45 protein-coding genes, 3 tRNA genes and 1 pseudogene (1 of these 49 running past the window's edge) are annotated in these 45,161 nt (G+C 34.2%); 21 read left to right on the top strand and 28 right to left on the bottom strand.

Translation table 11 applies throughout. The features are described 5' to 3' along the window. The coding region (locus tag CW751_RS08770) for a T9SS type A sorting domain-containing protein (RefSeq protein ID WP_133122180.1) at positions 1 to 673 on the top strand (673 nt) is incomplete at its 5' end. A gap of 154 nt (positions 674 to 827) precedes the next feature. On the opposite strand, the gene pepT is transcribed toward CW751_RS08770, so the two are convergent. Together pepT and pheT are read right to left on the bottom strand one after the other, a co-directional pair. Continuing rightward, entirely contained in the window at positions 828 to 2,078 is a 1,251-nt protein-coding gene (gene pepT / locus CW751_RS08765; protein WP_101334627.1) for a peptidase T, read from the bottom strand. Positions 2,079 to 2,368: 290 nt separating this feature from the next. Then, a complete protein-coding gene (pheT, locus tag CW751_RS08760) occupies positions 2,369 to 4,807 on the bottom strand; it encodes a phenylalanine--tRNA ligase subunit beta (protein WP_101334626.1) in 2,439 nt (812 codons plus the stop codon). 439 nt (positions 4,808 to 5,246) lie between these two features. Here pheT and CW751_RS08755 point away from each other — a divergent pair, with 439 nt between their 5' ends. The 3 genes and pseudogenes from CW751_RS08755 to CW751_RS08745 form a co-directional block, all read left to right on the top strand. After that, the gene (locus CW751_RS08755; protein WP_101334625.1) at positions 5,247 to 6,407 is read left to right on the top strand and encodes a DUF748 domain-containing protein; all 1,161 of its coding nucleotides are present in this window, start codon (positions 5,247 to 5,249) and stop codon (positions 6,405 to 6,407) included. Between the two features lie 84 nt (positions 6,408 to 6,491). Continuing rightward, complete coding sequence (locus tag CW751_RS15670) at positions 6,492 to 8,456, top strand: M1 family aminopeptidase (protein WP_240612553.1); 1,965 nt, start codon at positions 6,492 to 6,494, stop codon at positions 8,454 to 8,456. After that, positions 8,457 to 8,807, top strand: a pseudogene (locus CW751_RS08745) (NAD(P)/FAD-dependent oxidoreductase); the annotation flags it as partial. 464 nt (positions 8,808 to 9,271) lie between these two features. Here the strand turns inward: CW751_RS08745 and CW751_RS08740 are convergent. The 7 genes from CW751_RS08740 to rpmH all read right to left on the bottom strand — a co-directional run bounded on the left by CW751_RS08740 (position 9,272) and on the right by rpmH (position 13,183). Then, positions 9,272 to 9,345 (bottom strand) — tRNA-Arg (locus tag CW751_RS08740). A 65-nt stretch (positions 9,346 to 9,410) separates the two neighbouring features. Next, positions 9,411 to 9,485: transfer RNA gene (locus tag CW751_RS08735), tRNA-Pro, on the bottom strand. 379 nt (positions 9,486 to 9,864) lie between these two features. After that, positions 9,865 to 9,951 (bottom strand) — tRNA-Ser (locus tag CW751_RS08730). 132 nt (positions 9,952 to 10,083) lie between these two features. Continuing rightward, a complete protein-coding gene (locus CW751_RS08725) occupies positions 10,084 to 10,677 on the bottom strand; it encodes a hypothetical protein (protein ID WP_101334624.1) in 594 nt (197 codons plus the stop codon). Between the two features lie 41 nt (positions 10,678 to 10,718). Further along, positions 10,719 to 11,498 carry a type I methionyl aminopeptidase gene (gene map, locus CW751_RS08720; protein WP_101334623.1) on the bottom strand — a complete coding sequence of 260 codons (780 nt, stop codon included), beginning with the start codon at positions 11,496 to 11,498 and terminating at the stop codon, positions 10,719 to 10,721. A gap of 130 nt (positions 11,499 to 11,628) precedes the next feature. Continuing rightward, entirely contained in the window at positions 11,629 to 12,840 is a 1,212-nt protein-coding gene (sucC, locus tag CW751_RS08715; RefSeq protein WP_101334622.1) for an ADP-forming succinate--CoA ligase subunit beta, read from the bottom strand. 184 nt (positions 12,841 to 13,024) lie between these two features. Continuing rightward, positions 13,025 to 13,183, bottom strand: a complete 159-nt coding sequence (rpmH, locus tag CW751_RS08710; RefSeq protein ID WP_101334621.1) for a 50S ribosomal protein L34 — start codon at positions 13,181 to 13,183, stop codon at positions 13,025 to 13,027. Positions 13,184 to 13,347: 164 nt separating this feature from the next. Here rpmH and CW751_RS08705 point away from each other — a divergent pair, with 164 nt between their 5' ends. From CW751_RS08705 to CW751_RS08660, 10 genes are all read left to right on the top strand, one after another. Beyond that, the gene (locus tag CW751_RS08705; RefSeq protein WP_101334620.1) at positions 13,348 to 15,174 is read left to right on the top strand and encodes an ABC transporter ATP-binding protein; all 1,827 of its coding nucleotides are present in this window, start codon (positions 13,348 to 13,350) and stop codon (positions 15,172 to 15,174) included. A 230-nt stretch (positions 15,175 to 15,404) separates the two neighbouring features. After that, entirely contained in the window at positions 15,405 to 16,250 is an 846-nt protein-coding gene (locus CW751_RS08700; protein WP_133122179.1) for a DUF6089 family protein, read from the top strand. A 76-nt stretch (positions 16,251 to 16,326) separates the two neighbouring features. After that, positions 16,327 to 17,349 carry a quinone-dependent dihydroorotate dehydrogenase gene (locus CW751_RS08695; protein ID WP_101334618.1) on the top strand — a complete coding sequence of 341 codons (1,023 nt, stop codon included), beginning with the start codon at positions 16,327 to 16,329 and terminating at the stop codon, positions 17,347 to 17,349. A gap of 20 nt (positions 17,350 to 17,369) precedes the next feature. Next, on the top strand, positions 17,370 to 18,230 hold the full coding sequence (locus CW751_RS08690; protein ID WP_101334617.1) for a hydroxymethylglutaryl-CoA lyase: 861 nt from the start codon (positions 17,370 to 17,372) through the stop codon (positions 18,228 to 18,230). A 5-nt stretch (positions 18,231 to 18,235) separates the two neighbouring features. Continuing rightward, positions 18,236 to 18,928, top strand: a complete 693-nt coding sequence (locus CW751_RS08685) for a GIN domain-containing protein (protein ID WP_101334616.1) — start codon at positions 18,236 to 18,238, stop codon at positions 18,926 to 18,928. Continuing rightward, positions 18,925 to 19,638: a hypothetical protein gene (locus CW751_RS08680; protein ID WP_101334615.1), complete on the top strand. Its 714-nt coding sequence runs from the start codon at positions 18,925 to 18,927 to the stop codon at positions 19,636 to 19,638. Before CW751_RS08685 ends, CW751_RS08680 begins: the two co-directional genes overlap by 4 nt. Beyond that, positions 19,635 to 20,069 carry a hypothetical protein gene (locus CW751_RS08675; RefSeq protein ID WP_133122178.1) on the top strand — a complete coding sequence of 145 codons (435 nt, stop codon included), beginning with the start codon at positions 19,635 to 19,637 and terminating at the stop codon, positions 20,067 to 20,069. Before CW751_RS08680 ends, CW751_RS08675 begins: the two co-directional genes overlap by 4 nt. Continuing rightward, complete coding sequence (locus CW751_RS08670; protein ID WP_101334613.1) at positions 20,066 to 20,638, top strand: glutamine amidotransferase-related protein; 573 nt, start codon at positions 20,066 to 20,068, stop codon at positions 20,636 to 20,638. Before CW751_RS08675 ends, CW751_RS08670 begins: the two co-directional genes overlap by 4 nt. Positions 20,639 to 20,667: 29 nt before the next feature. Then, the gene (locus tag CW751_RS08665) at positions 20,668 to 21,900 is read left to right on the top strand and encodes a nucleoside recognition domain-containing protein (protein WP_101334612.1); all 1,233 of its coding nucleotides are present in this window, start codon (positions 20,668 to 20,670) and stop codon (positions 21,898 to 21,900) included. Continuing rightward, positions 21,900 to 22,487: a hypothetical protein gene (locus CW751_RS08660; protein ID WP_101334611.1), complete on the top strand. Its 588-nt coding sequence runs from the start codon at positions 21,900 to 21,902 to the stop codon at positions 22,485 to 22,487. Before CW751_RS08665 ends, CW751_RS08660 begins: the two co-directional genes overlap by 1 nt. A gap of 77 nt (positions 22,488 to 22,564) precedes the next feature. On the opposite strand, the gene CW751_RS08655 is transcribed toward CW751_RS08660, so the two are convergent. The 3 genes from CW751_RS08655 to truA form a co-directional block, all read right to left on the bottom strand. Further along, a complete protein-coding gene (locus CW751_RS08655; RefSeq protein WP_133122177.1) occupies positions 22,565 to 24,646 on the bottom strand; it encodes a helix-hairpin-helix domain-containing protein in 2,082 nt (693 codons plus the stop codon). Further along, positions 24,643 to 25,467: a PorV/PorQ family protein gene (locus tag CW751_RS08650; RefSeq protein WP_101334609.1), complete on the bottom strand. Its 825-nt coding sequence runs from the start codon at positions 25,465 to 25,467 to the stop codon at positions 24,643 to 24,645. Before CW751_RS08650 ends, CW751_RS08655 begins: the two co-directional genes overlap by 4 nt. A 77-nt stretch (positions 25,468 to 25,544) precedes the next feature. Further along, positions 25,545 to 26,288, bottom strand: a complete 744-nt coding sequence (gene truA, locus CW751_RS08645; RefSeq protein ID WP_101334608.1) for a tRNA pseudouridine(38-40) synthase TruA — start codon at positions 26,286 to 26,288, stop codon at positions 25,545 to 25,547. Between the two features lie 133 nt (positions 26,289 to 26,421). Between truA and CW751_RS08640 the strand changes: the two genes are divergently transcribed. From CW751_RS08640 to CW751_RS15415, 4 genes are all read left to right on the top strand, one after another. Continuing rightward, the gene (locus CW751_RS08640) at positions 26,422 to 27,759 is read left to right on the top strand and encodes a UDP-N-acetylmuramate--L-alanine ligase (protein WP_101334631.1); all 1,338 of its coding nucleotides are present in this window, start codon (positions 26,422 to 26,424) and stop codon (positions 27,757 to 27,759) included. Between the two features lie 488 nt (positions 27,760 to 28,247). Continuing rightward, positions 28,248 to 28,694, top strand: a complete 447-nt coding sequence (locus CW751_RS08635) for a GNAT family N-acetyltransferase (protein WP_101334607.1) — start codon at positions 28,248 to 28,250, stop codon at positions 28,692 to 28,694. Between the two features lie 2 nt (positions 28,695 to 28,696). After that, on the top strand, positions 28,697 to 29,584 hold the full coding sequence (locus CW751_RS08630; RefSeq protein WP_101334606.1) for an alanine racemase: 888 nt from the start codon (positions 28,697 to 28,699) through the stop codon (positions 29,582 to 29,584). Beyond that, on the top strand, positions 29,578 to 29,793 hold the full coding sequence (locus CW751_RS15415; protein ID WP_101334605.1) for a hypothetical protein: 216 nt from the start codon (positions 29,578 to 29,580) through the stop codon (positions 29,791 to 29,793). Before CW751_RS08630 ends, CW751_RS15415 begins: the two co-directional genes overlap by 7 nt. 108 nt (positions 29,794 to 29,901) lie before the next feature. On the opposite strand, the gene CW751_RS08620 is transcribed toward CW751_RS15415, so the two are convergent. From CW751_RS08620 to CW751_RS08610, 3 genes are all read right to left on the bottom strand, one after another. Continuing rightward, positions 29,902 to 30,576 carry a response regulator transcription factor gene (locus CW751_RS08620; protein ID WP_101334604.1) on the bottom strand — a complete coding sequence of 225 codons (675 nt, stop codon included), beginning with the start codon at positions 30,574 to 30,576 and terminating at the stop codon, positions 29,902 to 29,904. A 220-nt stretch (positions 30,577 to 30,796) separates the two neighbouring features. After that, on the bottom strand, positions 30,797 to 30,988 hold the full coding sequence (locus CW751_RS08615; protein ID WP_101334603.1) for a cold-shock protein: 192 nt from the start codon (positions 30,986 to 30,988) through the stop codon (positions 30,797 to 30,799). A 95-nt stretch (positions 30,989 to 31,083) separates the two neighbouring features. Next, a complete protein-coding gene (locus tag CW751_RS08610) occupies positions 31,084 to 31,842 on the bottom strand; it encodes a murein L,D-transpeptidase catalytic domain family protein (protein WP_165779267.1) in 759 nt (252 codons plus the stop codon). Between the two features lie 119 nt (positions 31,843 to 31,961). Between CW751_RS08610 and CW751_RS08605 the strand changes: the two genes are divergently transcribed. Next, positions 31,962 to 33,551: a peptide chain release factor 3 gene (locus tag CW751_RS08605; RefSeq protein ID WP_101334601.1), complete on the top strand. Its 1,590-nt coding sequence runs from the start codon at positions 31,962 to 31,964 to the stop codon at positions 33,549 to 33,551. Between the two features lie 233 nt (positions 33,552 to 33,784). On the opposite strand, the gene CW751_RS08600 is transcribed toward CW751_RS08605, so the two are convergent. From CW751_RS08600 to CW751_RS08590, 3 genes are read right to left on the bottom strand one after another with little or no spacing between them, the layout of a single operon-like run. After that, the gene (locus CW751_RS08600; RefSeq protein WP_101334600.1) at positions 33,785 to 34,114 is read right to left on the bottom strand and encodes a tRNA-binding protein; all 330 of its coding nucleotides are present in this window, start codon (positions 34,112 to 34,114) and stop codon (positions 33,785 to 33,787) included. A 41-nt stretch (positions 34,115 to 34,155) separates the two neighbouring features. Beyond that, entirely contained in the window at positions 34,156 to 34,557 is a 402-nt protein-coding gene (locus CW751_RS08595) for a YdcF family protein (protein WP_262484525.1), read from the bottom strand. A gap of 14 nt (positions 34,558 to 34,571) precedes the next feature. After that, positions 34,572 to 34,916, bottom strand: a complete 345-nt coding sequence (locus tag CW751_RS08590; RefSeq protein ID WP_133122176.1) for a hypothetical protein — start codon at positions 34,914 to 34,916, stop codon at positions 34,572 to 34,574. A gap of 79 nt (positions 34,917 to 34,995) precedes the next feature. Here CW751_RS08590 and CW751_RS08585 point away from each other — a divergent pair, with 79 nt between their 5' ends. Then, positions 34,996 to 35,844, top strand: a complete 849-nt coding sequence (locus CW751_RS08585) for a mechanosensitive ion channel family protein (protein WP_205677806.1) — start codon at positions 34,996 to 34,998, stop codon at positions 35,842 to 35,844. A gap of 95 nt (positions 35,845 to 35,939) precedes the next feature. On the opposite strand, the gene CW751_RS08580 is transcribed toward CW751_RS08585, so the two are convergent. Genes CW751_RS08580 through CW751_RS08565 form a run of 4 tightly spaced genes read right to left on the bottom strand, consistent with a single transcriptional unit; the run spans position 35,940 to position 38,643 of the window. Continuing rightward, positions 35,940 to 36,569 carry an AlbA family DNA-binding domain-containing protein gene (locus CW751_RS08580; protein ID WP_165779265.1) on the bottom strand — a complete coding sequence of 210 codons (630 nt, stop codon included), beginning with the start codon at positions 36,567 to 36,569 and terminating at the stop codon, positions 35,940 to 35,942. A gap of 53 nt (positions 36,570 to 36,622) precedes the next feature. After that, positions 36,623 to 37,375 carry a shikimate dehydrogenase family protein gene (locus CW751_RS08575; RefSeq protein ID WP_101334595.1) on the bottom strand — a complete coding sequence of 251 codons (753 nt, stop codon included), beginning with the start codon at positions 37,373 to 37,375 and terminating at the stop codon, positions 36,623 to 36,625. Then, positions 37,375 to 38,319, bottom strand: coding sequence for a DUF368 domain-containing protein (locus CW751_RS08570; RefSeq protein WP_240612552.1), 945 nt, complete (start codon positions 38,317 to 38,319; stop codon positions 37,375 to 37,377). Before CW751_RS08570 ends, CW751_RS08575 begins: the two co-directional genes overlap by 1 nt. Positions 38,320 to 38,328: 9 nt before the next feature. Then, entirely contained in the window at positions 38,329 to 38,643 is a 315-nt protein-coding gene (locus CW751_RS08565) for a rhodanese-like domain-containing protein (protein ID WP_101334594.1), read from the bottom strand. A gap of 241 nt (positions 38,644 to 38,884) precedes the next feature. Here CW751_RS08565 and CW751_RS08560 point away from each other — a divergent pair, with 241 nt between their 5' ends. Further along, the gene (locus CW751_RS08560) at positions 38,885 to 39,964 is read left to right on the top strand and encodes a M42 family metallopeptidase (RefSeq protein ID WP_101334593.1); all 1,080 of its coding nucleotides are present in this window, start codon (positions 38,885 to 38,887) and stop codon (positions 39,962 to 39,964) included. Between the two features lie 166 nt (positions 39,965 to 40,130). Here the strand turns inward: CW751_RS08560 and CW751_RS08555 are convergent, their stop codons facing one another. The 6 genes from CW751_RS08555 to CW751_RS08535 form a co-directional block, all read right to left on the bottom strand. After that, entirely contained in the window at positions 40,131 to 40,766 is a 636-nt protein-coding gene (locus tag CW751_RS08555; protein WP_133122175.1) for a toxin-antitoxin system YwqK family antitoxin, read from the bottom strand. Between the two features lie 3 nt (positions 40,767 to 40,769). Continuing rightward, positions 40,770 to 40,898, bottom strand: coding sequence for a hypothetical protein (locus CW751_RS15835; protein WP_262484523.1), 129 nt, complete (start codon positions 40,896 to 40,898; stop codon positions 40,770 to 40,772). 51 nt (positions 40,899 to 40,949) lie between these two features. Then, positions 40,950 to 41,507 (bottom strand): REP-associated tyrosine transposase, encoded by a 558-nt coding sequence (locus CW751_RS08550; RefSeq protein ID WP_101334591.1) that lies wholly within the window; start codon positions 41,505 to 41,507, stop codon positions 40,950 to 40,952. A gap of 458 nt (positions 41,508 to 41,965) precedes the next feature. Next, positions 41,966 to 43,945, bottom strand: a complete 1,980-nt coding sequence (locus CW751_RS08545) for an SUMF1/EgtB/PvdO family nonheme iron enzyme (protein WP_101334590.1) — start codon at positions 43,943 to 43,945, stop codon at positions 41,966 to 41,968. Positions 43,946 to 43,976: 31 nt separating this feature from the next. Beyond that, a complete protein-coding gene (locus CW751_RS08540; RefSeq protein WP_101334589.1) occupies positions 43,977 to 45,122 on the bottom strand; it encodes a T9SS type A sorting domain-containing protein in 1,146 nt (381 codons plus the stop codon). 25 nt (positions 45,123 to 45,147) lie between these two features. Next, positions 45,148 to 45,161: the final stretch of an SUMF1/EgtB/PvdO family nonheme iron enzyme gene (locus CW751_RS08535; RefSeq protein ID WP_133122174.1), read on the bottom strand. 1,531 nt of this gene lie beyond the right edge of the window; 14 of the gene's 1,545 nt are visible here — the last part of the coding sequence; its start codon lies beyond the right edge, outside the window; it ends in the stop codon at positions 45,148 to 45,150.

The raw sequence follows: 45,161 nt of genomic DNA, 5'->3' as shown, positions 1-45,161 counted from the left end.
TTCTGCAATTTGTTCGCTTGATGAACCACAGGCTCCTACAGCTACAGATAATTGTTCGGGTGGAAACACAACTATTACAGCTACTACTACGGCTAATTTCCCAATAACAGATACAACAATTTCAGAAATAACATGGACTTATGACAATGGAAATGGTTTGTTTGGAAGTCAAACACAAGCAATATCTTGGCAAGATATAGATACTTCTACAACAATTTCTCAAGAAACCATTACGGCAAACAATACTGATAATGGAGTTACTTATCAATGGATAAATTGCTCAAATAATACAATTATTACAGGGGAAACAAATGTTTCATACACACCAACTCAAAGTGGTAGTTATGCCGTTATTATTGCTCAAAATGGATGTCAAGACACATCTTCTTGTCAATCTATTCAATTAGCATCATTAAAAGAAATAACAAACGAAGAATTTACAATTTACCCTAATCCCACATCTGGAGAAATTTCATTAAATATTGGTGATCAACTCAAAGGACAATTAGAAATCACTATTTTTTCTACTTTGGGAAAAAAGGTTTATTTTAAGAAAACTAATGTGAATACAAAACAGTTAACAGTATCTTGTACTGATTTAAAGACTGGTGTGTATATAATGAACATAAATAATGGCCATAAAAAAGCATCTAGAAAATTAATTATCAAATAAATATTAGTTAAATTCATTGTAAAAGAAAGGTGGTCATGCCACCCTTCTTTTTACATAAATACAAATCAAATTGTAACTTATTTATAGCTTGTGATATAAAAAAGGCTTCGCAAACAAAACGAAACCTTATTTTATAAAACATTCAACAAATAAACTATTTATGTTGTTCCCAAATTTGAACCAGTTCTCCCATTGTTTGAACTGCTTTCTCCATATCCTGAACACTTACATATTCATGTTTAGAATGAATAGCCATTTCTCCAGTAAATAAATTTGGACAAGGAAGTCCCATAAATGACAATCTTGAACCATCTGTTCCACCACGAATAATAACGGGACGTGGCTCAATATCAGATTTTTTCATTGCTTCTATGGCGTAATCAGTAACAAAAGGTACTTCTTTCAGAATTTCTTTCATATTTCTGTACTGTTCCGTCACCTCAAAATCCATTGTAGCTCCTGGGTATTTATCAATCACCTCTGTGGCAATTTTCTTTAAGCGCTCCTCATAAATAGCTAACTTATCCGTTTCATGATCTCTAACAATAAATCCAAGCGTTGCCTTCTCTTGAATACCATTAAATGCAGTTGGATGTACGAACCCTTCTCTTCCTTCAGTTGTTTCTGGCGACCAACTGTCTTTTGGTAATGCTGCCAGTACCTCTCCTCCTAGTTTTAAAGCGTTTATTAATTTTCCCTTAGCATATCCTGGATGAGCACTCACACCGTGAATTGTTAGTTTAACAGCATCTGCAGAAAAACTCTCATCTTCAATCGAGCCTAAAACTCCACCATCTAAAGTATAACCAAAATCTGCATTAAGTTTATTCATATCTAAATGGTCCACTCCCCTTCCCACTTCTTCATCAGGTGTAAAAAGTATGCGAATATCACCATGTGTTATTCCTGGATTACCCATCAAATAAGCTACGAAGTCCATAATGCAAGCTACACCAGCTTTGTCATCCGCTCCCAGAAGGGTTTTACCGCTTGCAGTAATCAAATCGTCACCTATTTTTTCTTTGAGGTAAGGATGTTGTTCTATTGTGATTACTTGTGATTTATCATCAGGAAGTATAATCGGACTACCATCGTAGTTTTCATGTAAAATCGGTTTAACACCTTTCCCCGTAACATCTGGTGCAGTGTCCATGTGTGCACAAAAACATACCGTTGGAACTTCGTTACTACTATTTCCCTCGACAGTTCCAAAGACATAACCCCACTCATCCATCTCAGCATCTTTAACACCTAGATCAAGCAATTCTTGAACTAAAACTTTCCCCAAGTCCTTTTGAATCTCTGTTGATGGAAAAGAAGTGGAATTCGGATCTGCTGTTGTATCAATTTGCACATAACGCATTAAGCGTTCAGCAACGGTATGTTTATAATTTTGTATTGCCATTTTTTTATAATTTGTTGAATGGCTAAGATAAAGTTTTATGCCTTTTATTCAATATTATTCATCGCTTATATCAAAAACGATAAGTACATCTTCGTTTTATGATAAAAAAACAATACATATAAAAGGTGATTATCCCATACTATTCACTAATACCAAAGTACTCATCGCAACATTGCTGACACAGTGTTTTACAATGTTACTAAATAAAACAAAGCAATACACAACATCAAGTTCCTGATAAGTATTAACTTTTATTATCTAACAAGAAAATATATTAGCAATTATAGCTTTTACTTTCTTAATTCTGTTGATAACTGTTTTTCTAATTGCACACGAATTTTTTCCATTACTTTGTCAATTTGTGCATCTTTTAAAGTTTTCTCGTCATCTTGAAAGTAAAAACTTACCGCATAAGACTTTTTACCATCCGGTAACTTATCCCCTTCATAAACATCAAATAAGTTGATTTCTTTGAGTAACTTTCTTTCCGTTTTTCTAGCTATCTCCTCTACTTCTTGAAATGATACTGATTGATCCATAAGTAAAGAAAAGTCTCTTCTCATTGCAAATGTTTTGGGAAGTGGTTTAAATTGTATTTTATTTCTATTACCTAAACTGATAATCATATCCCAATCTAAATCTGCAATATAAACACGCTGTTTTAACCCTAAACTTTTATTTAACTTAGAACTTGTCCAACCTATTTCACCAATCTTATGTTTTTGTACAAACAACTGCATGCCATCCTCAAGAATTGATTTTTTCAAGGCCTTCATAGACGCTATCCCATCCAAACCTAATCGATCTAAAATAGCGGTAACTATTCCTTTTAATGTAAAAAATGAAACTTTTTCTTGATTGGCATTCCATTGCTCTGGCTCTTTAGCACCAGTTAGGAAAATGGACAGTCTCTTATTTTCAATATAATCATTCTCGAATCTCTGATAAATTTTACCAAATTCAAAAAGTCCGAGATCCGCATTTTGACGATTATTGTTATGTACCACAGTAGTTAATCCCTGAAAGATTAATGACTGACGCATAACATCTAAATCAGAACTTAAAGGATTAAGCATTTTAACAGAATGATTATTTGTGAATGCCTCCCCACCAAAATCATCAATCAAATTACTTGAGGATAGAGAGTTATTCATCATTTCAAAATATCCTTGAGCGACTAAAAGATCTGCTACCGTATTTTGTCTTTTCTCTTCACTTCTTAGGTTTTGATCAGAAAGACTAATGTTCCATTTTTTAGGTAATTCAATATTATTAAATCCATAAATCCTTAACACTTCCTCTATCACATCTGCTTCACGCGTAACGTCAACTCTATATGTTGGGATCTTTAATTTTACTTGATCTCCGTTATTATGCATGATTTGAATATCCAATGCATTCAAAATCTCTCCAACCTTGTCTACATCAATATCATTTCCGATCAACTGATTACACCTTTTATAACTAAACATTACCTCGGTAGGTTCTACGCGTTTGGGATAATAAGGAATGGGTTCATGAGTAATGTTACCTTCACCCAATTTTGCGATTAAAGTAGCCGCACGTTTCATTGCGAATTCAATCATACAAATATCAACACCACGCTCGTAACGGAAAGAGGCATCAGTATTTAGTCCATGCCTTTTAGCTGTCTTTCTTATACTTACAGGGTTAAAATGAGCGGCTTCAAGGAATATACTTGTAGTGTCTTCAGAAACACCAGAATTTGCACCTCCAAAAACACCTGCTATTCCAAGATTTTTCTTCCCATTGGTGATCATCATATCTTTAGAAGTCATCTTACGCTCCACGCCATCTAAAGTTGTAAATAATTCACCATCTTCAGCATGTTTTACTACAATGTTCTCACCAACCTGTGATAAATCAAACGCGTGCAAAGGTGTTCCTAATTCATGCATAACAAAATTAGTCACATCAACTATGTTATTGATTGGTGTGAGACCTATGGCTAATAAATAATTTTTCAACCAATCGGGAGATGCTTGTACACTCAAATTAGATATCACACATCCCATGTATCGACTACAATCATTAGGAGTTTTCACCTGTATTTTAACTTTCTCTCCACTTTCAACTACCTCATAACTACTCAAATCTGGCATGAGAAGAGAGCTTTTTTCTACTTTGTGAACTTTGTTATAAGCCACTACATCACGCGCAACACCTAAATGTCCTAAAGCATCACTTCTGTTAGGGGTTAAACCAATTTCAATTTGAAAATCATCTTTTAGATTAAAAAATTCTGAAGCTGCTTGCCCCACCTGTGCAGTTTCTGGTAAAACCATAATTCCATCGTGCGAAACACCTAATCCAAGCTCATCTTCTGCGCAAATCATTCCAAATGATGCTTCTCCACGTATTTTTGCTTTTTTAATTTTAAATGGCTCCTCTGGAGTTGGATAAAGTATTGCTCCAACCTTGGCTACAATAACCTTTTGACCTGTTGCAACATTTGGAGCACCACAAACAATTTGAAGTTCCTCTTCCTCTCCAACATCTACACTTGTAATGTTTAATGTATCCGCATTGGTATGTGGAACGCATTTGGTAACTTTTCCAACAACTACGTTGGCTAAACCACCTTTTACAGCTTCAATTTTGTTTAACCCTTCTACCTCCAAACCAGTATCTGTTAGGATTTCACTTAACTTCTGGGGTGAATGTGATGTTTTAACGTAGTTCTTTAACCAATTATATGAGATTTTCATTCTGCTGCAATTTCCGTATTTTCAATCGACAAAAATAGTCAAAATTTCGAGGATAAACATTCTTTATTGGTGGAGTTTATTTGAGAATAACTTTCTCTTAAAAAAAACGTATTTCTTCAAAAAAACGAAACTGCAACTTGTTCTTTGTCTGTTTTTAAATATTGAATTAGAATAATAAAGGAATTTTTTATTTTAAAAACAAGTTTACCACATCGTAACGCAATTACTCAAACAAGTAAAAACAAATAATAATGAGGTAATTATGTGCTCTTCAATTTACAAATACAACTTTTTCAAATCAACTTAAAGTATGCTTCAAAACAGACTACAAACCTCAATCAGAATGAGTTAAAATTTCATAAATTCAAATATCTAAAGCAATAAAAAAGTATTTTGATGAAACTTTTAAACAAAAAAACTAAACAATTAACTTTTATTGATGAGTAAAATAAAACGATTTTTAATTCCAGAAAATAAGAAAAAAAGAACCCGTAGATTCATCCTTTATTCCTTCTTGATTTTAATCATAGCTGTGAGAATTTGGCTACCTTTTTTCTTGAAAGACAAATTAGTTGCGGCAGTTAATGAAGTCGAAGGTTATGAATGTACACTTGACGATTTGGACCTACACCTGTTTCGTGGCGCAATGATTTTTAATGAATTTGAAATTACCATAACTGAAAATGATGTGACTAAACCTTTCGTTTATTGTAAAAACGCTGATATTTCTGTTGAATGGAGAGCTATCTTTCATGGATCCATTGTTAGTGAAGTTATTCTTGACCAACTAGAATTATACTTTGCAGATGGTGAAAGTAAAGAAGAAGAACAAACTGGAGATGCTTCTTGGGTAGAACCTATAATTGACTTTATACCTTTAAAAATAAACCATTTTGCCATCAATAATGGACAAATTGAATTTGAAAATATGGTTTCCGAGCCACCTGTAAATTTAAAACTAACAGACCTCAACTTAATAGTTGAAAACCTAACCAATTCAACAGATGTAGAAAAAGCACTTCCTTCGAGTTTAAAGTTAACTTCTCACTTTCTTGACCAGGGGAAATTAACCTTGGAAGGTGAATTGAATATCCTTAAAGAAATTCCAGATATGGATTTGAATCTTGATTTACAAGCTGTCAATGTGAAAGAATTGAATGACTTCACAGAGGCTTATGCAAATTTTGATTTCGAGAAAGGTGAATTTGCACTAGCTGCAGAATTTGCAGCGCTCAATGGTGAAGCAAAAGGGTATGTTAAACCAATTTTAAATGATGTTAAAGTGCTTAATGTAAAAGAAGACACACCCGTTTTGAATGGATTTTGGCAAGCGTTCGTAGGTTTAGCGTTTAATATAACTAAAAACATTAAGAAAGACAGAACAGGTACGAAAATACCTATTGAAGGTAAAATTGATAATCCCGATATCGGTATTGGAACAACGATTATTAATATTTTTAAAAATGCATTTATAAAAGCGTATGAAGCAGAAGTTGATAATTCTGTTAGTCTAAAAGATATTGCCAAAGAACAAGATGAACGAACATTTTGGGAAAAATTTAAAGGTTTATTCTCAAGCGATGATGAGCAAAAGAATTAAAAAATCCCCATAAATAATTACTTGAAGGTGATACTTAATTGTGTCACTTTTATTATATTACACTTTAATTTATGATTTATACCTATGAAGTACTTATTTATAATTTCTATTTTTCTCTTTAATTTTATTTTAGCAGCTAATGCACAAGAAAAGCATTATCACTGTTCGAAAAGAAATGCTTTTCAAAATTCAAAACTTAAAAGCCCAAATCTAAATCAGCAACAATTAATTGAAACTAAAAAATATGATGTTCATTTTTATGATTTAAACCTCAAAATGGATAATTTGTCAACTGACATAGAAGGAGTAGTTGAAATTCATGGTAAAGCCACATCTACAACTGATTCCTTACTTATAGAATTACATGAGGACCTCACTATCAATAATATTTTATTGAATTCGATCTCTACACCATTTAGAAGGTCTAATAATTTGATTAAAATACCAGCAGGCTTAACCTCTGGTCAAAGTTTTATACTTAGTATAGATTATGAAGGTACACCTCCTAGCTCATCCTCTACTCCATTCGGAGGTTCTGGAATGTCAAACGCTTCTACTTCAACATGGAATAATCAAGTTACATGGTCGCTCTCCGAACCATTTTCAGCTTATGAATGGTTTCCATGTAAACAAGATTTACGTGACAAAGCTGATAGTGTTGCGGTAAAATTAACCGTTCCAAATAACTGTAAAGCTGGTTCCAACGGAATTCTTGAAAATGTAGTAGATTTAGGAAATGGAACATCGAGATACGAATGGTTTCATCGTCATCCCATCGCTTATTATTTAATTTCTGTTGCAATTGGAGAATATGATGAATATAAAATTTATGCCCATCCTTCAAACTCTCAAGATTCCATATTAATTCAAAATTATATTTATAATCATCCGTCTTACCTATCTACTTTTAAATCTGAAATTGATGAAACAGTAGATTTTATGGAACTTTTTGCTACTTTATATGGAAAGTATCCTTTTGATGATGAAAAGTACGGACACTGTATAGCTCCTTTAGGTGGAGGAATGGAACATCAAACAATGACTACACAAGGTACCTTTGAAAAAAACTTAACTGCACACGAACTCGCTCATCAATGGTGGGGAAATAGTGTTACTTGTGCTTCATGGGCTGACATCTGGATTAATGAAGGATTTGCTTCCTATTCTAGTTACCTCATGTTGGAATATCTTTATCCAAATGAAGCTTTTCCCGAAATGATGAATATTCATAATAATGTTATGTCGTATTCTTATGGCAGTATCTGGAAAGTAGATAGTTTAAATGAATCATCTATTTTTGATGGTAGATTAACTTATGACAAAGGAGCGGCGTTTGTGCATACTTTGCGCTTTATGATGAATGATGACACCTTGTTTTATCAAACTTTAAAGCAATTTCTATCAGATTTTAAAGACAGTACAGCCACTGGATTAGATTTTAGAGATTATTTGAATGCAGCAAGTAATGTGAATTTTGACCAAGCCTTTGATGAATGGTATTTCGGAGAGGGATATCCAGTTTATAACCTCACCTACAATAATGTTGGAAATGATTTACATTTTAAAGTGAGTCACGTATCTGTTAGTTCTACACCAACTTTCACTAATCCTTTAGAAATCCGTTTTTCACGTTTATATAAACCTGACACGACGATTAGAATCAACATTAATACCAATGCAGAAACTTATCACATTCCAGATTTTAATGGAACAGCTAACGCTGTAGAAATAGACCCTAACAATTGGATTATCAATAAAATAGGAGCAATTCATTATGATGAAAATTATACAGCAATAAAGAATAACAAAAAAACTGAAGATATAAAGATTTATCCCAATCCATCAACAGGAATTTATAAAATAGCTGCACCTTTAAATTCCTTAAAATCAGTGCAAGTTTTCAATACCCTAGGTAAATCTATTATAGATAAGGAATTTAACAACAATCAAATAATTGATTTGAGCGCGCAAGAAGCAGGTTATTATATTGTAAAAATAACAGCAAAGAATGGTAATCAATGGACTAAAACTATACATTTAAACCAATAATATCCAAATATTTTTGGGATAAGAGATGTTGCGGCCTTACCTACAGCGAAAACTGGTGCCGCGGTAAGAAAACAAGTTCCAATTCTAACAGATAATCTTGGAATGCTGATCAATCATAATAAAATTGGTTCTAAATCTTATAACGGCTACTCTTCTTGTCCTCTAGTTACAGATTATGGAAAAATGGTCTTAGCAGAGTTCGATTACGAGGGAAACTTTACGCCAGATCCAAAATTAAAGCGAATGCTCATCAAAGACAGCTCGAAGGAACATTGGAGGTTATGGATGTTTAAGAAATATATATTACCGTTTTTATATTGGCAAAGGATGATGAAAGGAAAGAACGTTTAAGATTAAAGGCTAAATATTAACTTGTTTTGGTATGGTTTTTTAATGGGGGCTTCACTAATTCCGCATACAAATCAATAGAATTACGGTTTAGTCTAAAAGTTGAAAAAAGTTCAAGAATATTTTATAACCATGATGCTTTTCAAGTTGAATTCATTGTATCAATATTGAAGAAATGACGTGTTTATAAAAAAATATCATTCTAAGGGGTGAGAACTTACACAATTCCGATTTTGTTGTGATGAAGTTTCGTAAAACTCTATTCAATACATTTTAATGTACGTTGATACCTTATAGATGTCACCTATTATCTATATTGGTTTTCCATGAAAAAAAAAGATCAGTAAAAATATTCACCCAATCCAAACAATTAGTCTTGATCCGATAACTAGCCTCACTCCTATCAAAAAGATATAGGCTTCTGTAAAATGAAAAAAGCTTTCCCTAAGGAAAGCTTTTATTTTATGTGAGCCCGACAGGATTCGAACCTGTGACCGCCTCCTTAGAAGGGAGGTGCTCTATCCAGCTGAGCTACGAGCCCTAGTATAACCTAGTGCAAAACACACTTTTAATCAAAAAAAGGGGATGAATTGAATCATCCCCTTGTCGGGGTGGCAGGATTCGAACCTGCGACCTCCTGCTCCCAAAGCAGGCGCGATGACCGGGCTACGCTACACCCCGAACGGTATGTGTTCGTTATATTTTATTTAATTTTTAATATTAATCGTTATTAATATTTTGCAAGTAGGCTGCTTAATAAATCAAACAAGACCTTCGTTGCGGGTTGCAAAGATACAAACAGTTTTTAACTAAACAAGCATTTTAATTTAATAAAATTTATTTTTTTTAACCTACTCATTGAGAATGTATTCAAAAAAATAGTAACAGAATAAAATTGAAGCTTTTCAATTTCTTTCATTCTATAAACAAAAGAGAGGGATTATTCCGCTGCGCTCCATGAGCTCCACTTCGTTACGGTTCGAACCTGTTCTCATCCCTATTCTAGTTTCATAAAAACTAATCTTTAGATAAACTTGTTTGCTACCTTCCAAATTCCATGCGGAGAGAGAGGGATTCGAACCCTCGATACAGTTGCCCGTATAACACCTTAGCAGGGTGCCGCTTTCAGCCACTCAGCCACCTCTCCGTTTATTTCAACTAAAAATAATCCGTTTGATTATTTACCACATCTTGAGATGCGGACTGCAAAAGTACGAATACTTTAGACTATTCAAACATTTTTCATGAAAAAAATATAAGATTTTTTGATATATTCTTTTTAAAAAATATAAGTAATTCGTTCCATGAATGTTATTGAAGCAACACCATACATTACGTACAATACTTTAAGATGCATTTCTGAAGTAGATTCAACTTTCCTGATACGATCAAATATAAAAAACAGGAAGGCAGAGGTAATTATTCCATAATCAAATACAATTTGATCTTTTAACAATATGGTTAATGGAATTAAAAGTGCTGCCAGACCAACCAAAATAATTGTTTGATAAGGTAGATAATTCATTTCTTTCACCATTGTATAAACTAAGGCTATGAATGCTGCAAGAGATCCCATTAGCACGAAAGGTTCTATGTTATTCAAATAGAAATCTATGGTTCTATAATCAAAGAATAATTCTACAAAATATTGTCCGACAAAGATTAATGATGTCATCCATATCAATAAAGATATACGCAATAAAGGTGAAAAATCTGCTCTAGAAACAAGAATATAAGCAATTAAAAAAACTGTAAATAAAATTGGTTTAATTGGAAATGGTGGGATAAAGAATCCTAATTCAAACCAACTAACTAGTCCATAAATACCGTAAATTAAACACCCTATTAAAATTACCTTTCTTAATGCCTCCATTTCAGCTTCTGTTTTTCAAAACATAATCATTTAAATATGATTTATTTTTTTTTGGCCAATGCTTTCTCAACATATTCAAATGTAGATAGTTTTTCTGGCATACCATCAACTACTGCAACATCGTGTTCAAAATGAGCGCTCGCCATTCCATCAAGTGTGGCAATCGTCCAATTATCTTCCAAATATTTAATCTTTTTGGTTCCTAAGTTGATCATAGGCTCGATTGCTATTGTTAGTCCTTCCTTAATCTTCTTCCCTCTACCGCGTCGACCATAATTAGGTACCTGGGGCTCTTCATGCATTGTTTTACCTATTCCATGCCCAACTAACTCACGCACTACTCCATATCCATGTGCTTCAGCATGTTTTTGAATATGAAATCCAATATCTCCTAATCGATTACCTACTTTTGTTTGGGCAATTCCAATCTCTAAACATTCTTGTGTAACCTTCAGTAATTTCAATTTTTCTTCTGAAACATTACCCACGGCAAAAGTATATGCGTGATCCCCATAATATCCGTTTAAAATTGCTCCGCAATCTATAGAAACAATATCTCCATCTTTAATAGGTTCATTACGTGGATAACCATGAACAACTTCATCGTTTATTGAAACACATAATGTATTTGGAAAGTCATACAACCCCAAAAATCCAGGTTCGGCATTTTGTGACCTAATATAACTTTCTGCAATTGCATCTAATTCTAAGGTAGTTACTCCTACCTCTATCGCTTCTGCAACCTTACCTAAAGTTCGACTTACAACTTGTGCTGCTTCTCTTAGCAACTCTACTTCTTCTCGTGATTTATATTTTATCATCTTATTCTTTTTTTGGCTGATAACACCTTAACATATATAACAAAGAAGGGATATATTTTGTGCGTATTCTATTTTTAAATAAAAAGGGAACATAAATTGTCCCCTTTTAAGCTTTCTTTTTCACTAATTATTAAGACAGAATTGATTTTACTTTATCTGCCGCTTCTTGTAATAAAACAGCTGACTGAACATCAAGTCCAGATTCATCAATTAATGTCTTTGCTTCTTCTGCATTTGTTCCTTGTAAACGAACAATAAGTGGCACAGGAATTCCGCCCATATTTTTATATGCATCAACGATTCCTTGTGCTACACGGTCACATCTAACAATTCCTCCAAAGATATTTATCAAAATAGCTTTTACATTATCATCTTTTAAGATAATTTCAAATGCTTTTTCTACACGTGCGGCATCTGCAGTCCCACCAACATCTAAGAAGTTAGCTGGGTTACCACCAGATTGTTTAATAATATCCATGGTTGCCATCGCTAAACCAGCACCATTAACCATACAACCAACATTTCCGTCTAACTTCACGAAGTTTAATCCCGCTTCATCAGCTTCTACCTCTGCCGGATCTTCTTCAGTTTTATCACGCATTTCGGCGTATTCTTTGTGTCTAAATAAAGCAGTATCATCTAAAGTAACTTTTGCATCAACAGCAATTACTTTATTATCTGAAGTTTTCAACACTGGATTAATCTCAAACATTGATGCATCACAACCTTCATAAGAAGCGTACAAAGCAGAAACAAACTTGGTCATTTCTTTAAAAGCTTTCCCGCTCAATCCAAGATTAAACGCAATCTTTCTTGCTTGGAAGCCTTGTAAGCCAACACGTGGATCAATCTCTTCTTTAAAAATTAATTCTGGTGTTTTTTCAGCAACTGTTTCAATATCCATACCTCCTTCGGTAGAATACATGATTACATTTCGACCTTTATCTCTGTCCATAAGAACAGACATATATATCTCCGAAGGCTCGCTTTCACCTGGATAGTAAACATCCTCAGCAATCATTACTTTATTTACCTTCTTTCCTACTCCATTGGTTTGAGCTGTTTCCAGGTGTCCACCAAGAATTCCTTTTACAACTTCTTCAACTTTATCGATTCCTTTTGCTAAAACAACACCGTGAGATCCTGTTTCTTCAACAACTCCTTTCCCACGACCTCCTGCATGGATTTGAGCTTTAACCACATACCATTCGGTACCTGTTTGTTCTGTTAATTCCTTAGCTTTGCTCACAGCATCTTCAACAGCGTCAATTACAACACTCTCTTGTATAGCTACACCAAAACTCTTTAAAATCGATTTTCCTTGATATTCGTGTAAATTCATTATTTTTCAATATTTATTCGCCGCTAAAGTAATCTTAATTCAAGTAAATTTCAAGTTAAAACATAAGAAAAACAAGATGTCTTTTTACATATCAGAACTTACTATTTAAGTATCAAGATTAAATAACTACATAAAAAAAAAGCCCACCGCGTAAGATGGACTACTATTTGCGTTCTAAAGACAACTAGCGTTTAGCAAGTTTGTTACTTGAAACTGTTAGTCTTTTTCGACCTTTACGACGACGAGCAGCTAGCACTCTACGTCCATTCTTAGTAGCCATACGACTACGGAAACCGTGTTTATTTCTTCTTTTACGCTGCGATGGTTGAAACGTTCTTTTCATGACCTGTTTTTATTATATTTAAAATTCTTTTGCTAATTCAAGACGGCAAAGGTAAGTCTTTTTTGTTTTAATCAAAACACAAATGCAAAAATATTGTTTTTTTTAATCGTTATCCACACTTGTTACATTAACTTTGCGCAATTAATAACAATTTCCTTTTGAAAATGCTCAAACCAAAAAAGAAAAAAAACAAAACAAAAACCAAACTATCTAAAGCGTCTGTTCAAAAAGCAAAAAAAATATTTAGCTACCTAAAGCCGTATAGATTTTATTTTTTTGTTGGATGGATATTCCTTGTACTCTCCTCTACCGCAGGTCTATTCTTTCCTTATTTACTGGGTCAGCTTTTAGGAAGTGATCTACCCGAAGACACAGCTTCTCCAAGTAATGAACAACTTTTACAAAACTTAGACCTCAATAATATTAACACAGTTGCTTTAGTTCTGCTGGTACTCCTAGTTTTACAAAGTGTTTTTTCATTCTTTAGAGTAGTCATCTTTACCAAAGTCACTGAAAACACATTAAGAGATATTAGAAAAGACGCTTATGACAAGTTAATATACATGCCTATGGACTTTTTTAACAAAAACAAAGTAGGAGAACTAACAAGTAGGATTGCAGCAGATATTACACTTATCCAAGACACACTCAGAACTACAATAGCAGAGTTTTTTCGACAGATCATCATCATAATTGGTTCTATAATCTTTATAACAATTGTTTCGTGGAGACTTGCACTAATCATGTTAGCAACTGTACCTGTAATGGCAATAATCGCTGTTGTATTTGGTCGATTTATAAGAAAGCTAAGTAAAAAAGCTCAAGATAGCTCCGCTTCTTCTAACACAATTATTGAAGAGGGGTTGATGGGAATTACTAATGTAAAAACTTTTACTAATGAAATTTTCATGATTTCAAAATACCGTAAATCAATTGAAGAGATTAGACGGTTAAACATAAAAAGTGGTAATTGGAGAGGACTGTTCATCTCCTTTATTATTATGTGCCTTTTTGGCGCCATTATTTTCATCATTTGGCAAGGATTACATATGACCGTTGGACCAGATGCAACGTTAGATAAGGGAGATTTCTTTTCGTTTATAATGTTTACTGTTTTTATGGGTGCAAGTATTGGATCACTTCCTGATTTATACGCAAATATGCAAAAGGCAGTGGGTGCTACTGAACATTTGATGGACATTATTTCAAACGATACAGAGAAGCAACTACACAAAGGCACAGATACATCACCTATTAAAGGAAATGTCGTTTTTGATGCTGTTTCTTTTCACTATCCGCAAAGAAAAGATGTGCAAGTACTTAATCAACTATCCTTTTCAGCAAATAAAGGGGATAAAATTGCACTCGTTGGTTCATCGGGTGCTGGAAAATCAACCATAGCTTCTCTTATACAACGTTTTTACAGTCCCACTGAAGGAAAGTACACCATTGATGGAAAGAATGTAGAGACCTACGAATTGAATCATTTGAGAGAAAACATGGCACTCGTTCCACAGGAAGTAATTCTATTCAGCGGAACCATTAGAGAAAATATATTGTTCGGTAAACAAAATGCAACAGATGAAGAAGTTAAAGCTGCAGCTAAAAAAGCCAATGCATTAACATTTATAGATTCATTTCCTGAAGGTTTTGAAACAGAAGTTGGAGATCGAGGTATTCAATTATCAGGAGGGCAAAAACAAAGAATAGCCATTGCAAGAGCAATTTTAAAAGACCCTAATATTCTTATTTTGGATGAGGCCACTTCTGCGCTTGATGCAGAATCTGAACGACTTGTTCAAGAAGCTTTAGATAATTTAATGGAAAACAGAACTTCTTTTATTATTGCACATAGATTATCAACCATTCGAAAAGCAGATACAATATTGGTTCTTGAACACGGAAAAATAGTGGAAAAAGGAACACATGAAGAATTAATACGCAAAGAAAATGGGGTTTACGCTAATTTGAATGAATTGCAAATTAATTAATCAAAACACAATTAAAGTATTTTGAAAATCAAATATTTGCGAGACTCACAAAAAATAAAATAACATGTAAAGACTTGTTTTTATAGGCAACTTTTTTATATTTGCAGCGTAATTACAGTACTATACAACTTTTATATATGAGATATCTAATAATTTGTCTTTTATTTCTAGCCTCAGGACAAGTGTTTAGTCAGATGAGATCCAATTTCAACTCCTCAAAAAATTGGTCGATGAATAAACATGAAATCTTTTTCGCCGTTGGACCATCTCAGTTTTTAGGAGATTTAGGAGGTTTAAATCGAGAAGGTACCCAAAAATCTATCGTCGATTTAGATTGGTCTAGTACGCGTATTGGAGGTGGATTAGGATATCGTTTTAGATTTCATCCAAGATGGGCAACATCCACGCAATTGTATTTTGCACTTGTAAATGGAGCCGACTCAAATACGGATGAAATAATCAGAAGAAGTAGAAATCTGTCTTTTCGCTCCCCTATCCTAGAATTAAGTCAACGCATTGAGTTTATCATCCTTGCAAATGAAAAAAGAGGAGCACGATATGGTTTAGGAAAAGGAATGCGCACAAAGGCTGACATGCTTTATATTTTTACAGGTATTTCTGGTTTTTATTATAATCCACAAACAAAAATTAATGGAAGCTGGACTAATTTAAGACCCTTAAAAACGGAAGGTCAAGGCTTACCAAATGGTGCAGATGAATATGGAAATTTAAGTTTAGCTATTCCTTTTGGTATTGGATTTAAAATTGCTATCGGGGAATTTTGGAGAATTGGAATGGAAGTTTCTTACAATAAAACTTTTACAGATTATATAGATGATGTTAGCACAGAGTACTATGATCCAGCTATCTTAGCAAGTGAAGTTGGACAAGATGCTGTTTATGCAGCCAATCCAGCTATAGAAAATCATTCCTGGTTTACAGAGGGAATGCAACGTGGAAATGACCAAGATAAAGACGCTTATCTATTTGCAAATATAGTGTTAACAAGAAACATAACCTACCCAAAACCAAAAAGAGGTAGACGAGTAAAATGGAGAGGTAGAACCAAGTTTTAAATTTATCATAACAATATTTAAGGTGAGCTATACGGCTCACCTTTTTTATTTCTATTTTTGTCCAAAACTATTAAATATGTATGCGCTGCTGAAACGTTTCTTTTTCCTTTTTGATCCTGAAAAAATACATCATTTCACTTTTAAATTAATAAAGTTTACACTGGCTATTCCAGGAATGAAAAAAATATGGAGAAAAAACTATGTGTTGGAAGACGAAAAGTTAGAACGAAAACTTTTTGGCTTAAAATTCAAAAACCCAGTAGGTTTGGCCGCAGGGTTTGATAAAAATGGACTCCTCTTTAATGAACTTGCGTATTGTGGCTTTGGGTTTATTGAAGTAGGTACAGTAACACCAATACCACAAGAAGGTAATCCAAAAAAACGATTATTTCGATTAACAGAAGATGAAGCTATAATTAATCGAATGGGATTTAATAATGATGGCTTACCAGCACTTATCAAACAACTCAAAAAAAGAAAAACCGAACTATTAATTGGTGGGAATATCGGTAAAAACAAAATAACACCTAATGAAAAAGCGGTTGATGACTACATTGCTTGTTTCGAAGCATTACACCCTTACGTAGATTATTTTGTGGTCAATGTAAGTTCACCAAACACACCAAATTTAAGAGCTTTACAAGACAAAGAACCTTTGAAGAATTTATTAAATACACTCAAAGAAGCTAATAATAAAAAAAGTAATTCGCGACCTATTTTATTAAAAATTGCACCAGATTTAACAAATGAACAGTTAGATGATATTGTTGAGATTTTCAAGGAAACAAAAATTGACGGATTAATAGCCACTAATACAACAATTGATCGTTCGAATCTAAAAACCAAAAATGTAGAATCAATTGGAGCAGGTGGCGTGTCTGGTAAACCCTTAAAAACTCGCTCTACAGAAGTTATACGTTATCTATACAAGCAATCAGGAGGAAGTATTCCAATAATAGGAGTTGGAGGAATTCATTCAGCTGAAGACGCAATCGAAAAAATAAGAGCTGGTGCATCCCTTCTCCAAATTTATACTGGATTTATTTACGAAGGTCCAAAATTAGTTAAAGAAATAAATGAAGCAATTCTAAAGTTGTAAGGTTTTATTATATTAGTAAAATGGAAAATTTGAAAATTATTGAATGTCCTCGTGATGCAATGCAAGGAATAAAAGAGTTTATTCCTACAACTACAAAAATAAATTACCTCAATGCCTTACTTAAAGTAGGTTTTGACACTATTGACTTTGGTAGTTTTGTTTCTCCCAAAGCGATACCGCAGTTAAAAGACACAGCAAGTGTTTTGGAAAAGTTAGATTTATCAAAAACACGCTCAAAATTACTCGCCATAGTTGCTAATGAACGGGGTGCAACTGATGCGTCAAACTTTGAAGAAATCAATTATATAGGATATCCCTTTTCAATTTCTGAAACTTTTCAGCAAAGAAATACCAACACCTCTATTGAAGGAAGTTTGGATCGGTTAGACAGGATTCAAAATATTGCTATCAATTCGAACAAAAAACTAGTCGTATATTTGTCAATGGGGTTTGGTAATCCTTATGGCGATCCATGGGATAGTGAAACAGTTTTAAAATGGTCAAAAAGATTAACCTCTGAATTTGGTATTGAGATTCTCTCTCTTTCAGATACAATAGGCGTTTCTACCCCAGGATTAATTACGAGCTTACTCAATGGAATAACACCAGAACTTAAAGATGTTGAGTTAGGCGTTCATCTGCATACTACACCAGAAACTTATCATGAAAAGTTAAAAGCAGCATACGACGCAGGATGTCGAAGGTTTGATGGAGCTATTAAAGGATACGGAGGATGTCCAATGGCAAAAGATGATTTAGTAGGAAATATGCCTACTGAAAAAATGATCGATTGGTTTGTTGAAAATAATATTCGTACAAATCTAAACTTGGAGTCCCTAAGAGACGCTGTATCTCAAGCCAACTACGTATTTAAACCTTAAAAGTTATGAGCAAGCAATTTATTTTCCTTTTATTTCTTATTCCATTTACCTTTACTCTTTTAGCACAAGACAAAACAGCTTATGAATTATCTCATTTTGATGAACTTGTGGTAATCGGTAATTTTCCAGTAAATGTTATTCAATCTGACAAAAAAGAAGCCATTGTTGAAGATCATGGAAACGATATAGATTTAGAAAACTTATCTTTTTCATATACAAAAAATACCTTAACGGTAAAGTATAGTGGTAGTTTTGTTGATAACATAGATATTCAACTCGATTTATACATCAACGCTCCTATAAAATCAGTTGAAGCAAGAAGGGGTGCCGAAATAAGAATAAAAGAAGCGGGTTCATTTGACAAAAATGTATCTTACAAATCAGATGCTGGAGGAAAACTATTGATTGAAAATATTAATGCAACCCTTGTAAAAGCGGAAGTTACTAAAGGAGGTTCTATTCGTTTAATTGGAAAAACCGAATCTTTTGAACCTACAGTTAAAACAGGTGGTACCATAGCTGCTGTAAACTTAAAAGCTAAAGAAGTAGATGCAAGTGTGTCACTAGGAGGAGAAATTATATGTTCCCCTATAAAAACACTTAATGCAAAAGTAACGAGCGGAGGTACCATTAATTATACTGGCAATCCAAAGGTGAAAGAAAAAGTTACATTAGGCGGAAAGATTGAAAAGTTATGATTTTAAGGTATATCTTTTTCGGGGTTTTCGTTCTTCTTTTTGCTTGTCAATCAGATGAAAAAGTAATTGAAGACTCATCTGTATTAGACGATAAAAAAGAAATCAAAACAAACAGTGATCAAAAAACAAAAACAGATGTTCAAACAAGTCCTGATAAAGGAATAAAACCTGAGCGTGATACCATAACAGAAGAAACCTTATTTTCATCACAAGGGTTTTCAGATAAAAAATATTATGAACTTTTAATTGAAACCCGATTGTGTAATCCGGATTATGACCCTAAAAGTAATTCAAACACAACTCCATGTAGCGCCAAGTTTTTTGAATTCTTCCCATACAACCACAAAAGAGATATTGAAGATGCCTTTTTATTACAAGTAAAAGCGGGTGTAAATAACTTCCCATACAGAAGGTTACTCATTTTTGTAAGAGAAAATGGAAGGTTAGTTTTAATGAACGGTATAATAGGTTATTTAGTCAAAAGAGTTTCTAGTCCAAATGAAATTGACGATCTCATTGTAGCGGTATTTGATGACCTAGGAAATGACAAATTTGACCGATATGATGTTCTTTTAAGGTATACAGATGGAAAGTACCACTTCGTTGAAGCTGTAGGTGACTTGCAAGGAACTTTCAAAACAGAAAAGCTAAAAAAAGCAGCTTCTAAAGCGATTTTAAAACGAATCAAAGAAAAAGAGCTAATCTTTTGAAAAATCTATTTGTAATCATATTACTTCCGATTTTAATGGGTTGTATTTCTAACTCATCATTAAGAAAAAACTTTCCGTTCCATATTTTAAATGGGAATAGCGCAAAAGTATGGATTCTATCAAAGTCAAATGACGTTAATGAATACGCGGTTCCAAAAATGAGGAATTATAGAAGAACCTTTACTTTTTTCGTAAATAAAAGCTTTAGAGAACAAGAACTCATACATTTAGGTTCAGATAATGGACGTATTGGAAGATACAAAATTATTGGCAACGGTCTTGATGATTTTGTTTTAGAACTTAACTATAAGGATGGAGAACGCTCATATTTTAAAATTATCAGAATAAAAAATAATTTTTTAAAACTTCAAAATTATCACAAAAAGGAAATAGAATGGCAATTTAAAACACTAAACCCACCTTTAAAATGATTCTAATAATAGATTGTGGATATACTCATATTTTTAAGTTAGAAGATCTTGTTGACCAATATATTGATTTTAAAACCATCCCCATTTACGATTTTTCTCACTCCTCGATTGAAAACATTAATTTGACTGGGATCATCATATCACATGCCCACATATCAATCCACGAAACCAACATTGATAAATATATTGAAAAAATAGATTTGTTAATGCAATTATCACTTCCAACCCTAGGAATTGGAGTTGGGCATCATTTATTGGGTGCTTATTTTGGTGCGCGTCCAGCTTATGAACCCTATAGAAACGAATTAGTTGAAATAGGTATATTAGAAACATCAGGGATTTTTGACAAACTTCCTTTTGAAATTCAACAAATTAAAGATCATGCTGGAACGATATCGATACCTCCTGATTTTCAGCTCTTGGCTAGCTCAGACTACAGTATAAACGAAGCCATGAAAAAGCGTAATCGAGCTATTTATGGGGTACAGTTTTTACCAGAAGTTTCAGGAAATTTTGGTGCTGTAATTATGGATAACTTTGTGAATATTTCTCTTAATAGAAAGGATTAATTTCAAGATAATTTTAGAACTTAGCGCACATGTTATTAAATCGTTTGTGGATCGGATTGTTTTTAATCGCTTTGGCTGTTGGCTTAGGAAAGTTAATCTTTTTCAGTGATTTAATGATTTTCAAACAAATGGTTGATGCACTTTTTGAAAGTGCTGAACTGGCTTTTAAAATTGCATTATTCCTGACAGGTGCATTATGTTTATGGATGGGGTTTATGGAGATTGGTGAAAAAGGAGGAGCCATTCAGAAATTAACAGTTTTAGTTGCTCCACTATTCACAAAGTTATTTCCAGATATTCCAAAAAATCATCCAGCTGTTGGTTCAATGATGATGAACTTTAGTGCCAACATGTTAGGTCTTGATAATGCAGCGACACCTTTGGGATTAAAAGCAATGGGACAACTACAAGAGCTAAATCCAAAAAAAGACACGGCTTCAAATGCCCAAATAATGTTTTTGGTTTTAAACACTTCGGGATTAACCCTAATTCCAGTTAGTATTCTCGCTTATCGTAGTGGTGCAGGATCCGCATCACCTTCAGAAGTATTTTTACCTATTTTGTTTTCTACCTTCTTTGCTTCACTTGTAGGATTGATTGTCGTGTCAATAAAACAAAAAATAAATCTATTCAATAGAACAGTAATGGCTTATTTGGGTACAGTAACTGCTTTTATTGTTGGTCTACTTGTTTTATTATTCAACAAACCTGATTTAGTAGAGCCGATTTCAAATGTAGGTGGAAACGTCTTACTCTTCTCCGTGATTATTGTTTTCTTACTGCTTGGTATTCGTAAAAAAATAAATGTTTATGAGGTTTTTATAGATGGTGCCAAAGGTGGTTTTGATGTAGCCATAAAAATTGTTCCTTACCTTGTTGCTATTCTCGTTGCTATAGGTGTTTTCAAAGCATCAGGTGCTATGGAAATATTGTTTGAAGGTTTGCGTTATCTTTTAGAACTAATGGCCATCACTAACACAAAGTTTATTGAAGCTTTACCTACAGCTTTCATGAAACCATTTAGTGGGGGAGCCGCACGTGGTATGATGCTAGAAACTTTTGCTACTCATGGTGTCGATTCATTTATTGGAAAAATGTCAGCAACATTTCAAGGTTCAACCGAAACTACTTTTTATGTTCTAGCGGTTTATTTTGGATCTGTAGGTATTAAAAAAACCCGATACGCCGCAGGAGCTGGATTAATCGCTGATGCAGCAGGAATTATAGCTGCAATCTTCATTTCATTCCTATTTTATACGTAATGAAAAAACCAATAGATCAATTAAAACCAGAGGATGCAATACCTTTATTTGTAAAAATCAAAAAACTTATCTTAGGTAATAAAAAACCGGATGGTTTTACTCGACTAATTTTCTCATTTTCTTTGTTTGCTTGGTTTATGTTGATGAGCTGGAATTCAATAAGTTATTTTGTATTATTAACTTCAGATATCATTGAAAAAAATAAAGGTTTCTCCGTTCAAGAAGTAATCATTAAAAATGGACAAAAGCTTGGCTTTAATGGAGAGGAATTCCTGGCATCGTTACACGGTTTTCTATTTCATAACCTCTTTATCTGGCTTCTTATCTTCATAGGCTTGGCCTTGATGTATAGAAAAAAAAGAATCTATACGCTTTTTGTATTTGGAGGTTTAATGATACATTTTGTTTATATGTTTTTCACGTTAGGGTTTCAGTATTTTATTGAAGACATCTCATTTTTCGATAAAATTCTATATTTCATACTCATTTTAGGAACTTTAATTCATTCATTCCTCATAAGCAAAGAAAAAGAAACTGCCTTAAAAAATTCAGTAAGCGAACCAAATGAAGATTCAGAAAATCTATAAAGCATAACTTTTCAAAGATATTTAAAGATATTCAAGAAACATTAGCTTGATGTAACTCTCACCAAAATCATTCAATATTACAACCTAACTCTCAACTGAACTCCTACTTCACTCTTCACGTTTCCTTGAATCTCTTCGGTTCCACTACTCAAGGTTTCTTCTTGGTTGTAAACAAATGCAGCATAGCGTACCCATAAATCGCAGCGTTCGTTGAAGAAAGTGTATCTTAACATTACATAGGCTCGACTTCCTTTATTGAAATAGGCAGGAATACTGAAAACGTTTTGCAAATTGTATTCGTAAGCATAAACGCGTGTTTCGTAACTGTCGGTATTAAAAATAGCATAGCGCATGGAAATCTCAACTGGAAAGTTCTTATTTCTGTATAATAAATCCTGTGTTAATGCAAATCCATCTTGACTTCCACTGCTGGGCCGTTGATCTGTGACGTAATCAATTCTTGAACGCCATTTCCATCCTGAACCTAAATCTGCTGTTAATCCTAACTGATATTTTCGTTGTTTATAACGTTCAATCGGACGAATATTTCCTTCATATTCACCACTTGCATTGATCATTTTATCTTTCTCTCGAACACGCAAGTAAGTTTCAAATCTTGGATTGGGCCGGTATTTTAATTGTCCGAGCACTTCATGTCCTTCGCTTGGACTATCGACTCTAAACTTCAGCCAAGGTGATTTAAAAAAGTCAACATAAGAATTTAAGCTCCACGATTTACTCAGTTTAAAAAATCCGCCGAAGTATAATCCAGATTCATTGTTGGTGTTACTTCCATCGCCAAATCCTTGGGCGTAAAATGTGTGATAATCTTTCGGATAATTTCTATACAATGCCGTTAGTGAAGCTTTTCGACCTAAAGCAATTGTAGCACCTTGTAAAACTGCTATGGCGTTTGAACTTCTACTTTGAGCGACTTCACCGTATAGACTGAGATTTCTGACAATATAAGAGTAATCGGCACTTAAATTTAAAAGTTCTTTTCCTTTAAATTGATACTTATTCATTAAGCGATCTGCTCTTTCGTAATATGCGTCATAAACATGTTGAATTGCCGAAATTCCGATTTGAAAATTACGACTTTCATATTTTACATTCGCACCATAAATCATTTCCATCAAGCTGTTTTTTCGCTCAATTTCTGAAGTAGTTCTGTGATAACCACTCATATTGATGGACGAAGCCATTCTTGCTTCTTCGGAATCCAAAGTATCCAGCATTTCAACCGAACCATCAACGCCTTTGTATGATCCCCAAGTCGTTAAAGAAAAGTTTTTAATACCTATTTCTACAGCGGCTCCACGCATAAATCGGGTTTCATCCGTAGAACTAAAAGGCTTAATTCCTCGTGCGTTTTTCTTCGCTGAACTCGCATCGGCCGTTTTACTAAATCCATAGCCTGTCCACATCGCTAATCCCTGACCAATCTGAATTTGATAGTCTCCAATTGCAGCTTTTCGCAAGAATTTATTTCCACTGTAATAAGCGTGTGCACTATAAAAGTCAAAACCATTAGGCGATTTATCACCAAAAAGCTGTTCTCCAGGATCTTTCTCCATGGTAACACCAACACTTAAGTCGTTTTTGTGCGTGTAGCGAATTCTAGAGTACAGTTTGTTAGGATCCCCCCAATAATATTTATTGCTTTCCTCTTTTTCTTCGTCAGTAACATCGGCATAACCTGCTCTATCTTCGATGTTGCGCTGATAACGAAAGTAAGCCTCTACTTTTCCTTCTTTTAAATACTTCTTAAAATTGCCTTCTTTCTTTTCTTCCACTTTTGATACCCGGACAAAAGGAATAATGTTATCCAAAGTCAATAAATCCCAATATTCTAGGTCTTTTAATTCAAATAAGGTTTTAAAAGGGCCTTTTTCTTCTCGGGTAGCCAACAATGAATTAATTTGAAAATCATTCAACAATAACAATTCTTGTAAATCCTCTTTATTCGCTGCGTTTAAGTTAAGTGGATTGTCATAATAAGTATTCAACACATCAAAAATATCTTCTAAAGAAACTTCCTCAGCATCTAAATCTTGAGCGATAAATTCAATTCTTTGTTGAATAATTTCATTTTTCGTTTGTCCAAAAACAAAAGCTCCTACAAACAGAAAAGATATGAAAAGTAGGCGTTTCATCATTGTTTAGGTTTATAAAAATCAATAATGAATGATGCTGCTGGAGTCCAGCCTAAAACTTGATTATATTGAGTAGCTAAATCCAATTTTAATCGCTGATATTTCAATCCAAATCCAAATGCAAAATCCATAGGCGCTCCTTGTACTCCAGCACGAATGTATATTAAATCAATAGGATGGTACTCAATTCCGGCGCGTAAACGAGTATCAAAATTGATTTCTTGTTCTATTTCTCCGACCAACAAGAGTTCATCGAGTAATTGATAAGAAATTCCCAATCTCAAAATCGTTCCGTAGCGATCATTTTTAAATTCCGATAATTCTGCACGACCAATATTCACCACAGAAAAGCCTAAATTAATACGGTCATTTAACTTAGCTAAAGCACCAAACTCAGCACTTACGCCATGTTTTACTCCGTAATATGGATCTAAGCGTGTACTTAAATAATTAATCTGCACTCCAGCCGAAATCTTATTCGATAATTTCATACTGTATCCTAATCCTGCTCTCGTGGTTCGGTAAGTTTCATAACCGTAGAACTGACCTCCAGCAGAGATTACCCCGACTTTAAGCGGTACGGCAGCAGCCACACTTTGAGATTGTAATTCCTTTAATGCATACCGACTTTCATAGGAAATTCCAGCTGTTCCTTTATCAACAAATCCCAATGCTCCAGGATTATGATGAAAGGAAAAAGCATCAATTAAAGTTACGCCATTATTGGCCATTGCTCCTACCCTAGCGCCTTGAGATAGCCAACCTTGCGCTTGAAGTGCTGAGGCAGAAAAAAGGGCGAGTATTAATATCAATAGTGATTTCATAAGTTCTTTTTAGGCAATTAACTCAAATAAAAGTTCAGCTTTAATGTTTTCATGTTAGTTTTCTTAAAATAATCATTTCAAATATAAGGATATTCTAAACTTTTCAAAAATAAACCTTTTGCAGGAACAGAACAACCTGCCGCTCCTCTGTCTTTGGCTGCAATGATGGTTTTAACTTCCGCTGGGTCAATACTGCCTTTTCCTACTTCCAATAAAGTGCCTACAATTGCGCGCACCATATTTCTTAAAAAGCGATTGGCACTAATTTCAAACCTCAATTGATCACCCACTTCTTTCCATTCGGCTGAATAAACTTCGCAAAAATTATTGTTGACATCAGTGTGCAATTTAGAAAATGAAGTAAAATCTTGTCGGCCCAACAAATACTGTGTGGCTTCATTCATTTTTTCTATGGATATTTTTCTTGGATAATACCAGCTATCCTTATTGTGAAAGGGTAATTTCTTCTGATGTAAAAAATAATGATAAGTTCTTTTTGTAGCATCAAACCGCGCGTGAGCATCCTCTTTTACTTCAAGAACTTCATTAATTGCAATGTCCAAAGGCAACATGTTGTTTAATTTAAACTGTAATTGTTCATTAGAAAATTGCGGAATTAAATCGGCATGAAAATAAGCTTGTTTGGCATGAACACCAGCGTCGGTTCTACCACAGCCCACAATATCAATCTTTTGTTTACCATACAGGCGCGACAACCGTTCTTCAATTTCGCCTTGAATCGTTGTGGCATTGGGCTGTTTTTGCCAACCAGAATATTTTGTACCATCGTAAGCACATTGAAAAAATAAACGCTTTTTCATGTTGCAAAATTACTAAAATATCGGTTTTGAAGTCAAGAATTGTATTTCAACACTTAAAAGTTAATAGAAATGTAATTTAAGGAGTAAACTCTTTCAAAAGATGCTTACTTTTAACCAACCAAAAACACATTTCATGAAAGTTCATTTTATTGCCATTGGAGGAAGCGCTATGCATAATTTAGCCATTGCATTATCACGTAAAGGATTCGAAGTTACGGGTTCCGATGATGAAATTTTTGAACCTTCAAAAGGTCGATTAAAAAAAGAAGGTATTCTTCCTGAACAAATTGGCTGGAATCCTGATCTTATTTCTGCTGATTTAGACGCAGTGATTCTTGGAATGCATGCAAGGGCAGACAATCCTGAACTCGCTAAAGCCAAAGAATTAGGGATTGAAATCTTTTCTTATCCTGAATATATCTATGAGCAATCAAAGCACAAGAAACGGGTTGTAATTGGCGGTTCGCACGGCAAGACAACGATTACTTCCATGATTTTACATGCTTTACAAGTGTTGGATTTCCCTGTAGATTATATGGTAGGCGCGCAACTCGAAGGTTATGATTGTATGGTAAAATTGACCCAAGATAATGATGTTATTATTCTTGAAGGAGATGAATATTTGAGTTCGCCATTGGACAGAAGACCAAAGTTTCATTTATATAAGCCTCATATTGCTTTAATAAGTGGAATTGCGTGGGATCATATTAATGTCTTTCCAAGCTATGAGAATTACGTTGAACAATTTGATTTGTTTTGTGAAATCATTGAAGAAAATGGGGTATTGGTTTACAATACTGAGGACACAGAAGTCGAAAAAGTCGCCGTAAAGCAGCAAAGTCGACTAAAATTGAAGCCTTATGCCACTCCAAAATATGAAGTTCATGAAAAAGGAACAACCTTTTATTATAATAATCAGGCTTTTCCTTTGAAGATTTTTGGTGCGCACAATTTACAGAACTTAAACGGCGCTTTAAAAGTTGTTGAAGCTTTGGGCATCTCTTCTATCGACTTTCTAAACGCCATGAAAGATTTCACTGGAGCTGGAAAAAGATTAGAGAAAGTCAGTGAGACGCCTGAAAGAGTTTTATACAAGGATTTTGCGCATTCTCCGAGTAAACTAAAAGCAACAACAGCAGCTGTTAAAGAACAATACCCAGATAGAAAACTCGTGGCCTGTATGGAATTACACACTTTTTCTTCTTTAAAAAAGGATTTCCTTCCACAATACAAGGATGCAATGAAATCCGCCGACAAAGCATTGGTGTATTTTAGTCCGAAAGTTGTAGCACATAAAAAGCTAGATCCAATCACAAAAAAAGATGTTTTTGAAGCTTTTGGAGAAAACGTTCAAGTAGAAACAGAAACACAGAAAGTCCTCGACTTCATTGAAGCAGAAAGCACTGACAACATGGTCTTGTTGATGATGAGTTCAGGAAATTTTGACGGAATAGATTATAATCAATTATGAACGGCTTTAGCCCTCAGTGAAGCTAATTACGAATTTATGATTGAGGATTGTAATAATTAACTTCGTTTAGATCGCTAGCTCGGTTCAAACAAAAAAAGAACCTTGTTAATGGATTACCAAGTTTGTCGACAACCTTCATAAGACATATAAACAGTTAGGGGACTGAGCACTTCTCTATCCCAAAAATAAAATATTTTAGGATAATCGAAATGACAGTAATATTAACAGTGAAATAGAAAAAAAAGAGAAAACACCCAGCTTTTCCTCTTTTTTTCAACTAGATTCTCTTGAACTTTGTTATTTCGAGCGTTCAATTTATTGGAATTCCGAGAAAATATGGTGCAGATTATTGATAATAATTTTCAACATTAAAGTTAATGTCCAAGTTTGATTATTCAATTATGAATTACAAATTTGTAAATATTGAACTGTTTGTTTGGAGAAAGATTATAGATTTTTTACTTTATAGGAATCTTTAAAAACAGTTCATGCTAAAAATTACCCGTCTTAACAAAGCAAGCGATTTTGATAAAGTCAAAGAAACACGACAAGAGTTTGTAGATTTCCTTTATGAAAGTCTTGGCAAATATGGCGATGCAAAAGAAGATATTAATAAATGTATCGAATATGCTTTGTCGGAAAATCCTGCTGAAGGTGGTACAATTTATCTCGCTTTTTATGATGAAAAACTAGCCGGTGGAGTAATTATGAACAACACCGGAATGTCGGGATACATACCTGAAAACATTCTGGTTTACATTGCTGTTGGTGAGAAATTTAGAGGAAAAGGAATTGGTAAACAACTGGTTCAAGAGGTAATCAAGAACACCAAAGGCGATATCAAATTACATGTTGAGTATGATAATCCAGCAATTGAACTCTACAAGAAATTAGGATTTGAGACGAAATACGCAGAAATGCGATTAAAAAATTAATCATGGCGACTTTAAAAATTAAAAGCTCAGGTATTATTGATAACATTCTTGCCATTTCTAGCTTTCTACAGCAACATGAAATTCATTGGAGTTTAATTACAAAAGTTTTTAGCGGTGATGTAGAGTTTATGAAGCAAATCTTGAAGCCAGAAGTTATTGAAAACATCCACTCTATTGGAGATTCCAGATTGACGAGTTTAAAAAATATCAAAAAAGTAAATCCATCAATTCGCACGATTTACATTAAACCACCTGCAAAGATTTATGCCAAGGAAATTGTAGAATTTGCCGATGTTTCTCTAAACACTTCAATACATACATTAAAAGCACTTGACAAGGCGGCAAAGGAACAGCAAAAAATTCACAAAGTCATTATCATGATCGAATTGGGCGAATTGCGCGAAGGAGTTTTAGGAAACAAAATCATTGATTTCTACAGAGCCGTCTTTGCATTAAAAAACGTGGAAACGATTGGATTAGGTGCCAACTTAGGCTGTATGTATGGCGTAGAACCAACTTACGACAAATTGATGCAACTCGAATTATATGGGAAATTAATTGAAGCAACTTTTGATAAAAAACTAGCACTATTTTCTGGAGGAAGCTCAATCACTTTGCCTTTGTTAGAAGAGAATAACATTCCAAAGTCCATCAATCACTTTAGAATTGGAGAAGCTGCATTTTTTGGAACAAGTCCGCTAAGAAATCAACAATTTCTCAATTTAAGTACCGACAATTTTAGACTGTCTGCGAATCTTATTGAAATTGAAGAAAAGAGAATTATTCCACAAGGTGAGATAAGTGAAGCTTCAATTGGAGACACTAAAGATTACGACGAGTCACATTACGGAAAAAGATTTATCGGGCCATTTTTGATTTTGGAATGTTAGATGTTGATGCCAATAATCTAAATCCTCTAGACGAAAATCTAGAACTTATTGGCACTACGTCAGACATGACTGTATATGAGTATAAAGACAATAATCAAAAAGATAGTTTTTATGAAAAGTTAGTCGGTAAATCTTTTGATTTTGAACTTAACTACATGGCAGTAGCAAGACTTTTAAATTCAAAATTCATCGACAAAAAGTTTATGTAGAAAACGGGGTAATTGATAGTTGATAATTGAAAATTCGTAATTGAAAATTAAAAATTCGTAATTCCTAATTCGTAATTGACTAATTCGTAATTGAATATTCGTAATTGCCTACTGTTCTCCTGTAAACAAAAACTTATTTGGACTTACAATATTGGATTTTACGGCATACATCACAATTCCAGCGGTATTTTTAGTTCCCAACTTACCCATAATATTTTTCCTGTGCGTAGTAATTGTGTGCGGACTCAAACAAAGTAAATCTGCTATTTGTGCATTGGTATTTCCTTCGGCGATGTATTTTATAATTTCCAATTCACGCTCTGAAAGCAAAACAGGTTCACATGAAAAACTATCTAAATCTAAATGTTCAACATCAATTGAAGCTTTGCGGATGGAATCTAAGATTTGTCCACAAAAGAACTTGTTCCCTCCTACTGTTTCTCTAACAGATGATTTAATTTCAGCGATATCACAGTCTTTTTTGATGTAACTGGTAACACCAGATTTTAAAGCATCAATGACAACAGATGGATTTTGTTCAGGCGTTATGGCTACAATTTTTAGATGCTTATTTGCATTCAACGCTTTTGGAATAATATCAATACTAAAATTCGGTGCAGTGTAGTCAAGTAGCGCAACATCAACCTCTACATTTTTGAGTTGTTCAATGAACTGTTCTCCCGAAACAGCTTCACCAACCACTTTCACGGATGGATCTTCTGCCAAAATGGATCGCAATCCAACCCTTACAATGTCGTTACTGTCTGCTATAATGACTTTCATGGTAGCAAATATAAGACTTTATTTGCTTAATTAGAATGATTTTAAATAAAATTCAGTCTCCATTGCGTCAAATTTAATTTTGAAAAAATGAAGCATTTAATTATCAACAGATTACTAATGATTTAGATATAGAATTGGTTAAGTTTAAAAAAGTTTAGACAAAAATAAAAGGCTATCGAAAAATCGATAGCCTTTTAGAGTACTTAAAATAAATTATATACTAACCGATAACTTTTACGTTAACAGCGTTTAATCCTTTTCTTCCCTCTTCAACTTCAAATTCAACTTTGTCGTCTTCACGAATCTCGTCGATTAATCCGTTTGCATGTACGAATACATCGTTTCCTTCTTCTGGTACGATAAATCCGAACCCTTTTTCTGTGTTAAAAAACTTAACTGTTCCTTGTGGCATAATAAATAATTAAAAATAAAGTCCAAATATATATCAACACTTTGGAGTATGCAAGAAAATTTAAAATTAAATTAAATTTTTATTGATTTTATTCTTTATGAAGCATTTAAAATGGAAGGAAATGATTCTTGATTAATCACTTTAGAGCTCTCTAAATAATTTAAATCATCAGCGTAAATAAAAAAGCAAGAACCTTCTTTAATTACATCAATTATTTCGGTGGCATTATGTTTTGGCAAAGCTGGGCACCCGTAACTTCTTCCGAGCACTCCATTATTTCTTTTTAAAAACGCCGGAGTTGCATAAGTTGCTCCATGAACTACAATTCCCCTTGGCCGAGCTTTTGAATTAGACGCTTCTAATCCATCCAATCGCATTGCGTAATCAAACTTTCCAGAGTAGGTTTCGGCAGTGAGAAAAAAGCCTAAACTACTTTGCAAGCTGCCACTAATGTTTGAAAACTTTTCAGCAGTCGCCATTCCTGTGTGTTTTCCATGCGCACAAAGCGATTTCTTTACAATTTCAAATGTTTCGACATTAATAACGTACATTCTTTCTTTAGAGGAATGCTGTGAAAAATCAACTATGGTTAAAACCCTCTCATTCTCAAGCTGACCTTCTTCTTTTAAAGTGTAATATCCCTTTAATCCATTGTAGAATGCTTCATAAGTTAAAGTAGAATCATTTAAACATTTATAATTCGAATAAACAAATTGTTCCCATCTGTTTTCAGGATAATGTTCCTTATGTTGAACTGCTTTATTTTGATCCTCATTTTTTGTTTCTGTTTTTACCGAAATTTCTTCAAAATGAAAATTTGTGAAACTTAGTAAAATAAATGTAAAACCAAACAAAATGAGCTTTTGTACGGGTATTTTATTGAGCATAGCGATGCGAAAATAATAAAATGTCACTACATTTGCGCTATTGATCGAATTCGATTTTAATGTATTCGACTAATGTCCTGATATTTATGACGAATCAAAAAGAAATAGAGAAAAGACGCACCTTTGGAATTATTGCCCATCCGGATGCTGGTAAAACTACTTTAACGGAGAAACTACTTCTATTTGGTGGTGCAATTCAAACAGCTGGAGCGGTAAAAAGTAACAAAATTAAGAAGTCCGCAACTTCCGATTTCATGGAAATTGAGCAACAACGTGGTATTTCTGTAGCGACTTCTGTAATGGCTTTTGACTATCGTGATAAACACATAAATATTCTTGATACTCCTGGACATAAGGATTTCGCTGAAGATACTTACCGTACGTTAACAGCGGTGGATAGCGTTATTTTAGTGATTGACAATGCGAGTGGTGTGGAAAGTCAGACCGAAAAACTGATGGAAGTTTGTCGCATGAGAAATACACCAGTAATTGTTTTCATCAACAAGATGGACAGATATGGTAAAGATGCTTTTGAATTATTAGATGAAATAGAGACAAAACTAGGCATTGGTGTTCGCCCATTAGCATGGCCAATTGGAATGGGAGACGATTTCAAAGGGGTTTACAACATGCACGAACAAGAATTGAGTCTATTTCATGGAAATAAAACGGGGATCAGTGAAGAGTTGGTCAAATTTACCGATTTAGACAACAAGGAGCTCGATGAGATCATTGGCGATGAAGCTGCAAATGAATTACGTGAAGAAGTTGAACTCGTAGATGGCGTTTATGATGAGTTCAACATGGAAGATTATTTAAGCGGAAAAATAGCTCCTGTCTTTTTTGGAAGTGCGGTAAATAACTTCGGAGTTCGTGAATTATTGAATGCGTTTGTGGATATTTCGCCTTCACCACGAGGAAGAGACACAGATCAAGGTTTTATAGAACCTTCAGCTCCTAAATTCTCTGGATTTGTGTTTAAGATTCACGCCAATCTTGATCCAAAGCACCGAGATAGAATTGCTTTCTTAAGAATCGTTTCTGGAAAATTCGAACGCAATACCTTCTATAAACATGTGCGCAATGGAAAGAAAATTAAGTTTCCGAATCCGACTTCTTTTATGGCCCAAGATAAGAGTATTGTCGATGAAGCTTTTCCAGGTGATGTAATTGGACTTTATGATACAGGAAACTTTAAAATTGGAGATACATTAACAGAAGGGAAAGATTTTAACTTTGTTGGAATTCCTTCATTCTCACCAGAATTCTTCCAAGAATTAAGAAACGATGACCCAATGAAATCTAAGCAATTGGACAAAGGAATTCGTCAGTTAATGGATGAAGGAGTTGCCCAAATGTTTATTCAAGAGCCTGGAAGTCGTAAGATTATCGGTACGGTTGGACAACTACAGTTTGAAGTTATTTTATACCGTTTATTGCACGAATACGGTGCCAAATGTTCATTTACACCAATGAATTACCACAAAGCGTGTTGGATGACCTCAGACAAACCAGAGGAAATAGAAAAATTCTTAAAAGCCAAAACGGGAAATATCGCCAAAGACAAGGATGATAATTACGTTTTTCTAGCAGAAACTCCGTTTTTATTAGAAATGGCCGAAAGAGATTATCCAGCAATTACTTTCCATAAAACGAGTGAATTTAAGGTGAAATAGTCAATTTCGAATTAGTCAATATTAGACGTTTATATATTTGTAGCATCGCACGGCCGTGTGATACTACAAATATATAAACGTACCCACAATGTCAATTGATTCTGCACGATTTTCTATTTCTTATAAAAACCGATTCAAAATAAAATCACGTTCATGCTAAATAATTACGATTGAGGAAATTCGTAATTGACTAACTTGTAATTAACTTCGTTGAGGGCTAAAGCCGTTCGTAATTAAAATATCCGTGTTCCATTTTCAACCGTTTGGTCAGGATTAATCAAGGTAACTTTTTCTCCTTCTACCCCACCGAGCACCAAACATTCGCTCATCATGTTGGCAATTTGTTTAGGCGAAAAATTAACCACAGCGACAATCTGCTTTCCAATGAGGTCATTGGGTTTATACAACTTAGTAATTTGTGCAGATGTTTTTTTGATTCCCAAAGTTCCAAAGTCAATGGTCATTTTATACGCTGGATTTCGTGCTTCTTCAAATATTTCAGCAGTCAAAATTGTACCTACACGCATCTCAATTTTAGTGAAATCTTCCCAGTTAATCTCCATTTCAGTAATGTTTTAATTCAAATAATTTATTTACTTTTAAATCAGTATGCAATAGAATGCCAAGCATAGCCAACTATTTCTTTAAGCAATCCGAACCATTCATTGAATGTATCAGCACTTGGAATAATAAATTCGTCCCATGTGTAAAACCTATTCTCAGCAGTATATTGATCAGTAGAAAACGGAGTTACTTTTAACCCATAATTTTCAAAAGAAGCTTTAGCTCTTCGCATGTGTCTTGCTGAGGTCACCAAAATAAAGGAATTGAAATGAGGATAAGATTGTTGTAATAATTCTGTAGTATATTTTGCATTTTCATTGGTGTTTCTAGATTTTGTTTCAATAAGAATATCTGTTTCAGGAATTCCAAATTCAATCAGTTTTTCTTTAAGTTGCACAGCTTCATCTAATCCTTTATCAATAACATCGCCATGATGTCCGATAATACAGAGTTTTTTTACTTTTTTTGATTATAAAGTGTGAGAGCTTGCCATATTCGATCAGCTCCTCTTCTCACACTTATTCTATCAACAGAATGATCATATTCGAACATTCCGCCCAAAACAAGTGCGACATCATGATGATTGACACTTTCAAAGCTTACGGCATGAATCTCCCAACCCCTTAGTATTTCTTTATAAATAAATGTATTTGAAAAAAATAAAACGATTGCTAATGAGGATATTCGAGCAACTCTTTTAATTCTTTTCCTTTTTGCTAAAACACTAATGATTAAAGCTATCAAGAGCCATGTTAAAGGTGTAATAAAAACATAAACAATTTTAGATAAAATTAACATCACTGTTTTAAATTAAGAGGTTAAACAATAATTAACCATATATTTGCAAACAAAATTAAATTATTTAATCAATACTTAAATTATGGATACAGAAAATCTATTTGGAATATCTCAAGAAGACCTCATGGGAACGCTTGTCGAAATTGGAATTAACTTACTGATTGCTGTTGTTATTTTCATCATAGGAATGAGATTAGCAAAGTTCTTCAGCAAAATGGTCGCAAAAATCCTCGAAAAAAGAGACTCTGATAAAGGTCTCATTACCTTTATGAAAGGACTTGTTAGTGGACTTATAAAAGTATTAACTATAGTTACCGTTTTCTCCCAGTTAGGAATCGAAATGACTTCTTTCATTGCAATACTGGGTGCTGCAGGTTTAGCAATAGGTATGGCTTTCTCTGGAACATTGAGCAATTTAGCGGGTGGAGTTATGATTTTAATTTTTAAACCATTCAAGGTAGGAGATTATGTACAATGTCAAGGTGAGTCGGGAACAGTAAAAGAAATTCAGATATTTCACACAGTAATGACAACACCTGATAATAAAACGATTATTGTACCCAACGGTCCATTATACAACGGAAACATCACCAACTACAGCATGCAACCAACGAGAAGAGTAGACTTTACCTTTGGATTTAGCTACGGTGAGGACTTTAAATTGGCCAGAGACACAGTTTTGCAAATTGTAAGTGCTCACGATAAAGTTTTTAAAGATCCTGCCCCTTTTGTTAAGCTCGGAAATTTAGGTGATTCATCTGTTGATTTAACGGTGAGGGTATGGTGTAACAAAGAAGATTATTGGGATATTTTCTTCGACATCAATGAAGCAGTTTACCAAAAGTTTGAAGAAATAGAGGGTATATCAATGCCGTTCCCACAAATGGACGTGCATGTAGATGGAGGTTTAAAAGATCCTGCTGCTAACTAATAAAAATTATTTAATAATAAAAAGAGTCGTGAAAGCGGCTCTTTTTTTGTTTAGAACTAATTGGAGTTTTGTAAAACTCTTTTCTACACTATATACTATACATCTGACACTGAAAAATAAGTTCCTGCTGGTGTTATATTCATTTGGACAACTTCCCAAGTCACAAACAAAATCAATAGTCGATCAATGTATGATTTCTTAAGTTTTGTCTTGCGATAGAGCTTACTCAAAGTAATTTGACCTTCATTTTTAATGGTATTTAAAATCAATTGTTCATCTTCATCAAATGTCTGAGGTGTTGAGCTTGCATTACGCTGTTTCTTCCAGACACCCACCAAAATTTTATTGGCCAATAAGGTGTGATCTTCTCTTCTTACATAGGTTTTCCAAACATCATTATCATCCAAGGCTTTAATCGGTTTCCTTGCTGCTTCGTCAACAGTAACTTCTAAAACCAACTTATGATCATCTTGCATTATTTGAGTTTTCACCTTTAATTCTGGCTTGCAATACATAGATGCAGCGCCCTGAATTACATGAAATTCTTCCTCAGGATTTACGCCAACCACTTTACCATTGTCTTTGACTCCAATCAATAAACGGCCACCATCAGTATTGGCAAAAGCCGCTAAAGTACGTGCTATTTTCTTGGCGTCGTCTACACGAAATTTAAAATCTTGTGTTTGATGTTCGCCTTCTCTGATATAAGATTTTAGAATGTCCACAGTGAGAATTTAAGATGAAAAACAACAAAAATTGCTGTTTGTTTCAAATATAATCAGCTATTCCAAATTTCCCAAGCTTTGAGTGCTTGTTGTTGAAGCATGGAGAGTCCATTTAAGGTATCGGCTCCGTTTTCTTTGGCCAATTTCAAAAACAAAGTTTCAGCAGGATTATAAATTAAATCTACTACGAAATGATCTTCACCCACGAGTTCTATTGGAAAATTCGGTTTTTCATCAATCTTTGGTGAGGTTCCAATTGGTGTACAGTTGACAATCATTGGAAAGGATTTCACCATAATCTCATTGGCTTGATCGTAACTAAAAACCATTTGATCGTCCTTTGGAGTTCGAGATAAATATCCTACGGTAATTCCTAAGTTCTTCAAAGTATAAGCCACCGCTTTTGATGCGCCGCCTGTTCCAAGCAACAAAGCCCTTTCATGAATATTTCTAAGAAAAGGTTTTATCGATTGACCAAACCCAAAAGCATCTGTATTGTGTCCTATTGACTTTCCATCTTGAAAATGAATGCAATTTACTGCTCCAATTGCTTTAGCTTCTGGACTCAATTCATCAAGGTATGGAATCACGGTTTCTTTATACGGAATGGTAACTGAAACTCCGGAAAACTCATTACAAGCCGACTTCAACCATGTTGCAAGAGCGTTTTCATCCGCTAATTCAATGTTTTCAAATGTTGCATTGATTTTTTCATCTAAGAACTTTTTATCAAAAAATGCTTTTGAAAAAGAATGTCCAAGCGTTTTACCCAGTAAACCGAATCTTTTATGATCATTTTGTTCCATTACTCTACCAATTTTGTTTTGTTTCCAAATCTGTCCATTAAATAAACCAATAGATAACCAGCAATTGCTAAAAGTGCAACATAAAGAATTTGCGGCTCCCCAATGAAGTTTTGAGGTAGAACATTGGTCATCATCCAGTCTTCTTTCCCGTCAGAATGAATAACTATCGGTGCATCACCAATTTGATTTTTCCAAGGCCATATCTTTAAGAGTGAACCAATTAAAAACCCTGAAAGAATGGCTAAAACTAAATTTTTAAAGTTTTCAAATAGGTATTTTAACAATCGACTAAAAGATAAAAGTCCGACTAAACATCCTACTGCAAATAAACCAATAATGGTAAAATCCATGTTTTTTAGTCCTTCGATGATCATAGCATAAGAGCCGAGTAAAACCAAGATAAAAGCGCCACTAATTCCAGGTAAAATCATTGCACAAATCGCAATTGCACCACTCAAAACGATGTACCAAGATTCGCCACCACTTGCGGTAACGTGAACAGTAGAAATATAGGCTGCAATGGCTGTTCCTGCAATTAATCCCAGAACAGTTTTAATATCCCACTTACCAACCGTTCGCATGATTAGCTGTGCACTTGCGACAATTAATCCAAAGAAAAATGCCCACAACAATACAGGGAATTCGACTAAAAAATAAGTAACAATTCGTGCTAAAGACAAAACACTAATCCCGATTCCTAACACTAATGCAACAAAGAAATTACCATTAATATGCTTCCAAAAAGCAGAAAATCCGTCCGATTTCCACTTTTTTAGTGCCGCAAAATTTATATTTGAAATGCTGGTGATGAGCTCTTCATAAATTCCAGTAATAAAAGCAATTGTTCCTCCAGAAACTCCTGGAATTACATCGGCTGCTCCCATTGCCAAGCCACGCAAAGTGATGCCTAACAATTGAGGCAAAGATCTAGATTGATTTTCCATTATCTAATTTTAAACTTCTATCGATTGATCAATTTCATTAGCATAAGCCTCTACTCCACCACAAACCACAGCAATTTCATTAAATTTGAAATTAGTTGCTAAAAAATTAGCGACTGCTGCAGCACGTTTTCCTGTTTTGCACATTACGTAAGTCATTTTGTCGTTGTCTAATTCCTCAGCACGATTTGGTATTTCTGCCATCGGAATATGAACACAATTAAGATGTCCTATTTTATATTCGTAGTTTTCTCTTACGTCTAACAATGTAAATTCAGTCTTACTATTAATGGCTTTCTCAAGTTCTTGTACAGTAATTTCTTTCATCGGTTTCGTTCAAAATTATTTCTTGACAAATATAGTCAATTACGAATTACGAATGGGGGAATTACGAATGAAAATCAATTACGAATTACGAATAAGTTAATTATGAATGAAAGTTAATTACGAATTACGAATGGGAGAATTATGAATCGGGGATTTATGAATTTTAAAGGTTCCAGGAATTCGTAATTAAACGATTCGTAATTGTTTTTTGATTTTTTATCTTTGAGAAAAATCAAAAAAAATGAGTAAAGCAATAACAGAAGAAAGTAAAGAATTCTTAAAGAAATATTTAGACAACGCTTCTCCTACTGGGTTCGAGTCTCCTGGTCAGAAAATGTGGCTAGAATACATTAAGCCTTACATTGATGATTACATGGTAGACAACTATGGAACTGTTGTTGGGGTTATTAATCCTGAAGCAGAATACAAAGTTGTCATTGAGGCACATGCGGATGAAATTTCTTGGTTTGTGCATTACATTACAGATGATGGATTTATTTACGTAAGAAGAAATGGTGGTTCAGATCACATGATTGCTCCTTCAAAAAGAGTAAACATTCATACCGACAAAGGAATTGTAAAAGCTGTTTTTGGCTGGCCTGCAATTCATACACGTCACGACAAAGACCCAAAGCCAAGTCTAAAAAACATCACTATTGATTGTGGGTGCAGCTCGAAAGAAGAAGTTGAAAAACTAGGAGTTCACGTAGGTTGCGTTGTAACTTTTGAGGATGAATTCATGATTCTCAATGAAAAAAGATACGTTGGAAGAGCTTTAGATAACCGAGTGGGTGGATTTATGATTGCTCAAGTGGCAAGAATGTTGAAAGAAACGGATACAAAGTTACCTTTTGGATTGTACATTGTAAATTCTGTTCAAGAAGAAATTGGTTTACGTGGAGCCCAAATGATTGCACAGAAAATAAAACCCGATGTTGCAATCATCACCGATGTTTGTCACGATACCAATACACCGATGATAGACAAAAAAGAGCAAGGTGATTTAAAAGGCGGTAAAGGTCCTGTGCTTACTTATGGTCCAGCAGTTCAAAACAATCTACTGAAACTCATCATTAACGCAGCCGAAGATGAAAAGATTCCTTTCCAGCGTTTAGCGGCTTCACGTGCTACGGGAACAGATACCGATGCTTTTGCCTACAGCAATGAAGGAGTTCCTGCAGCATTAATCTCATTGCCAATTCGTTACATGCACACCACAGTAGAAATGACGCACGAAGAAGATGTTTCAAATACGATAAAATTAATTTTTGCTTCGATAAAACAGATTGAGAACAAGCAAGATTTTAGGTATTTCACGTAGTTTTTGGTTATATAGCTCAAAAACTGGATTTAGGTATTCTAACTAAAAAGGCCATTTAGAAGTAAAATTCTAGGTGGTTTTTTTTAATTGATAAGCCCAAGACCACGAGAAGCTTCGCTAATTCTCGCGACAGCTTGGGAAGCAAAATCTCGTGAGGTAGTGAATGTTAAATAGCTTCAATATTTGCATAGGCAAAATGAACTAGTGTATCATCTGTGTTCTCTTTAGTCAAATATAATTTTGCCTTAAATTTAATCTCTTTATCCTTATGCTCTCCAAACAGTGTATACGAACTTTCATTACCAAGCTTCTTCTTTACTACCAAGGAGTCATTATATCTTACCTCTAAACTTCTGCTGTAATTGGGAGGGGTAACAAGCGTAAACAGAATCTTAAACGTATCTAACTTGTAAAAATTATGTAGTTCAACTTGGGGAATCCCCCTTCCATCTTCTTGAACAATTTCTTCGTTCTCGTAGCGACAAACATACACCCTTTTACCAGTATTATCATAATAACAATACCTAATGAAATCACCGTTTTCTTTTAAATCATATCGACTAAACACAGGTATACCATTATCATATTGAGTATAACTTTTTATTTGTCCATTCAAATGGTAATGTAAGAATATACTATCTTTCTTACCGTTCCTCATATAACCTGATTCAAGAAGTACTGAATCCTTATTGAAAACCTCAAAAAAACCATTAGCAACTATATCTTCCTCATCCTCAATTGAGCAACCAATTAACATGAAATTGAAAACTGATAGTAATATCACAAAATGATTGATTCTCATTATTTATTTTTTCTTTAGTGAACTTGGGTCAACTTTTATCTCTTTTCTTCCTTTTGAATCCTCAACGACTCCATGCCCAGCAGAATTACCTGACCGAATTGTGTCTCCCCACCCGCTACCGCGAGATTTCATCTCGTGGTAGTCTGAATCCTAACTATTACCTTGTTTAAAAATACAAATATTTTACAATCCAACAACCACAACTCCATTTAAAACACCTTTCTCACCACTATAGTCTACTGCGCTGCTGTATAGATAATCTTCTGGTCTAAAAACAAGTCCTTGCTCTACAGGATTATTATGGATATATCTAATTTTTTGAGAAATTACAAAATTACTCCATAATTCGATTGGTTTATTGTCTTGTCGCCAGAATTGATTATATGTTACATTAGATTTTTTACTTCCATTGCGTTTAAAAGTTTCCAACAAATTTTCTTTTCTACTTTCCCTGTCATTTTCTTTAATTGCTTCTACGACAGCCATGCTTGTATGTCGTTTAAAACTTCCGAGTAACTGACCTGGTGGCATTCCTTCAGTACTTCTAAAAACTAAATGGACATGATTTGACAGTATACACCATGCGTAAATTTCCATTCCTTTTTTTTCTTGACAATAATGTAAACTGTCAATTAAAATGTCTTTGTATTCATTTCTTGTAAATACATCTAACCATTCTACAACTGAAAAACTTACAAAATAAGGCGCTTCAGGGTTGTGAAACCGATAATTTCTACTCATATGATTTAGGCTTATTGGGTTAATACTAAATAAGTTAGTGAAAATTATTCAATCAAGGTTTATGGAATGATGTTTTTATGAGCTTTTTTGACTGAGATATATGTTTGGAGACCCCGCAAGTGCCTCGTTAACCGATTCACGTGCTGAAACAAGTTGATTATATATTACCCAAACAAAAATAAGAAGGATAAAAACAACAATTGAAATTATAATAATAGGCATCATGAATTAAAAATAAGAAAATTTTATAATTCATGTTGGATGAGTTGAGGAAAAAGAAGAAAGTCTATTCGACAAACCAAAAAAACGTCCTTGATGACAACAGAAATGTAATTGCTCCATTCCTATTTTTGAATAGGAGGATGCCATTCAACAACTGTCAGCTATCGAACTAACGAGCTGTATGGTACTCGTTAGTTCGAATAAATTTATAGTATGATCCAATCTAAATAAGTCCTTTAAAATTGACGAACACCTCTACCACCTGTGGCAGGATGCCGGTCAGCATTAAACTTAGTGTCTCCGATATTAACTCTAGAACCAACTGGATCTAAACCACCAACAACAAGTGTGTAGTCCTCTATTTCTGAACCAGAACTCCAATAATTACCATTTGCAGGGTCACATCCATTCGCGGAAGGCGCATAATACTGACTATAGGCAACCCGTAGCCTATAAGAACCTGGAGGTAATGACACGGATATGTCAGGAATAGCAAATTCACCGTTTATAGTTCCAGAAGTACCATAGTAAGATACTCGTTCCGTACTTTCAAATTGTCCGTTATTGTTTTCATCAATCCAAACTCTAACATAGGGCCTATAACCATTTGAGACTGTAACATAAGGGGTATAAGGCTGTCCAGGATACATAAGAATTGGCTCAACTTGAGCAGTATAATCATTGTAAATCGTATCTGTATAGGGTGTGCTGTGGTCTACGTTAGCCAACCTAAACCTGCTTATATGATAGTTGATGTTTTTTTTATTGCTATTACTGGTCGGAAAACAATAAGCAGAATCAGGAAGAAGAGCTCCAGACATCCAACTTCCACCTTTTACTAGACTATATAAGGGGTCTAGCTCCCAGTCTGCTTGATTTGCTTTTCCATCAGATGTTATTTCACCATCTCCTAGTCCACCGGTAAAAGATGAGATATTTGAACTCTCAAATCCTGCCGATACGGTTTGTTCCCAAACGTTACCTGTTAGATCTAAAACGCCCCAATAAGATGCCCCAGCACTAAGGCGAGTAGGCGAACCTTGAGAAGCTGCAAACCCAACGCGAAGAGGTCCACTTGATGTTTCGTTTTTACCTAATACAGCTGCAACACCATGATTTGCAGGTGCTGTTGTTGTTGAAGTTTCACTTCCTTGTCCATCATTATTAATTGAAATAGATTTCGCACCATGAACAATCTTATTTCCCCAAGCATATTCATCAGTAACAGCTGAATTCTCACCTCTACATGCTTTTTCGTACTCCAATTCGGTCATTGGTCTAAGCGCAGCCCAATCAAGGTAAGCGAGTAAGTCTGTCCATTTTAAGAAATTACAAGCTATACTTTGTCCATCATCAGATTCATTCACTGTAGTGTTATCGTTGTAATCGGCACCATATTCTGCACCATTGCTAACAGAACCAGGGGCAGTAAGGATTATTCCGTTTCTATATCTGATACCATTCGGTTGATCAGATAAAGCATTGGTATTTGGAGAAGCAGTTGGCGGGTTGCTAGTTCTAAAAAACTGTTGGTTATAACTGAGTAAGTTTAGAAATTTAGCATATTGATTTTGAGATATTTCATATTTCATTATATAAAATTGATCATACCCCTTAGGAAAGTCATTAGGTAGTGTTGCATTGCTGCTTTTATTATTTGTATTTTTTATAAGAGCCCCAGAATTTATAGCGTTCTCAGAGCTAATTGTTGTTGTTTCAAAACTGTGCGTTGCTTCATGAGCGTTACCAACTTGGAAGTCTCCAGTTAAAACAGCGACCATTTCAATTCCCAAAACCTCAAAGTTTACCGTACCATTATTAGGATATGTTGCGTTTTGAAGCTTTACCTCGACAGATGCCGTTGGAATATTCCCAAAACCATGATTAGTTCTACGGATAAAAACACCTTTTCCGTCAGTAACAGCATCAACTTGAAGAATACCACCTGATACATTATGGTCGGAAGAATTAGTGCTAACATCTGCATGTTTCCATTCTTTCAACTCTGTGTTACAATCTTGAGCCTTTATAAATACCCAAACTGCATCCCAATTATTAGGGGAAGTATTAAGGTACCAACTGTTTTCCCAAGAAACATCAAACTTTAAGATATCATTGGCTGGACGAGTAACATTAGTTATTTGAACATTACTTGCAAGAATAGTGTTGCATAATAAGGTAAAAACAAATACTAGAAGTAGTTTATATTTTTTCATTTTTCTATATTTTAAATTCTTAATAATCGTTTTATTGGTTTACTATTTTAAAAGCTTTTAATTCTTCATCACTTCGTATTTTCATTATATAAATTCCTTTTTGGAAAAATGAAAGGTCAAAAACATGAGATGTACCAGAAAAGTTTGGCAATTCAAATACCAATTGCCCTTGGGCATCATAAATACTAATTGAAACGTTTTTTAATTTGCCTTTAATGACTTTCAATTGAACCTTACCACTTGTAGGGTTCGGATATAATGTAATATTGTCGTTTGAATAATTATCAAAAACAACTGATCTAATGTCTGAATACGTATAAGCACCATCAAAATCTGTTTGTTTTAAACGGTAATATAAAATACCTTGTTTCGGATGCATATCATACCAATGATAATTTAATTCTGTAGACGAGTTTCCAGCTCCCGGCACTGTTCCTAGTTCTTTCCATTGATATCCATCTAGTGATCTCTCTATGGTGAAAAAATCATTATTTCGCTCACTCATTGTAACCCATTGATTTCTTACTTTTTCATTCTCTTTAATTGCATCAAAGTACAGTAATTCAATAGGTAAAGGGTCGATATTACAATCTACACCAAGGTTATGAGAGCTGAATCCATCCGTACTACTTCCAGCAAATAATGTAATTGTTTTAGATTCACAAGGAGTTCCATAAACGGAATTGGTGTAACCATCTGTTTCTCCTCCAAGATAAGAGTTATAAGAAATAACGTCACAGAACCCATTCAAATTATTGTTTGTAAAACCATCTGTGGAACCTCCTGCAAATAAGGTTACTGTTTTTGGCTCACATGAGGTGCCGTATTTTGCGTTAGAATTACCATCAGATTCACCACCTAAAAAAGGATTGTATGAATAAGTATCACAACTTCCGCCTATGTTACTACTTGAAAAACCATCTGAGTTACTTCCTGCAAACATAGAGATTGAAGTGGATTCACAAGAGGTTCCATATTTTGCATTAGTATTCCCATCAGATTCTCCACCTAAGAACGATGAGTACGATGTTGTACTACAGCTTGAAGCTAATAATTTTTCACTTGAAGCTCCATTCCCAGGCCCTCCATAGAATGGAGCTTGGCCAAAGACTGCAATACTGCATATTTGGATCAACAATGTGATTAATATTTTATAATACCATTTAATCATATTCATTTGATACCTGACTATATAAATAGAATTAATATTGTCGTA

Origin of the sequence: Brumimicrobium salinarum, from assembly GCF_002844555.1 — a bacterium.
Classification (GTDB): domain Bacteria; phylum Bacteroidota; class Bacteroidia; order Flavobacteriales_D; family Crocinitomicaceae; genus Brumimicrobium; species Brumimicrobium salinarum.
Note: the sequence above shows the minus strand (reverse complement) of the source record. Positions and strands in the feature narration are given on the sequence as shown.

What these genes read in the sequence shown, in the direction of transcription:
- pepT (WP_101334627.1), bottom strand. Translation starts at nt 2,078, where the DNA reads ATGGCAATACAAAATTATAAACATACCGTTGCTGAACGCTTAATGCGT.
- pheT (WP_101334626.1), bottom strand. Translation starts at nt 4,807, where the DNA reads ATGAAAATCTCATATAATTGGTTAAAGAACTACGTTAAAACATCACAT.
- CW751_RS08755 (WP_101334625.1), top strand. Translation starts at nt 5,247, where the DNA reads ATGAGTAAAATAAAACGATTTTTAATTCCAGAAAATAAGAAAAAAAGA.
- CW751_RS15670 (WP_240612553.1), top strand. Translation starts at nt 6,492, where the DNA reads ATGAAGTACTTATTTATAATTTCTATTTTTCTCTTTAATTTTATTTTA.
- CW751_RS08725 (WP_101334624.1), bottom strand. Translation starts at nt 10,677, where the DNA reads ATGGAGGCATTAAGAAAGGTAATTTTAATAGGGTGTTTAATTTACGGT.
- map (WP_101334623.1), bottom strand. Translation starts at nt 11,498, where the DNA reads ATGATAAAATATAAATCACGAGAAGAAGTAGAGTTGCTAAGAGAAGCA.
- sucC (WP_101334622.1), bottom strand. Translation starts at nt 12,840, where the DNA reads ATGAATTTACACGAATATCAAGGAAAATCGATTTTAAAGAGTTTTGGT.
- rpmH (WP_101334621.1), bottom strand. Translation starts at nt 13,183, where the DNA reads ATGAAAAGAACGTTTCAACCATCGCAGCGTAAAAGAAGAAATAAACAC.
- CW751_RS08705 (WP_101334620.1), top strand. Translation starts at nt 13,348, where the DNA reads ATGCTCAAACCAAAAAAGAAAAAAAACAAAACAAAAACCAAACTATCT.
- CW751_RS08700 (WP_133122179.1), top strand. Translation starts at nt 15,405, where the DNA reads ATGAATAAACATGAAATCTTTTTCGCCGTTGGACCATCTCAGTTTTTA.
- CW751_RS08695 (WP_101334618.1), top strand. Translation starts at nt 16,327, where the DNA reads ATGTATGCGCTGCTGAAACGTTTCTTTTTCCTTTTTGATCCTGAAAAA.
- CW751_RS08690 (WP_101334617.1), top strand. Translation starts at nt 17,370, where the DNA reads ATGGAAAATTTGAAAATTATTGAATGTCCTCGTGATGCAATGCAAGGA.
- CW751_RS08685 (WP_101334616.1), top strand. Translation starts at nt 18,236, where the DNA reads ATGAGCAAGCAATTTATTTTCCTTTTATTTCTTATTCCATTTACCTTT.
- CW751_RS08680 (WP_101334615.1), top strand. Translation starts at nt 18,925, where the DNA reads ATGATTTTAAGGTATATCTTTTTCGGGGTTTTCGTTCTTCTTTTTGCT.
- CW751_RS08670 (WP_101334613.1), top strand. Translation starts at nt 20,066, where the DNA reads ATGATTCTAATAATAGATTGTGGATATACTCATATTTTTAAGTTAGAA.
- CW751_RS08665 (WP_101334612.1), top strand. Translation starts at nt 20,668, where the DNA reads ATGTTATTAAATCGTTTGTGGATCGGATTGTTTTTAATCGCTTTGGCT.
- CW751_RS08660 (WP_101334611.1), top strand. Translation starts at nt 21,900, where the DNA reads ATGAAAAAACCAATAGATCAATTAAAACCAGAGGATGCAATACCTTTA.
- CW751_RS08655 (WP_133122177.1), bottom strand. Translation starts at nt 24,646, where the DNA reads ATGATGAAACGCCTACTTTTCATATCTTTTCTGTTTGTAGGAGCTTTT.
- CW751_RS08650 (WP_101334609.1), bottom strand. Translation starts at nt 25,467, where the DNA reads ATGAAATCACTATTGATATTAATACTCGCCCTTTTTTCTGCCTCAGCA.
- truA (WP_101334608.1), bottom strand. Translation starts at nt 26,288, where the DNA reads ATGAAAAAGCGTTTATTTTTTCAATGTGCTTACGATGGTACAAAATAT.
- CW751_RS08640 (WP_101334631.1), top strand. Translation starts at nt 26,422, where the DNA reads ATGAAAGTTCATTTTATTGCCATTGGAGGAAGCGCTATGCATAATTTA.
- CW751_RS08635 (WP_101334607.1), top strand. Translation starts at nt 28,248, where the DNA reads ATGCTAAAAATTACCCGTCTTAACAAAGCAAGCGATTTTGATAAAGTC.
- CW751_RS08630 (WP_101334606.1), top strand. Translation starts at nt 28,697, where the DNA reads ATGGCGACTTTAAAAATTAAAAGCTCAGGTATTATTGATAACATTCTT.
- CW751_RS15415 (WP_101334605.1), top strand. Translation starts at nt 29,578, where the DNA reads ATGTTAGATGTTGATGCCAATAATCTAAATCCTCTAGACGAAAATCTA.
- CW751_RS08620 (WP_101334604.1), bottom strand. Translation starts at nt 30,576, where the DNA reads ATGAAAGTCATTATAGCAGACAGTAACGACATTGTAAGGGTTGGATTG.
- CW751_RS08615 (WP_101334603.1), bottom strand. Translation starts at nt 30,988, where the DNA reads ATGCCACAAGGAACAGTTAAGTTTTTTAACACAGAAAAAGGGTTCGGA.
- CW751_RS08605 (WP_101334601.1), top strand. Translation starts at nt 31,962, where the DNA reads ATGACGAATCAAAAAGAAATAGAGAAAAGACGCACCTTTGGAATTATT.
- CW751_RS08600 (WP_101334600.1), bottom strand. Translation starts at nt 34,114, where the DNA reads ATGGAGATTAACTGGGAAGATTTCACTAAAATTGAGATGCGTGTAGGT.
- CW751_RS08585 (WP_205677806.1), top strand. Translation starts at nt 34,996, where the DNA reads ATGGATACAGAAAATCTATTTGGAATATCTCAAGAAGACCTCATGGGA.
- CW751_RS08575 (WP_101334595.1), bottom strand. Translation starts at nt 37,375, where the DNA reads ATGGAACAAAATGATCATAAAAGATTCGGTTTACTGGGTAAAACGCTT.
- CW751_RS08570 (WP_240612552.1), bottom strand. Translation starts at nt 38,319, where the DNA reads ATGGAAAATCAATCTAGATCTTTGCCTCAATTGTTAGGCATCACTTTG.
- CW751_RS08565 (WP_101334594.1), bottom strand. Translation starts at nt 38,643, where the DNA reads ATGAAAGAAATTACTGTACAAGAACTTGAGAAAGCCATTAATAGTAAG.
- CW751_RS08560 (WP_101334593.1), top strand. Translation starts at nt 38,885, where the DNA reads ATGAGTAAAGCAATAACAGAAGAAAGTAAAGAATTCTTAAAGAAATAT.
- CW751_RS08555 (WP_133122175.1), bottom strand. Translation starts at nt 40,766, where the DNA reads ATGAGAATCAATCATTTTGTGATATTACTATCAGTTTTCAATTTCATG.
- CW751_RS15835 (WP_262484523.1), bottom strand. Translation starts at nt 40,898, where the DNA reads ATGAAATCTCGCGGTAGCGGGTGGGGAGACACAATTCGGTCAGGTAAT.
- CW751_RS08550 (WP_101334591.1), bottom strand. Translation starts at nt 41,507, where the DNA reads ATGAGTAGAAATTATCGGTTTCACAACCCTGAAGCGCCTTATTTTGTA.
- CW751_RS08545 (WP_101334590.1), bottom strand. Translation starts at nt 43,945, where the DNA reads ATGAAAAAATATAAACTACTTCTAGTATTTGTTTTTACCTTATTATGC.
- CW751_RS08540 (WP_101334589.1), bottom strand. Translation starts at nt 45,122, where the DNA reads ATGAATATGATTAAATGGTATTATAAAATATTAATCACATTGTTGATC.